General features: G+C 60.0%; 37 protein-coding genes and 1 pseudogene (2 of these 38 cut by a window edge). 29 read left to right on the top strand and 9 right to left on the bottom strand.

Features of this window, described 5'->3' with window-relative positions:
- The 11 genes from ACEG18_RS07620 to ACEG18_RS07570 all read left to right on the top strand — a co-directional run.
- Positions 1 to 311 carry the end of a hypothetical protein gene (locus ACEG18_RS07620; RefSeq protein WP_372542121.1) on the top strand. Its footprint begins 1,189 nt before the window's first position, so the window shows 311 of its 1,500 coding nt (coding positions 1,190-1,500); its start codon lies beyond the left edge, outside the window; its stop codon occupies positions 309 to 311.
- Positions 312 to 314: 3 nt separating this feature from the next.
- Entirely contained in the window at positions 315 to 1,331 is a 1,017-nt protein-coding gene (locus tag ACEG18_RS07615; protein ID WP_372542119.1) for an FHA domain-containing protein, read from the top strand.
- A complete protein-coding gene (locus ACEG18_RS07610; protein WP_372542117.1) occupies positions 1,321 to 1,917 on the top strand; it encodes a 4Fe-4S single cluster domain-containing protein in 597 nt (198 codons plus the stop codon). The genes ACEG18_RS07615 and ACEG18_RS07610 overlap by 11 nt, the downstream gene beginning before the upstream one ends.
- 3 nt (positions 1,918 to 1,920) lie before the next feature.
- Positions 1,921 to 3,876, top strand: a complete 1,956-nt coding sequence (locus ACEG18_RS07605; RefSeq protein ID WP_372542115.1) for an AAA family ATPase — start codon at positions 1,921 to 1,923, stop codon at positions 3,874 to 3,876.
- Complete coding sequence (locus tag ACEG18_RS07600; protein WP_372542113.1) at positions 3,873 to 4,634, top strand: PP2C family protein-serine/threonine phosphatase; 762 nt, start codon at positions 3,873 to 3,875, stop codon at positions 4,632 to 4,634. The genes ACEG18_RS07605 and ACEG18_RS07600 overlap by 4 nt, the downstream gene beginning before the upstream one ends.
- Before the next feature lie 2 nt (positions 4,635 to 4,636).
- Positions 4,637 to 8,137, top strand: coding sequence for a protein kinase domain-containing protein (locus tag ACEG18_RS07595; RefSeq protein ID WP_372542112.1), 3,501 nt, complete (start codon positions 4,637 to 4,639; stop codon positions 8,135 to 8,137).
- A 99-nt stretch (positions 8,138 to 8,236) separates the two neighbouring features.
- Positions 8,237 to 8,863 (top strand): hypothetical protein, encoded by a 627-nt coding sequence (locus ACEG18_RS07590; protein ID WP_372542111.1) that lies wholly within the window; start codon positions 8,237 to 8,239, stop codon positions 8,861 to 8,863.
- Positions 8,864 to 8,881: 18 nt separating this feature from the next.
- Complete coding sequence (locus ACEG18_RS07585) at positions 8,882 to 10,123, top strand: hypothetical protein (protein ID WP_372542110.1); 1,242 nt, start codon at positions 8,882 to 8,884, stop codon at positions 10,121 to 10,123.
- 21 nt (positions 10,124 to 10,144) lie between these two features.
- The gene (locus tag ACEG18_RS07580) at positions 10,145 to 11,050 is read left to right on the top strand and encodes a hypothetical protein (protein WP_372542108.1); all 906 of its coding nucleotides are present in this window, start codon (positions 10,145 to 10,147) and stop codon (positions 11,048 to 11,050) included.
- Positions 11,051 to 11,077: 27 nt separating this feature from the next.
- Entirely contained in the window at positions 11,078 to 12,142 is a 1,065-nt protein-coding gene (locus ACEG18_RS07575; RefSeq protein ID WP_372542106.1) for a hypothetical protein, read from the top strand.
- Positions 12,143 to 12,229: 87 nt separating this feature from the next.
- Positions 12,230 to 13,567, top strand: a complete 1,338-nt coding sequence (locus tag ACEG18_RS07570) for a TIR domain-containing protein (protein ID WP_372542105.1) — start codon at positions 12,230 to 12,232, stop codon at positions 13,565 to 13,567.
- A gap of 49 nt (positions 13,568 to 13,616) precedes the next feature.
- On the opposite strand, the gene ACEG18_RS07565 is transcribed toward ACEG18_RS07570, so the two are convergent.
- The 4 genes from ACEG18_RS07565 to ACEG18_RS07550 form a co-directional block, all read right to left on the bottom strand.
- Positions 13,617 to 14,672, bottom strand: a complete 1,056-nt coding sequence (locus ACEG18_RS07565) for a DUF4357 domain-containing protein (RefSeq protein WP_372542103.1) — start codon at positions 14,670 to 14,672, stop codon at positions 13,617 to 13,619.
- A gap of 26 nt (positions 14,673 to 14,698) precedes the next feature.
- A complete protein-coding gene (locus ACEG18_RS07560) occupies positions 14,699 to 17,095 on the bottom strand; it encodes a hypothetical protein (RefSeq protein ID WP_372542101.1) in 2,397 nt (798 codons plus the stop codon).
- Between the two features lie 60 nt (positions 17,096 to 17,155).
- On the bottom strand, positions 17,156 to 18,427 hold the full coding sequence (locus tag ACEG18_RS07555; RefSeq protein ID WP_372542099.1) for a hypothetical protein: 1,272 nt from the start codon (positions 18,425 to 18,427) through the stop codon (positions 17,156 to 17,158).
- A gap of 192 nt (positions 18,428 to 18,619) precedes the next feature.
- Positions 18,620 to 22,009, bottom strand: coding sequence for a hypothetical protein (locus ACEG18_RS07550; RefSeq protein ID WP_372542098.1), 3,390 nt, complete (start codon positions 22,007 to 22,009; stop codon positions 18,620 to 18,622).
- Between the two features lie 266 nt (positions 22,010 to 22,275).
- Here ACEG18_RS07550 and ACEG18_RS07545 point away from each other — a divergent pair, with 266 nt between their 5' ends.
- The 9 genes from ACEG18_RS07545 to ACEG18_RS07505 all read left to right on the top strand — a co-directional run bounded on the left by ACEG18_RS07545 (position 22,276) and on the right by ACEG18_RS07505 (position 34,143).
- Positions 22,276 to 22,821 carry a hypothetical protein gene (locus tag ACEG18_RS07545; protein ID WP_372542097.1) on the top strand — a complete coding sequence of 182 codons (546 nt, stop codon included), beginning with the start codon at positions 22,276 to 22,278 and terminating at the stop codon, positions 22,819 to 22,821.
- 96 nt (positions 22,822 to 22,917) lie between these two features.
- On the top strand, positions 22,918 to 23,466 hold the full coding sequence (locus ACEG18_RS07540) for a GNAT family N-acetyltransferase (protein WP_372542095.1): 549 nt from the start codon (positions 22,918 to 22,920) through the stop codon (positions 23,464 to 23,466).
- A 531-nt stretch (positions 23,467 to 23,997) separates the two neighbouring features.
- Positions 23,998 to 26,136 (top strand): DEAD/DEAH box helicase, encoded by a 2,139-nt coding sequence (locus ACEG18_RS07535; RefSeq protein ID WP_372542094.1) that lies wholly within the window; start codon positions 23,998 to 24,000, stop codon positions 26,134 to 26,136.
- A gap of 507 nt (positions 26,137 to 26,643) precedes the next feature.
- On the top strand, positions 26,644 to 28,476 hold the full coding sequence (locus ACEG18_RS07530) for an NAD(P)-binding protein (protein ID WP_372542092.1): 1,833 nt from the start codon (positions 26,644 to 26,646) through the stop codon (positions 28,474 to 28,476).
- Positions 28,470 to 30,281 (top strand): NADH-dependent [FeFe] hydrogenase, group A6, encoded by a 1,812-nt coding sequence (locus ACEG18_RS07525; RefSeq protein ID WP_443803742.1) that lies wholly within the window; start codon positions 28,470 to 28,472, stop codon positions 30,279 to 30,281. Before ACEG18_RS07530 ends, ACEG18_RS07525 begins: the two co-directional genes overlap by 7 nt.
- A 2-nt stretch (positions 30,282 to 30,283) precedes the next feature.
- Entirely contained in the window at positions 30,284 to 31,342 is a 1,059-nt protein-coding gene (locus ACEG18_RS07520) for an ABC transporter substrate-binding protein (RefSeq protein WP_372542090.1), read from the top strand.
- 3 nt (positions 31,343 to 31,345) lie between these two features.
- Positions 31,346 to 32,722 (top strand): ATP-binding cassette domain-containing protein, encoded by a 1,377-nt coding sequence (locus ACEG18_RS07515; protein ID WP_372542088.1) that lies wholly within the window; start codon positions 31,346 to 31,348, stop codon positions 32,720 to 32,722.
- 216 nt (positions 32,723 to 32,938) lie between these two features.
- A complete protein-coding gene (locus ACEG18_RS07510; protein ID WP_055310197.1) occupies positions 32,939 to 33,139 on the top strand; it encodes a type II toxin-antitoxin system RelB/DinJ family antitoxin in 201 nt (66 codons plus the stop codon).
- Between the two features lie 83 nt (positions 33,140 to 33,222).
- Positions 33,223 to 34,143: a CPBP family intramembrane glutamic endopeptidase gene (locus ACEG18_RS07505; protein ID WP_372542086.1), complete on the top strand. Its 921-nt coding sequence runs from the start codon at positions 33,223 to 33,225 to the stop codon at positions 34,141 to 34,143.
- Here the strand turns inward: ACEG18_RS07505 and ACEG18_RS07500 are convergent.
- Entirely contained in the window at positions 34,140 to 36,275 is a 2,136-nt protein-coding gene (locus ACEG18_RS07500) for a YgiQ family radical SAM protein (RefSeq protein WP_372542084.1), read from the bottom strand. The two genes, ACEG18_RS07505 and ACEG18_RS07500, sit on opposite strands and share 4 nt — an antisense overlap.
- A 268-nt stretch (positions 36,276 to 36,543) precedes the next feature.
- Between ACEG18_RS07500 and ACEG18_RS07495 the strand changes: the two genes are divergently transcribed.
- The 3 genes from ACEG18_RS07495 (at position 36,544) to ACEG18_RS07485 (ending at position 39,945) form a co-directional block, all read left to right on the top strand.
- Positions 36,544 to 37,260 carry a YoaK family protein gene (locus ACEG18_RS07495; RefSeq protein ID WP_372542083.1) on the top strand — a complete coding sequence of 239 codons (717 nt, stop codon included), beginning with the start codon at positions 36,544 to 36,546 and terminating at the stop codon, positions 37,258 to 37,260.
- Between the two features lie 231 nt (positions 37,261 to 37,491).
- The gene (gene fucO, locus ACEG18_RS07490) at positions 37,492 to 38,658 is read left to right on the top strand and encodes a lactaldehyde reductase (RefSeq protein WP_117759609.1); all 1,167 of its coding nucleotides are present in this window, start codon (positions 37,492 to 37,494) and stop codon (positions 38,656 to 38,658) included.
- A gap of 267 nt (positions 38,659 to 38,925) precedes the next feature.
- Complete coding sequence (locus ACEG18_RS07485) at positions 38,926 to 39,945, top strand: M42 family metallopeptidase (RefSeq protein WP_372542143.1); 1,020 nt, start codon at positions 38,926 to 38,928, stop codon at positions 39,943 to 39,945.
- An 81-nt stretch (positions 39,946 to 40,026) separates the two neighbouring features.
- On the opposite strand, the gene ACEG18_RS07480 is transcribed toward ACEG18_RS07485, so the two are convergent.
- From ACEG18_RS07480 to cysK, 3 genes and pseudogenes are all read right to left on the bottom strand, one after another.
- Positions 40,027 to 41,400, bottom strand: a complete 1,374-nt coding sequence (locus tag ACEG18_RS07480) for a hypothetical protein (RefSeq protein WP_372542081.1) — start codon at positions 41,398 to 41,400, stop codon at positions 40,027 to 40,029.
- A 152-nt stretch (positions 41,401 to 41,552) separates the two neighbouring features.
- Positions 41,553 to 42,656, bottom strand: a pseudogene (mnmA, locus tag ACEG18_RS07475) (tRNA 2-thiouridine(34) synthase MnmA); the annotation flags it as partial.
- Positions 42,657 to 42,833: 177 nt separating this feature from the next.
- Positions 42,834 to 43,772 carry a cysteine synthase A gene (gene cysK / locus ACEG18_RS07470; protein WP_368131337.1) on the bottom strand — a complete coding sequence of 313 codons (939 nt, stop codon included), beginning with the start codon at positions 43,770 to 43,772 and terminating at the stop codon, positions 42,834 to 42,836.
- 253 nt (positions 43,773 to 44,025) lie between these two features.
- On the opposite strand from cysK, the gene ACEG18_RS07465 reads away from it, so the two are divergent.
- Positions 44,026 to 44,454: an RrF2 family transcriptional regulator gene (locus tag ACEG18_RS07465; protein ID WP_055250949.1), complete on the top strand. Its 429-nt coding sequence runs from the start codon at positions 44,026 to 44,028 to the stop codon at positions 44,452 to 44,454.
- Positions 44,455 to 44,590: 136 nt separating this feature from the next.
- Here the strand turns inward: ACEG18_RS07465 and ACEG18_RS07460 are convergent, their stop codons facing one another.
- Positions 44,591 to 44,956: a phage holin family protein gene (locus ACEG18_RS07460; protein ID WP_372542080.1), complete on the bottom strand. Its 366-nt coding sequence runs from the start codon at positions 44,954 to 44,956 to the stop codon at positions 44,591 to 44,593.
- A gap of 323 nt (positions 44,957 to 45,279) precedes the next feature.
- On the opposite strand from ACEG18_RS07460, the gene ACEG18_RS07455 reads away from it, so the two are divergent.
- The 5 genes from ACEG18_RS07455 to ACEG18_RS07435 all read left to right on the top strand — a co-directional run.
- The gene (locus ACEG18_RS07455; RefSeq protein ID WP_022094855.1) at positions 45,280 to 45,579 is read left to right on the top strand and encodes a YerC/YecD family TrpR-related protein; all 300 of its coding nucleotides are present in this window, start codon (positions 45,280 to 45,282) and stop codon (positions 45,577 to 45,579) included.
- A 219-nt stretch (positions 45,580 to 45,798) separates the two neighbouring features.
- On the top strand, positions 45,799 to 48,933 hold the full coding sequence (locus ACEG18_RS07450) for a PD-(D/E)XK nuclease family protein (protein ID WP_372542079.1): 3,135 nt from the start codon (positions 45,799 to 45,801) through the stop codon (positions 48,931 to 48,933).
- A 3-nt stretch (positions 48,934 to 48,936) separates the two neighbouring features.
- Positions 48,937 to 52,569, top strand: a complete 3,633-nt coding sequence (locus ACEG18_RS07445; RefSeq protein ID WP_372542077.1) for a UvrD-helicase domain-containing protein — start codon at positions 48,937 to 48,939, stop codon at positions 52,567 to 52,569.
- Positions 52,570 to 52,746: 177 nt separating this feature from the next.
- Positions 52,747 to 56,550 carry a DNA polymerase III subunit alpha gene (dnaE, locus tag ACEG18_RS07440; RefSeq protein ID WP_372542076.1) on the top strand — a complete coding sequence of 1,268 codons (3,804 nt, stop codon included), beginning with the start codon at positions 52,747 to 52,749 and terminating at the stop codon, positions 56,548 to 56,550.
- 38 nt (positions 56,551 to 56,588) lie between these two features.
- Positions 56,589 to 57,671, top strand: the beginning of a protein-coding gene (locus ACEG18_RS07435; RefSeq protein WP_372542074.1) for a DEAD/DEAH box helicase. Its footprint extends 2,391 nt past the window's final position; only the first 1,083 of its 3,474 coding nucleotides appear in the window; its start codon is at positions 56,589 to 56,591; its stop codon lies beyond the right edge, outside the window.

The following is a 57,671-nucleotide window of genomic DNA, read 5'->3' as shown; positions in this document are numbered from 1 at the left end:
CTGAGTTTTCTGAAGATCCGAATAATCCCACGATTATCAAAGACATGAAGATCCAGGATCAGTCAACCGTCGATAAGGCCGTTCAGGACCAAGCGGAATTTTGTGACTTCTATAAGCAGTTCAGTGAAGACCTTAAGAAGCGCGGCGTCTTTGCGGACACCTCGGCTGGTTTTGTGCGGCCGCCAAGTCCGGATGCTGCAGTCGAGATTCACCCGCACGATTACGTGCCGCCCACGCCTTCCGCAGATGCGGAGCGTCGTCTGCGTAATCGCCGTCAAGCAAGTCAGCTCAAGCAGAGGGAAATGAGGTAAACCATGACATGGGAATGCCCTATCTGTGGTCTTATGAACGATGATGCCCGCGATATGTGCGAGGACTGCGGGACGCCGCGTCCCGCTGGTGCGGTTCCCGCGCCTTCGGCCCCTGCGCCCGCGGTCTCGGCACCCGAGGCGCCAGTCGCCTCAGCGTCCGGCTTTGCCGGCGCGGTCGCTGAGCGTCCGGCTCCCGCCGTCTATCCTGCAACGTCATCGATGGGCGGTGTTTCGCGGCCTCAGCGTCCCGCGCCCCAGCAGGCATATCAGGCTGCTCCTGCTCCCACGCCGCAGCCTACCCCCATGCCCGTTCCGCAGCCCGCTCCGGTTGCTGCGCCACAGCCGACGCCTGCACCAATGCCACATCCGACGCCTGCACCAATGCCGCAGCCCGCGCCGCAACCCATGGCGAATGCTGCAGCTACTCCTGCGGTTCCTGCGCTTACGCTTGCCGATCCAGTTATGGGTGAGCAGCTTCGTCTCACGGACGATGCCGTGCTTGGACGCAACGCGTTTCCTTCCATGGCTTCGAACTTTGCCATGTCCCGGCAGCATGCCAGTGTTCGTTTTGAGCGGGGCACATGGATGGTTGCCGATGAGGGGTCCAATAACGGAACGGCTCTTATGCGTGGCGGCCAGATCCTCAACTTGGTTCCCGGCGTGGCCCAGCCGATTCATACCGGAGATACGCTACTCATTCCGGCTGCGTCTGGCGAGTTTGCCCAATTGCGTCTGACGGTTACTGTGGAGGAACCGCCTGCGGCGCAACCCGTGCAGATCCAGGCTTGGTCTGCGCCTCAGCCCGCGTCTGCTGCGGCACCGGTTGTTTCTGCTGCTGGTGAGTCTGCGGGTGTCGAGGGCTGGTTTGTCGAGTGCCCCGAGTGCGGTCGTTTGCATCTCGTTGCTGATGAGCGCGCAAAGGTTGGGGATGGCTGTGAGGAATGCGGTTGCTCGCTTGCACGTACCTCGGCCGTGTACCGCACACTCGATCCGGGCGAGGATTACGCCGATGTTCGTTAGCCATGTGCTTGCCCCCGTCGTCTCGCTGGGTCCGGGAGAACGTATTGTTGTCTGGACCGCTGGTTGTTCAAAGCGTTGTGCCGGATGTATTTCGCCCCAATGGCGCAGCCAGTCGCCCGATCAAGATGTCGATGTTGATGAGCTTGCGCAGATGTTGCTCGATACCGCGCGCGAGTACGGCGTACATCGGCTGACGGTTTCGGGTGGAGACCCGCTCGAGCAGGCATCAGAGCTCGTGAAGCTGCTGGCAACGATCCGTTGCGCTTACGATGACATTCTCGTTTACACCGGCTTCACGTTTGAGGAGCTGCCGCAAGTGATCGGTGCGGATACGTGGGAGACGCTTAAGTCTCTTATCGATGTGCTGATTGACGGTCCGTACATAGACGAGCTTAACGTGCCAGACTGCGCGCTGCGCGGTTCGACTAACCAGCGCGTGATCTACCTGAGCGACCGCCCACACGATGATTACGACCAGTATCTTCAACAGCCGCGTCAGCTTCAAAACTATGTCCAGGACGGCACGATTATCACCGTTGGTATTGCCGACCGCTACCACCATGAATTTTCTGCCAAGGAGGTATAACACATGGCAACTGATTTCGAGCGCCAATCCTGGCAGCGCGAGATGCTCAACTTTAAAGGGGTGAAGAGCCTCTTTATTCTTGAGGGCAACGTCAACGACAAGTATCCCGATGTGGTTGACGGCAGCCTTCAGTTCTCGGAGCTTGCCGAGGTCGTGCGCGGCCTTTTTGAAGACGCCAATGGCTCAGTTGAGTACAACGTGGCATATTTCGATCCCATCCAGCTGTTCTCGAGCAGCATGGGCAACGTCGATTGCAAGCGTCTGGTGTCGCTGGCACACGACGAGGCTTCTAAGAGCGATGATCGCATGATGGAGGCGAACGCCTGCATCGCCGATGGCCGCCAGGCGTATGCCACCGAGCAGTCGAGCCTGCCTTCATACGGTGAGGTTATCCGCTCCATGTTGCGCCTTAAATACAACGACAATCCCGATGGCGGCACCGAAGCTAAGCCGCTTTGCGTGATCGTCAACATGGCGTCGCGTCTGCTTGCCTCCTCGACCGGTCTTATGCCCGACGAGACACAGTTCTTCCTTAACCTGTACCTTGGTGCCAGCAAAGCACGCCTTATTAACCGCACGGCTGTCAACACGCTCATTCTGGTAACGGATAACGTGCGCAATCTGCCCGTGTGGTTTATCGAGGAGAATCCCTTCCTGCGCACCATCACGCTGCCGCATCCCGATCGTGACATGCGCGAGGCCTACATCCAAAGCAAGTTTGGCTTTGGTGAGGCGCTGTCCGATTCCGATGACCGTGCGGTGCGTCGCTTTATCGATACCACCGACGGCATGAGCGTTAAGGAGCTCGAGGGGCTGCAGCGTATGTATCAGCGCGATATGCAAAACCCCGATGCTTCCATCGAGGCCATCCTTCCCAAGCTCGTCGACGTGTATAAGTACGGCTTTCGCGAGAACAAATGGCAGCAGATGTTCGAGAAGCTCGAGGAGGATCCCGAGGCAAAGATCAAGCGCCGCGTGAAGGGTCAGGACGAGGCCGTTGAGAAGGCCGTCACCGTGCTCAAGCGCTCCGTCATGGGCCTTTCGGGTGCCACCCATTCATCTGGTTCCAAGCCCAAGGGTGTCCTGTTTTTGAGCGGCCCTACCGGTACCGGTAAGACCGAGATCGTTAAGGCCATTACGGAGCTCCTCTTTGGCGATGAGCGCAGCATGCTGCGTTTTGATATGTCTGAGTACGGTGCCGAGAACTCCGATCAAAAGCTCTTTGGCGCTCCTCCGGGATACGTGGGCTATGCCGAGGGCGGTCAGCTGACCAATGCGGTCAAGGCCAATCCGTTCTCGGTAGTTCTTTTCGACGAGATCGAGAAGGCCGCGCCCAGCATTATGGACAAGTTCCTGCAGATCCTCGAAGATGGCCGCCTGACCGATGGCCAGGGTAATACTGTGTACTTCTCTGAGACGGTCATCTTCTTTACGAGCAACATCGGCTTTTCCAAGATTGAAATCGATGCGCAGGGCAACGAAGTTCGTAATACCATCGCGCCCAACACGCCCTATGACGAGATTTGCGAGCGCGTGCGCACCGAGATGGATCGCGAGTTTAAGCCCGAGTTCTTGGGCCGTATCGGCGATAACGTGGTGATCTTCAACTTTATCGACGACGCCGTGGCACTTCAGATCCTCAATTCCAAGATCGATGCCGTTAACCGCAACGTGCATAAGGCACAGCCCGATATTACGGTTGAGGCGACCGACGCTGCCCGCGAGCTACTGCACTCCATTGCCATGACGGATGCTGTCAAAGCCAAAGGCGGCCGTGGTATTGGCAACCTGGTGGAGAGCGGCTACCTTAACGGGCTTTCTGATTTTCTGTTTGAACACCGCGCCGAGTGGCGCGGTCGTCCCGGCATGGTGGCACGCGCCGTGCCGCAGGGCGAGGGCGACGATGCGCATATCGCATTTGAGCTCGTGCCCGGATCGATGGGAGGCGATTGGCGATGACGAAGTTTATCGCTGCAGCAAAAACTCAAGCGGGAACCAATCACCCCGTCAACGAGGACCGTTTGCTTCTTGACGGTAATGTCCTTTGCTATGGCCTGGTAGGCGATTGCGAGCGCGAAATGGGCTGCATGGCAGTCTTTGACGGCGTGAGCGAAGGCGGGCACGGAGCGGCCGCCTCGACGCTCGCCGCTCAGGCGTTTGCACAGGCCGTGCGCGTCTTTGATGCCGATACCGTCAACGCGTTACAGGAGCGCCTACGCATGGCGGGCGAGCGAGCCGAGAACGATGTTGAGACGTATGCGGCTCGCTATGGACTGTCTGTTGCTGCATCCACGGTTGCTGGCCTCGTGGTTGCTCCTGACGGGCACGGTGCTGTTTTTAATGCCGGCGATTCTCGCGTGTACCGACTGCGTGGCGGTGTGCTTGCCGTGCTTAGCTGTGACCACACGCCTGAGCGGCGCGTGGGCGGCGTTGGCGCTGAATACAGGGGCGACGCCGTTTCGCATTGTATTGAGCTCGCGATTGGACTCAATCAGGGCGGTCGCAATCTTGAGGTCAAGACGACCGTGATGCTTCCGGGCGATCGCTATCTGATCTGTTCCGATGGTATCGATGGGCAGATTGCGCAGGAGCGTTTGCAGCAGATGCTTGCGAGCGATTCGACATGTGCGCAGTTGTGCGAAGAGCTATATGCCGAGGCTCGGGTGAACGGCTCGACGGACGATGCAACGCTGATTGTAATTGAAGTGGGGGAGTAGCCATGTCTGATGAGACGATTACGGTACACCGAGATGGTGGCAATGGCAATGATGAGACCGTAACGGTGCGCCGCGGGAATGCGCCCGTAGGGGGAGAGACGGTTACCGTGAACCGTGGCGACCAGGCTTCTGCGCCTGGAGAGACCGTGACGGTACGTCGAGCTGACGCTCCGGCATCTGGTGAAACGGTCACCCTCCGCCGCGACGACGCGCCATCGACAAACGAAACCGTAACGGTGCATCGCCCGATGACCGAATCGAATGGTGAAACAGTAACGGTTGCGAGGCCGTCTGTCGGTGCTTCCGCCGACGGCAAGACCGTTACTGTTTCACGCCCTGGTACTTCTGCGGCAGGCGAAACCGTCACGGTGCCGCGCGCTGCGAGCGCCGACGGCCAGACGGTAACTGTCTCGCGCGGCGCCACGGCCAGTCCAAACGGTGAAACGGTGACCGTTTCTCGTGGGGGCGCACATGCTGCCGCTGCATCTGCCTCGCCTTTTGTTGCAGAGGATGCGACAGTTGTCTCGAATGACGGGCAGCAGTTTATTATTCATTTGGGACAGGTCATTGGCCATGGCGGTCAATCTAGCATTGTTGCCGCCGAGCGGGTGAGCGATGGTTTGGCATGCGTTGCCAAGGTCTTTAAGCCTCTTGTGGGCGCCGAGCGTTCGGCATATCAAAAGGTGGTAAGCGCCGTAATGGGGCTTAATGGCCGCCCCGTGTCTCAAACGCATCTGCTGCCCATCTTTGCCTATCTGCACCAGGGCCTGAGCGCGACCGAAGTGGGGGCTGCGGCTCCTCAGCTGTGGGATGTTTCCATTACGCCGCTGGCCACATGCCTTTTTGATCGTCCCCGTAGCAAGAATATGGTTAAGAGCCGCGTGATTCCCGAGCTCAGCCAGGCAATTGAGCTGCTCCATACCGAGCTTGGCATTGTCCATCGTGACATTAAGCCGCAGAACGTCTACCTGTACGAAAAGCAGATTGTGCTGGGAGATTATGGCTCTGCCCGCTCGCTTGCCGGATTTGACAGTCGCCTGACAAACACCATGACGCGCTCCGATGGCTATACGCCTGGTCGAGGCGGCATGGTCGACCCTCGTAACGACTGGTATTCGTTTGGCTATACAATCTGGACGCTCTACGAAAACAATGTCCACCCGCTGCAGGAGTTCATAGACGACAATACGCTTTCCGATCGCCAAGAGACGGGTGAGCCTGCGGACTTTAACCATCCAGATGATGCAACCCTGGGAAACCTCCTCAAGGGCCTGACGTTTGAGCTTTCGGGCGAGCGTTTTGGCTATGAAGAGGTTAAAGACTGGATGGCCGACCCAGATAATTTCTATCGTAAGCTTCCCACCATGGACGCCGGCAGCGCTCGCAAGCCTTACGAGTTTGCGGGCAAGCAGTATAGCGATCCGGTGTTGCTCGCTCGCGCGCTGTCCTCCAATTGGGACGAGGCCAAGCTTCGCATGAGCCAGCAACAGCTCGAAAACCTGATGGGCGACTGGGGTGAAAATGACCTGCAGACCAGGATTCACCAGTTGGTCGAAGAGGATATCCAGACAGCTTCCAATCCCGACTTGGCCCTTGCTTGCGTCATCTATGAGATGTCCAACGGCAAGATTATGTCGTGGCGCGGCGAGGATGTCTCGCTCACCGATGCGAGCGATGCCCTCCCGGCACGCATCGCCAAGATGGATGTCACCGAAATTGATCGCTACGCCGTTCTGTCCGGTCTCGACGGGTCAAAATCGTCAGGCGTGCTGCCTTCGGGATTTTTATCTCGCATTCTTTCTCAAGACAACGATCTTAACGATGAGCGCGCAAAGCTTGCTGCCGATATTCATGAACTCGAAAAGTTGGCGCTGCACTCGAGTGATCCTCATTTCGCTGCTTGTTTATTCAAGGGGTTGCTGGCGCGCAACGAGGAGAAAAGTTCTGCTGCTCAGACGGTGCTTATGTCGGTTGTTAATCGTCCGGCGGCGTTTTTTGGCGTTTGCTCGTCGGCTCACAAGCTGGATGAATTCTTGCTCAATTTTGCGGGCGTTTCTGAGATGGCGGCAATTATCTCGGCTCGAGATGCGGCAACTTCGCACGGAGCCGTCGATATAGATGTCGTGATCGATTATATGGATAAGGGCGCGGTCAATAAGAAGGCGGTGCGCGCGTTTTATCGTAAGTTTGGTAGCTATGCTGCTTGGCTGTGGCTTGCCGCCCACACCGACCTCTACGACTCGGCCCAAGGCTCTGTGGGCGAGGCGGTTAAAATTGCCCTGCTCGGATTGAATCCGCCGGCAAACACTGCCGTTTCCATGCTCATTCAGGCTGGTTCCAACGCGCGTCTTGAGGGAATCAAGCTTCGGGAAGATATGGAGCTCACGCCTGTTCCGTATGTGAACGGCTGGGAAGTCGACGGAAAGCACGGAACGCGCCCCTGCACGCGCAATGCGCTGTTTTGCGCTCAGGTCGGCGACGATGCCGTGCCACGCGGCTATGTGGCCGAGCTTATATCCCAAGGCGTTGACGAGCGGTTGCTCGCGGCTCGCGGCGTAAGGCTTCTTGCAGATGAAAGCTTGATCTCCTCTGCCGAATATGCTGAGTTCCTCGAGGATAGCCGCGGTGTTGCAGACGGCTCCTTAAAGGCCGCTATCGAGCAGGATACACGCGATTACGGTGTCGTTGAGGGTATTGCCGATAGCGATGCTCGCGCTGCTGCCATAAAGAAGGAGCAGCGGGGTGTTTTGATGTATACCGTTCTTGTGGCGCTTCTTTACTGCATCCTTATCATGTGCTCCCGTGGTGCCTTTGGTCAGCTGATTGTTTCTTGGGGTTCGTTTGGTCCGCTTGCGGGCATTTTCCTGGCGGTTGCGTTTATTGGCTGCTTTGGTTTTCTCGCTCTCAATCTTCTGCGCTCTTATTCGGCCGCCGATCGTGTTAGCGCGCTTAGGAACGATATCGATGCCAATTCGGATGCGCTTGAACGATATTTGCTCCAGCTCGTTGAGTTTGCCGATCGTAAGGGGCAGGTTTTTGAGGAGCTTGCGATGTCGGCAGAGGACAAGCCTCTTGCTCAGGTCGGTTCGCTTGCATTTTCAAGTGGTCGTGCGCCGGCGGCGTTTTACATGGATCCGCAGCTGATGGACAGACTGGGACGCTATGCTGGCCGCTTGGTCGTTTTCGTTCCGCTTGTCACCAGCGCCTTTGGGTTTATGGGAACGATGTTTGTTGATGGCGACACGTTTACCAAGCTTGACGTAGTAATGGCGATTCTCATCGGTGGTATGACGGTCATGCTTCTCTTTAGAGACGATGCTCACCCCGGTAGTGCAAAGTCGATTCGCACCTGGCTTTTCTCTTGGATCCTGCCGATCGTCATCGAGTTTTTCCTCTGGGGTATTGTGACCATTGCACAGCTGCTTAGTATCTTCGGATTTATTGTGATGCTGATTGGCTTTGGAATCTGCGCATTCTTCTTCTACCTTTTCCTTTCCGCCTAATAGAGCGGGTCGCTCTTTTCATGAACCGTTTTGGGTCGCCAAGGAGGGTTTCTGACTCCTTGGTGACCTGTTAATTTTGATAAACGATAGGAGCATGGTATGCCCACGCTACGACTGGGGAATCTTTTCTCGGATTCCAATAATGGTCGCCAACAGCGACCGGTGGTGCCTCGACCGCAGGTTCCCAATACACCGCAACGCAATGACGGTCTCCATGGTACCGAGCGACGCGCCATGGCTGCCTTTGATGACATGTTGGGTATTGAGAACGTGGCGTCTCAACGCGGCTCTCAAACAAATACACACTTGCGTTCGAACATGGCTCAACGTGAGATTCGAAACGACGTGGTGATCAATGAAGGTTTGGGTTCGTACGATGGACGTCCGTGTTCCATCAGGATCTACGAGAACCACCTTGAGATTATCGCCAAGCGTGAGGGGTCAACGCTCGATAACCATTCTGTGGTCAAGTCACTCGTTCCAGGCCTGGGTCATAGCAAGGCAGTGGCGGGCAGGCTTTTCGCTCCGGGCAATTCCAATCCGCCGATTATCATCCCCTTTAATTCTCTGAGCGGGTTTCAAGAAGTGAGCGGCTTTATGCCCACGTTCGTCTTTAACCGGCGTAATCCTCAGACCAGAAAGATGGAGACGCACACTATCAAGACTGTGACCAGGGAGTTTGGGTATGCGCTTAACCGCTATGCCCAGACGCACTTCCATTACTAATAGGTGAAGGCAAAACATATGGCAAACGATAAACAGCAAGAGGGCCTGTCGGCGCAAGAGCGTCTCGCCCGTCTTTATAGTGCTCGTGCTGAGGGACAGCAAGAGGACGCGACGTCGTTCGCGGGTGAGACTGCGGGAGTGTCCATTTCGTCAGAAGTACCGCAGGCTCAAACGGTTTCTACTCAGGAGCGTCTCGACCGCCTGCGTGCGCGACGCGCCGGCGTGCCTCTTCCGGGCGATCCGGAGGCAGCTACTCCGGTAAACAACGAGGGTGCGAATCGCCCTCGCTTTAACATCAATCTTTCGCGCATCGTGGACGCGATTCCCACCATTGTTCGGTTTTTCCCGCTGCGTATTTTTACGGTTTGGGGGCTCTGCTCGGTCTGGTACCGCATGTACTTGAACACTGGCGGAGACGATGTGCTGCATACGGGGCTTCCGGCGCCGGGGTATAGCGCATTCAATCCATTCGCTCTGGGTGCTGTTGTATTCATTGGTCTTCTCGTAGTTTTGACGGAAATCATTGCCGGCCCGTTGAGCCTGATCATTAAGCAACTGATCATCGGCGCCACGTATTTCTTCCGCGGTTCCGCCGCCACCCGCGAGGCCCGCGACCGCGCCCACGCCAACTTCAGCCTGCGCCGGCTCGTCACCGAGACGGTCCGCGGCTACCACAGCGGCTACTCCGTCTTCGGCTCCATGGCCCGTGCGACCCGTGGCGCCCGCAACAGCGCCTCCACGCTCGATTACGGCGTCGGGGCCTTCACGGGGGAGGATCCCAACGCGCCCGTCTACGATGACGGCCTGGGCGACCGCCCCTCGCAGATGGAGCTCACCGACGACGCGGCGTCGAGGATCTGGGACCTGTACTACCCGGCCTACGGCGCCGAGGGCCCCATGTCCAACCTGCACGAGGCGCTCGCCGCGGGCGACCCGCAGGACTACACGGCCCTGATGAGCCTCGCCCTCAACGTGGCGGAATGGTGCGAGCAAAACGGCACGCCCGACACGCACGGCTGGTTCGACGACCCCGCCTACCCGGGCGACTACGTCGACGCCGGCACGTTCTACCTCATGGCGTACTCGTTCTGGGAGCGGGCGGCCGAGGCGCGGCGCGTGGGGCCGATCGAGCCGCTCGCGGACGACATGAGCCGCTTCATCCTGCGCCACCTGAGCGACTGGTCGCGCGAGAACGCCCACGCCTACCGCTGGCGCGGCGACTGGCGCGACGCGGACTACTTCGACAAGGACCGCCTATAGGCGGCGGAAAGGGAAATACGGATGGCAATTAATCAGAACGGGTCTGGCCGCGGGGGCGCCGGGTCCAACGGATTGGATATCAACGATATCGTGAACCGCTTGGGCGGTCCGCGCGTAGTGGTTGTCCTTGCCGTGGTGGTAATCATTGCCATCGTGGCGGTCACGTCCATCACAAGCGGCATTTCCGACACAAATCGGCAGACCGAGCAGCGTGCCGAGGCCAAACAGCAGCAAGAAGACGAGGCGGCACGCGCTCAGCGTAAAAAGGAAAAAGAAGAGCGCCACCAGGAAGAAGCGAAAAAGGCCACAGTGCTCACGCTCGATGAAATTACGGACGAGACGCTGCGCTCGGACTTAGCGCTCGATGCAGATGAGGACGGCAATATTTCGCAAGAGACCGCGGATGAAGCTAGCTCAATCGACGTCGAGTCATTTGATTCGCTTCCGCTGTTGGCCAACTTCCACAACATCACGACGTTTGGCATTGGCGACTACGACAGCGAAAGCTACGACATAAGCTCCATTAGCAATATCACTCATCTGTCCATTGGCGACTGCTCGGTGCCTCAGGTTGATCTTACACGTTTTTCTCAGCTACAGCGCGTTACCATAAACAGGCTCGAGAGCCCCGTCGATACCTTGAATGCCAAAAACATGTCATCGTTGACGAACGTCCAGATCGAAGGCCTTGATGGCAGCATTGGGACACTTGACCTGTCGGGTGATGTGAACCTTGAGGTCCTGAAGATCAGGAGCAGAGTCGAAACGCTCAATTTGTGCGGCGCAGGCAGGGAAGATGCCTTCGATATTACGTTTACGCCCAATCGCGTTGGCAAGATCTTGTACGACAGCGACACGAGCAGCAGCATGGTCGAGTTTTTGCAAAAAATGAGCAGTGATTACGGCTACACCATGGAGCAGCAGTAGCGATGCGCTCAAGTGAGGAGAAGCGGTATGGCGAATTTTAAGCCCGACATGTCTTGGCGGGATAACGAACGGGTTCAGCGTGTGACCGATCAGCCTTCGGGCGGGGCTCATGAGCGGGCTGCCGAGACGCCGGATGTGCGGGTGAATATGCGTCCGAACGGGCAGGCAACCGAACAGTCTGCTGGGCAGGCGCAGCAGACGCCGGGGCGTTCGACAAGTCGGGTCCCTCGCCCTGCCGGCCAGCCGAATGGACAGGCGGCTGAACGTGCAAATGAAGCCGTCTCCCGCTTGGGTGGCGTTCGCGCCCTGGTAGTGCTTGCGGCGGTTGTGGCCATAGGCGCGGTCGCCGCTTTCGCCGTGATTGGCGGCGTCGGCGACGTGCAAGGCGGCGGGGAAGCCTCGTCGAGCGCCTCTAAAGAGTCGAGCTCAACTGACGCCTCTGGCTCCGAGACCAAGAAAGAAAAAGGTCTCGTCGATGTTGATGCGATCACGGATGATACCCTGCACGGGTTGCTTGCCGACTACGATAACGATGACGATGGCCAGCTGACCGCCAAGGAGACTCAGTGCATCACGAGGCTGGTCGTGACCGACGAGGTGACGGATTTCACGCCCATTAGCAAGCTGGACAAGCTCGATACGCTCGGCATCAATACCCTGAGCGCCAAGAGTGCGGACTTTAGCGAGCTCGAGGCACTCGAGGTGCTCAAGTTTGGCGACATGACGACCCAGGACCTCGATCTGAGCGTCTGCCCCAAGCTCAATTCCTTTAAGATCGAGGGCCTTAAGGGTGCTGTCAATTCCATCAACGCCTCGGGTCTTAAGAACCTGATGTTCTTTACCGTTGACCAAGGGCTTCAGGGCGACGTCGAGAAGATTGATCTTTCGAACGATGACATTCTTGGCGCACTCGAGATTACCTGTAACGTCGGCGAGCTCAACCTGTCGGGTTGCAGCCACTCGTTCCCCAAACTCAACATTGCCGCTGATCACATCGACAAGATCGTGGTCGACAGCAACACCAATGCCGACCTGGTGGCTACCCTGCGTGACCTCTGCGCTCAGAAAGGCTGGACGCTAGAGGAGCGGTGACGAATACGATGGATGCACGCCGCCATGGTTCGAGGTGGCATTCAACGCAATGAGCGACGATGGGTTATGCCTGTGGAGGTGGCTCAAATGGAAGATATGACCAGTAAAGAATACGATGTCTTTTTTAGCTACGAGACTTCGACTTCTTCCGAGCTTGTGCGCAAGCTGGCTGAGGTGCTTGAGGGGCATGGCTTAAAATGCTGGTATGCTAAGAACAATATAACGATTGGAAAATGGAGAAAGCAGATTTATGAGGAGCTGGACAGTTGTCGCGTCTTTATCTTGCTGCTGAACAGGGCGGCGTCATTGTCTGATGAGGTTGATGATGAAATCGAAAATGCTATCGTTCTGAACCGCAAGGGCGATCTCGAGCTCCTTCCCATTCGTTGTGATAACGAGATTGAGCCGAGTCTGGACCGGCATTTGCTGCGCTATCAGCAGCTTGATTGGACTTCGGGCGTTAACGAGCAAGCAATCTCGCAACTGTTTGAGTATCTAAAGGGCGTCTTGCCTGATCGTTTTGACGATTCCGGCAATGTGGTCCAAACCGCACGAACGGCAAATAAATATTATGAACTGTACGGTGACGAAAGCGATCAAGAAGCAAAGTGGCTTCATGTCCAGCAAGAGATGCTTCGCAGCTATGACGCCCCTGTCTTCCAGAAGATATTCAATGATATAGAATGCCATAGCGTTCTCGATCTCGGCACGAATGACGGTTTCCAGCTTGTTGATCGCTTGGCTTCGTGTGATTCGCTTGAGTTTGCGTTGGGTATTGATGTAAATCCCAATGCGATTCGCATGGCTTCGGAAGCGTATGCCGACGACTCTCGTTATTTGTTCGAAGAAGCCGATTGTGAAGCTGCTTCGTTTTCCGATTACCTTGAAAGCCGTCTTGCGCAGGCGGGGAAGAAAGGATTTGACCTCGTAATCCTGTCAATGGTGCTTCTCCATTTAAAAAACCCGTTTAAGCTGCTCCGCGTTGTGCGTAAGCACATGAATCGCGGAGGCTATATCTTCATTCGGGATATCGACGATGGATTTAATATCGCCTATCCGGACGATGAGGGCTACTTTGCGCGGCTGAACAGGCTTTGTGGGGAGATTACGACGACTGGCTTCCGTTTTAGCGGAAGACAGCTGCTTGAAAAACTAACGAGGGCTGGGTTCAAGGACATTTCATTTGAGGGCAGTGGCATTTCAACTGTGGGGATGGACCAGGATCAGCGTTCGGCTTTGCTGTCGGCTTCTTTTGGATGGCTCGGGGGAGATTTAAGGCTTCGCGCCAAGAACAATCCCGATAACGATGAGTATCAACAAGATGCTGATTGGTTTGAAGAGACATACGATGAAATTGAGGAACGTTTTCTAGATGTCGGTTTTTTCTATCATGAGGGATATGTCATCTATACTGCACGAAAGTAGTTCACATGAATAGAAAAGGGGCTCGGTTTTGAATCGAGCCCCTTTTTGTCTATTTCTGAACAGCAGCTGCCTTCTTTTTTTCCTCCTCGAGTAGCTCGCCAAGTTGCTTGCCGCTCTTGGTCTTCCAGTCAGCCATGCCACTACTGCAGCGACCGATAACAAACGCAGATGCAGCAGAGGGGGTTGGGAATACCAGTTTTTTGGTTAGGATGTTGTCCTCATTGATGAGGTGCTGGTATTTTTGACGGCTTTCATATGTGGGCTTGCGGGCAGATGCGGTGGTGCCTTCGGCAATTTTTGAGCCGTTCATTACAATGAAGCCATCGCTTGTGAAATACCCGATTGCATCGGATCCACGACCGTACGTATGAAGCTCAATTTCCGATATGTCTTGTGGGGCGCTGATTTTGACGGGGATGTCTTCGATTTCTTCAGTAGCGTCTTCTTGCATATGATCGATGGCAGCTTTGACTTTATTGGCAAGCCATTGAACAATACAGTCTCTAATAAAGAAATAATCAGGACCTTGGGCTTCGTTCTTGAGCAAGTCGATCAGTTTTGGCAATATGCCCTCGACGCCATTGACCTCTTTGATTTTTGTCCAAGTTTCGCAAGCATTTGTGTAGGCGGCTTCAGGATCCTCTTCATTATCAAAATGCAGCTTGGATTTATCGCTCAGTTTGTCTGCAACAGTTTTTTGGGCAGCCCAAAAAACCGGAACACAAAGGCTTCCGTGGTGTTTTTCGCTATCGTTTCGAGTCTCAATTTGATTCGTGCGAAACGTGTTGAATTCATATCGGCAAGGATCGCTTGTAAGGTATGCTTCTGTAATAAATGCTAGGAGGATATCGCTGTTGGACAGATCTTTATCGATCTTCTCTTGCCACTTATCGCCGAGACTGATTGAATTTAAGTCGATCACCTTATCCACTCGGTATTCGGTGTCCTTGAGAAGATCATTGTTAAGCTTGTCCATTGTTCGGTTAACAATATCTAGGAGATGGTTGAATAGATTGTCGTTGCGTCTGTAGCTAATAAAGACCTTTACCAGGGTGTTGCCATTTTCATCTTTTTCAACCCCTAGCATGGACTGCTGCTGGCTCATGGGTTCCTCCGTTTTGCCGACTGCTGTTATTTGACGATGCTGCCCTTGGCGATGCGGGCTGAGAGGGCGACGATGATTCGGTCGTAGGCGTAGACGTCTTTTTTTCCTAGCAGGAACCCGCGTGCACCAAGTACGTCGTTGTCAGGTGTCATGTAGGCGTGACGCATGAGGATGTCGGACTTGCGAACGCCTTCGGCCCCACTCTTGTTGGGCTTGCCCAGGAACGCATCGACGGCTGCTGCACGCATACGCTGCTCGCGTTCCTGTTCGACGGTGCCGTGTCCCAGTTCGGTCATACCCGTTGCCCGGCAGTAAGCGAGCCAGCGATCGTGCTCCATGTCGCCCAGACGGCAAACAAGGTTGAATTCATCGCGGTTCTTCTGCTCGTTGGCATCGAACTCGGTTTTGGTGGCCGCGTCGGGAACGACGGAGCTTAATATCGCATTGGCAATGTTGTCGTTATTCGAGACCAGCTTGACCTTGCCCTGCAGCTTTTCCTTCCAGGCTTGTTCAAAGGACCCCCGCTCCACGTCGGCGTCGCTAAAACCAAGCGCCCAGAAGCGGTAGGTGATATGTGCTGCCGAAGCTCGGCTGCTGCTCTTGTTGGATTCCTTGCCGTTGTAACTTTTGACTGCCTCCTCAACGGCGAGTGTTGCGTCAAAATCATTCTTAATAGAGCCATTGGAGCAAAGCTCGTACACTGCATTGAGCTGCACGGCCAGGCGCTCGCGCTTGTCATTGATGATGTTGCTGTAGGTGTAGAACGCCTTGCGGGCACCAAACGGATGCATGATTTTGGCGGCGTCTTTGCCAGTCGTCTGAGTCTTATCGAGGCTTTTAAGGGCGCCTAGGATTTCTTCGCTCTCGATATGGGGGCAGATGACGGGTTGCTGTTTGGTGTAGTCCGGTGAGCCCTGGTCGATAAAGCGATTGAAGATCTGACGTTGGAGCATGAGCGAATAGGAGAGGTTTTGTCCACAATCTCCCATGGTTACGAAGGCGTAAAGACGAGCGTCATCGGGAATTAGCGCGCTGTCGGTCTTGGACGATACGCACTTGTTTCGAGCGTCGTAGTGCAGCGTAGTGACGGTCCCGCCCGCAATAAGGCGATCGGTTGTAACTGAGGGCGCCTCAGCTTCTACAAAGCGAATTGTCGGCATGCCGTTGCAGCTTTCGCCAAACATCTCGGGGTAGCGGGCTGCTTCGCGTTCTAGTATCGATTGGGCGTTGGGGTCGACAACAACAATGTTCAGACGAACGCCCGGCATGCGGCCCATCCAGAAGGAAGTGCGTGTTGCCTGCATGCCGAAATCTCCTGCGCCGAAAACGAGAACGGTGAGATTCTGAGGCTTGGGATTTGGGTTGACGGAGATATCGATGGGCTCGAGCACGCTGTAGAGTGGGGCTTCTTCAAGTACATCGTATATTTCGTCTTGTACGCGTGAGAGCAAGTGAAGACAAGTCGGCTCATCGTCGGCTTTGATGGCATCGAAGATCTGGGCATCATCGGGGTTCTTGTGGGTGCAATGGAGCGTAATCTTGGGCGCGCAGCCGGCGTGAGGATCCTTGTGCGTCGCTTCGAGCATGTCGATCGTTGCGCTGACGTTGTGTTCGGTTTCTTCGCTCGTTGCGACGACGTCAACTGCGAGCAGATGCTTAACTGCATCGCGCAGCGATGTAATCGTTGTGAGCACATCGGCTGCTTCGGAGTCGGTGAACACATAACGCACATAGCCCTGGCACAGATTGCGCAGTACGCGCTGACGCTCGCTGTCCTCGTCGCTGCCTAGACAAAAGATGAGGGCGATGTCGCCGTTGCCATTCGCGTTATTGAGCGTTCCGTCCTTGATGTTGTTAACGATATCACGCGCGAGCAACTCGGTGTTGGCGTCGACGCTCTCAAAGATAATTGCATGGTCGGCATACTTGAGATGACGCTTGATAACGCTGCCCGAGAGACGCGTGGCAACAGCGTTGAAGGCAAACAGACCAATTTCAACGGGAAGGGCGATGATGTATGCAAGTGTGAGCAGCGAATAGAGCAGGTTGAATACCTGGCCGGCAATGCTGCCGCCAAGGGGAATAGCGCTATAGACGGTTGACGTCACATCGGTGAGGCCGGTCTGGATGGTCGTTGTCCATCCCACGGCAAAGAAGTTGGTGATGACCCAGCTAATAAAGTTGAAGGCTCCCGGCTCCCAGCCCTCGCCAAGATCCGAGGAAAAGCATTGCGCCCAGGTAACGGGGGCGAATAGGCAAAAAGCGCCAAGAGCAAGAATTCCAAAGGCGACGATACGACGGTTGGAATTGATCTCGAAGCCAAAGAGTTTGTGCTGATAGTTGTGCCGTTCCAAGTGTATGGAATAGCAGAGCGCGACGAGAGCGACGAGGAATGCCGCGAACCAACAGATTGGAGAAATCAAAGTAGGTACCTCCTGTGAGTATAGAGATGAACGGATAACGTGAACTGGGCCTGTTGCCGCCTACGTAAGCATGCGGTCTCTCAGCTCGGCCGCCTCGTTAATCTCGACGTTGGTGCGGCCTTGGAGATCTTCGGTGCGCTTGCTGGTGAGCTTGCCGTCCTTTAGCCCGTAGGTGGTGTACTGAACGATTGCGCCGGCGGTTTCGGCTGCCTGACGTAGGGGCTCGTAGGTGTCGGTTTGCTCGCACCATGCATAGAAATCATCAACGGTGGCATTGGGATTGCCGCTAAAGAGTCGATACCATTCGCGTCCAAAGCTGCCAAGGACCGAGAACGTCTTTTTCTCGACAAGCTTGTCGCCCTTGTATTTGTAGTCCAGCGTGAGGTCCACCAGATAGGCGGCTCCCGTTTCAAAGGCGCTCTCATTGCTTTGATGACCGATGACCTCGGCCTCCGGATAGTACTTACCAATAAACTCGGCGGCATCGCCTTCGTAATCGGCAACGATGCGCACACTCTGCACCTTGCCCCGCTTGTACGTGTAGTGCAGGATGCGCAGCAGTCGCTCCTGCCAAAACGCATAGGAAAACAGGTGGTCGACAAAGTGCGGGTTCTCAAGCCGATTGGCCCGATTCATCCAAACGGTTTGAAACAGTTGGTAGTCGGCTTGCGGCTCGCCCGTGACCTCGCGGAACCACTGTACGGCGACGTCGGCGGGGATATAGAACGATAGTCGCTCCTGCGGAGTACCGCTCTTGGTCGTTTTGGCGCGCAGGGGAATCTCGACCTCGTAGCCAGAACCGTCGTCCGTTCCGCAGTTTAAAACGGGCGGCAGCATAAACTGGCAGGGGCCCTCGTCGCATACGCGCATCGGCTGGGGGCTAACAGGTTGCCCGTCAAACTCCATCTCGATGTCTGTGTCGTCTTCTTCGTCCTCGTCATCATCTTCGATGCCAAGGTCGTAGCCGGTGTAGTAGTCATCCAGGTGTCGCTCGTTTACATTTCGCCCGTTTACGACGTCAAAGACGGTAACACCCGTCATGCGGTCGCAATACTTTGCGACTTCAAAGAGGTTGCAGCTCTCCTCGGGCGTAAAGTTATCCATGCGGTGCTGGAACTCGGTAGCGCATTCCTCGGGATCATAGCCGTCCATGTCGCTGTCACCGATCCAAAAGTTGGGATCACGATTGCTTTTGAAGTACCACCAGTACCAGACGGGGCAGAATACCGCATTTACGCCAAAAAAGACTTTCTGGATGATGTTACCGTTGCCGTCGAACTTGTAATCGAGCGGCAAGTTAACAACCGGATCGTTTGATGTGTCACGCGCCATGGTGTGCTCCCTGCGATGATTTGTGTTGCGCGCGAAGGCCAGATTCGATGCGTCTGACCTTCGCGCGCCTGTTGCTTCGCATACTAGGCCGCCTGCGCTGCATTCTGTTGCGCAACATCGTGGACGGCGCGGTTCGACGTCCAGGGCCGATGCCGCGCAACAGATACATGGCTTGGCCGTGCCAATCGCTCTCTAGTAGCGCGCTGAGCGCTGGGCGTTGCCCGGGTTGTAGCCCGCCCAGGCGGCGATGACGTCCGACTCAACGACGCTCGTTGCAATGTTGATAAAGCTGCCGGTACGGGGCAGGTCGGTGTGGAAGTCTTCGAGCAGGTTGGGCTGGAACCTAAAGTCCTCAAAGTTGATGGTGTTGGGGTTGTAGAGCTGACAAGTACCATCCTCGGTAGAGATCGGGCCAACCATGTAAGCGGCCTTGTGCTCTACGACCTCGGTATCGTCGACGTCGATCACCTCTCCGCGATCGTGCGCGGCAGCGGCGTGCTCCATGAGCTCGAGGAATCGGTCGGCTTCGGTGCTGCAGAGTACGCAGCGCGAGAAGAGCACCGTAAGGGCATAACCCGTTTTACGCCCCAGTTTTTCTCGTAGCTCGCTAAAACGTTGCGACTGCTCCGGGGTCATGCGCGTCTTGGACGGCGCGGTCTGCTTGAGTCCGCACGTCTTAAGGAACATCGCGTTGGCCTTGCGCAGGGCGCTCATAGCAGCAGAGTCGCTCTTTGCCGCGGAGACGTCGATGCGTCCTCCCTCGGGAATCTGCTTATAGCGAGAGAAGCCCTTCTCGCCCTCGACGGGCATCCAGTACGTAATGACGTCATTTTCCACTACGCTAAAACGGCACGTAAAGGGCGCGCCGATTGCCGGTGCCTCGCCGTAGAACTTTACGCGTACGGCTTGGTCGGTGTCCGCCATCCACATCATAAAGCGATGGCTATTGTCGCCGCCATGGCTCCGGAGCTTTGCAATAAGGTAGCAAACCGAGTCGCAACGGCTTTCGAGTGCGGCACCTCTTCCAGTGGCGATGGCGCTTATGCCTTGGGCCTTGAGTTCGATGTCGCGGTGCAGCGCGTTGAGCTCTTCGGATGTCAACAGGTCTTGGCCGAGAAGCCCCGCGACAAGCGCACCCACTTCTATGTCGGTAGTAAGGGCGGCGTCGATAACCTTGCGGTGCGCCTGGTGGCTTGCATAAGCCGGCATGGGTTTGCGGCCTGTGGCAAATCCAAATGGGTCGCGGATCTGGTCGCCGCCGCGATAGAGCGGCTCTAAAAAGAACATGTTCATGTCGTTTCGCTTGCGCTGCTTTTGACCGTAGGCATCGAGGGAATTCCAGACATGCTTCTCTGCAATGGGGTTCATCCACAGGCTGATTTTCGATTTTTCTGCCGAGGAGGTCGAGGTGTTCTTTTTGGAGCTTGCGGCGGGACGAGAAGCCGGTTTCTGATATCCAGCGGGGAGAACTTGCTCAAGATCGAATTTTTTAAGCAGCCTAACGTAGGCTCCGACCGATGCTTCTTCTGCCATTTCCGCCATGACCGACTGCGATGGGTCGTCGACAAAGGAAATGCGCGTTTTGCCATCATCGGAGACTGCCTGGCAGTAGCCGCATCGAAGTGCAACGTAGCCTTCGTTTTCGCTGCCACGGTCAAAGTACATCTGCTCTTTGCATCCGAGTGTGCCGGGGATGAATGCGGTCGGGTTTGCCATGTCGGGGATCGTAATGGCAGCGCCGGTCGCGCGTTTAAGCTCATCGAAATACTCGACGTACAGCGGAATGTTGTAGTGCTGGACCAACGTCTCGAGAACGATGGCGTTGGGCACGGAGTGCGCCACGCGATAGCGTACGGAGTTATGGCCCCATTCGACATCGGTTGCATCATCGGGGATTCCGTGGCCCGCCATGGTCCTCAGGACCTCATCGGGTGAGTCAAACGTGCTCTCGGGCGTGCCGCAAATCGCCTGGAACGAGAACCCGCCAAAGCACTTGTCGAGATCATTGCGGATATACTCGCAGCAGTCATGATTGGGAAAGACGATGCGAAACGTCATCGCGCCCATGGCCTGGGACATGTAGACGTTACCCGACGCCTGGGCATCGGACTCTGCCTGGGGCTTGTCATCCTCGTCTTCGTCGTCATCGTCCGATGGGTCTGCAAACGAGCTGTAGTTTGCATTGATCAGGTCGAGATACATGGAGACGGTCCCGCGGGTTGCCAGCTTTTGCATGATGGGATTGAACGTGTCCGCAAACGAGACCTCGCGGTCCTGGGGTACGCCATTTTGGGTCACGGAAAGCGTGACGGTCGCCACGCCGCAACGAACTGCCGTGGCATCTCGGTACTGGCTGTTGTCGGGGAAGAACGTCCACTGGCTTTTAGTGAGGCTTGCTGCAAACGAGACGTCGTCGTCATCGGGATCGGCTAGCCATGCTCCGGCCTTGTAGCCGTTGGTCACTACATACTCGTAATAAACGGGCGCCCCGAGCAGGCCGGCGAGCGCCTTTGCAGCTCGCAGCAGCGGGATGCCGTCGTATTCGTATTGAAGCGAGTTGTAGCCCCACATCTCGTTGAATGTCTGTCCGCCTAGGGCGCCACAGATGTGGATGCACATGGCGGCGTTTTGCGGCTGGCTCAAATCACCAAGGTCGGAGATTGCGGGTATCAGCGTGGCGAGCGAAAAGCCGCCAAATTCCTGTTCCAGGGTCTCCTTTACCTGCATGCAAGCATTGTGTCCAGGAAAGACGATGCGGTTGATGACCCTTTGGGGCTGGATCTGACCGCCTGTCTCTTCGATTAGATGGCGAAAGAGCACGTCAACGTCCGATACGTCCATGGTGGCGGTTGTGACCTCCTGCGTCTTGGTCGACTTCTTTTTGCGTTTGCTTGCCGCAGAAGACGATTTTTTGCGCGAGGGCGCCGGCTGTGGCTCCTCTTGGGCACCAAACTGGTCCTTGAGAAAGTCGAAGTACAGGGACACGTTTCCGCGCTGCGCATATGAACGCATGATGGGGTCGGTGGTGTCCTCAAAGTACTTTTGGCTTCCGTCGGGCATGGACATGGTTCCCATGCCGCAGCGGAATAGGGTGTCGGTGGCACCGTCGAACCCCTCCGGGAAATACACCCAGCAGCTCTTGTCGATCACGTTTGCAAACGAGACGCTATCGCCCTGCGCATCGGCGATCACGGCGCCGGCAGCGAGCTCATCGGTATCGGTGTACTCGTAGTAGACGGGAACGCCGATCATCTTGGAGATGGTCTTGGCAACCTCCAGCGAGGGGATGCCGTTGTATTCGTACTGGAGCGAGTTGTAGCCCCAGACGACGTTGGTGACCTCTTCGCCGTCGGACCCGCAGGTTTCCAGGGCGGCATTGATGGCGTCGGTCGGATCCATGTGCTGGAAGTCCTCGTAATCGGGGATCACGGCAGCAAAGCAGAACTCGCCATAGTCTCGCTCCAGGGCAGCTTTGGCCTGCATGCAGATATCGTGGTTGGGAAACACAATGCGATTGACAATCTGGTTAATCGAGATCCCTCGGTCGGTATCTTGAAGCAGATGCTCAAAAATCTCGTCCATCGTTCCTTCTTTCGTATGCGGTGGAAGCCCACGATCCCGGGTTTTAGGGCTCGTGGCTTTGCTAACTCGAACGCTACTGCCCCGATGGGCGAGAACGTTGCGCAACATCCGCGAGTGCGCAAATTGCAATGCGGAACGGTTTTTGCTGGGGCGTTTTGAGAGCGGATCCGTCTCGTTCTCGGCAATGTTGCGCAACGCTTGCTTGGCATGGATTTCTACAATTGAGTTGTCCAAAAGGGATTCGGTTCTTGAATGAGGGATGAACGATGAACGGGAACTCCTATTACGATGACGATATGTCCGAAGAGGACTACGAGCGGGTTATGGAGCATATGTACGAGCTTGAGTGCGAGCTCGAGGAGCCCCATGACGCTCGTACTGACCAGTTGATTCGCGAGGAACTCGAGCAGCTTTCGAGTGCCATGTTGTTTGAGCCGGTGGTCAAAAACGGTGAGTACCTTGGTGAGCGCGACCATGTACCCGGGTATTGGACGGATCGTCGCGATTTGGAGTCCGAGTCTTCAGGCGCTTCGAGCGAAGCCGACGAGGTGGAAAAGGATGAGCCGTTTGATTTAATTGGCTATCAGGGCTCTTCCTCGGGCGGCTCGGTGCTCGACATGTTTACTCCCATTTTAAGGAGTCGCGTGTTCTGGATCTTCATTGCGTTTCTGGTGTTTATCGGTCTGCTCGACATGTTCTACGACAGCTTTATCGTTCCTTCGGGCTTCGCTATTAGCCGCATCAATTTCCAGGGCTTGGTGCTGCTGGCGATTGTCGTTGCATGCATTGCCCTGAGGCGTCGTCGTCGCTAGCGACGGTATTGGCGCAACGGTCGATGTTGCGCAACAGAGTGTTGGGACAGCGCCGTATGCTCGGGTTGTCCTGAAAGTGAGAGAAAGGACAGGACAATGGCTGAAGTTGAAGTAAGGGCTTTGGGTCCCGATGACGTCGACGATATGGTCGATCTGGACGAGCAGTCGGGCTACGAGGTCTATGACGCGTGGGCGGACTATGTTGAGGACGAGGACGAGGAGAACTGTTACCTCTGGGGCGTCTTTTCCGATGATGAGCTGGTCGGTTTTTGCGTAACGGGCGGTGCAGATGACCCCGACCTGCCGGATGCCGTTACGGAGCACCCGCTCAACGAGTACACGTCGACGTTTTTGAGCCATGTGTATGTTGACCCCGACTACCGCGGTAACGGCTATGGCGCGCGCCTGGTGCACGACGCCCTGTTGGGATACTGGGAGAGCGAGGGCGAACAGCAGCCTACATTCCTGGATCTGAGCGAATATCTCTTTGACGATGCTGATGCGGATCCGATTAAGCTCGCGCATCTGCTCATCGACTTCTTTGGCAAGAACGGGTTTGATCCCATCCCAGATGATGAGCACGACATCACCTACACCTGCATGGTTTTGGATCCCAAGAACTTTAAGGACCCGGACGCAGAGTAGGGGTTGCGAGGTGTTGGTTTAGCTTCCCTAGTTGATGTTTGACGGGGCCGGACGTTCCAGTTGAGATGGCTGGACGTCCGGCCCTTTTTGTGGCCTGTCGGGTTTGGTGCTCGGCACGTTTGTCTCGATCTGTAACATCTGGCGGGGGATACGGGGTCTAGTTGTTACAGATTGAGATGTTAGCCAAGGAGGCTGACTGAATGTCTCGATCTATAACGTGTGGACCTGGTTTTGCTCCGTAACTGTTACAGATTGAGACAATCGGCCCAGGCCCGCTCCTCCTGCCCCGTCATCTGTGGTTTACGTGGGGGCATACGGAGTACGGGTATACTAACCGGCGGCGAATCTGCTCCATCGCTTAGAGCTGCTGCGTCTGGACGGCGCGTGATAGGGCTGCCAAAGCGATCGCCAGCGTGCTGAGCAACGTCCTCTCTGTGCGCACCCGTTTTTGTATGTATTAGCGCACTACCAAGCACGCCCGCACGGCCGCATGCCGTGCCCATTGCGCGTGCAGATAAGGAACAACAACATATGCGTAATTCTGTATCCGACGTCACCGACGCCGAGATTCTGGACGAGACCCGCGAGGCCATGACCCAGGCTGCCTTCGATGCCGCCGATGAGGCCAGTGCCGCCCAGGCCGTCGAGTCCGCTACCGAGAGCCTGCCCGCCTTTGACGAGCTGGGGCTTTCGGACGAGATGCTCCGCGCCATCGAGAACCTGGGCTACACGGCGCCCACGCCCGTGCAGGCCGGCTCCATCCCCGTGGTGCTCGAGGGTCGCGACTTGCTTGCCGCCGCTCAGACCGGCACCGGCAAGACGGCTGCCTTTTTGCTGCCGACCATGAACAATCTGGAGCACATCGCTCCTCCCAAACCCGTGCGCGAGCGCGGCGGCCGCAACCGCCGCCGCGGTGCTAAAAAGCCCGAGGGCAACGGCCGTGGCCCCGTGATGCTCGTCATCACCCCTACGCGCGAGCTTGCCCAGCAGATCGACGAGGTTGCGAGCAAGATCGCCGACGTCACCGGCCATGTCGCCGTGACCGTCGTGGGCGGCGTGAGCTACAAGCCGCAGACCGCGGCACTCAAGTACGGCTGCGACATCCTGGTCGCCACGCCGGGCCGTCTGGTCGATCTGATCGAGCAGGGTGCCTGCCACCTGGACGAGGTTAAGGTGCTGGTGCTCGACGAGGCCGACCGCATGCTCGACATGGGCTTTTTGCCCGCCGTCCGCCGCATTGTGCGCGAGACGCCGGCCGATCGCCAGACGTTGCTGTTCTCGGCGACCCTCGACGAGGAGGCCGTGGGTGAGATCACCGACCTGGTGAGCGACCCAGCCCGCGTGGAGATCGCGCCTGCCACGTCGACCGCCGACACCGTCGACCAGTTTGTGTTCCCGGTGTCCATCGAGGCCAAGAACAACCTGCTGCCCGAGTTCCTCAAGAAGGAAGGCCCGGAGCGCACTATCGTCTTTATGCGCACCAAGCACCGTGCCGACAGCTGCTGCCGTCGTCTGGAGCGCAAGGGCATCAAGGCCGCCGCGATTCACGGTAACCGCAGCCAGGCCCAGCGCGAGCGCGCGCTTTCGGCCTTCCGCGACGGTACCGTCGACGTGTTGGTGGCAACCGACGTGCTCGCCCGCGGCATCGACATTAGCGACGTGCGCTACGTCGTGAACTTTGACGTGCCGGCCGAGCCGACCGACTACATCCACCGTATTGGCCGTACGGGCCGCGCCGGTGAGCTGGGCTGGGCCATTACGTTTGTGACCGAGCAGGACGTGGACGAGTTCTACGAGATCGAGAAGCTCATGGACAAGACCGCCGACATCTACGAGGCCGGCGACCTGCACGTGGGTCCCAATCCGCCCGCGGTTGATCCCGAGCGCGACCCCGCGGCCTTCAAGGTGAAGAAGAAGACCAAGCGCGGCAAGTCCAAGAGCAAGAAGAAGCTCGAGCAGGCACGTCGCGACGGCAAGCGCAACGGCGATGACTACGGTGATGTGGCCGGTCGTTCCAACCGCGGTCGCGACGAGCGTCGCGGCGACGGCGAGCGTCCGAGCCGTCCCAAGCGCGGCGGCAAGACCCGCGTGCGCGAGGGCGTTCAGGCTCGCGTGGACGAGGCTGTGGAGAGCGTGGCCCGCGAGGTGGCTGCCGAGGAGCGCGGCGGTGCCGGTGCCATTGAGCAGGCCCCGCGCGGCAACCGTGCCGAGCGCCGTGCCAAGCAGTTCCAGGGCGAGGCGCATCGCCGTCGCCGCGAGGACGAGGACCGCGGCGGTCGTCGCCGTGTCGAGCGCGAGGACGAGGGCCGTGGCTCGCGCGGCGGCAAGCGCTTTGACGAGCGCGGAGGCCGCGAGGGTGGCCGTGGTGGCGAGCGTCGCGAGGGCGCTCGTGGCAACGGTGGCCGCAGCGGCTCCGGTCGTTCGAATGAATCGCGCGATCGTCGTGATCCGCGTGCCAGCCGCGATCGCCGTGATGATTGGCGCAACTACGACGATACCCGCGAAGAGCGTCGCGGCGGCTACCGTGGTGGTCGCGGCGGCAACCAGGCCGGCTCCCGTGGCGGCCGCGCCAGCGGCCGCGATAACCGTGGCAGCTATGGCAACGGCCGTGGCGGCAAGCGCGGCGGCAGCTCCCGTCGCCCCGGTGACGGCGGCGGCAAGCGCAAGTAACATACGCGTCGCGCTCTAAGTCGAGGCGACCAGAGGGCTCCGGGCATGTTTTTGCTCGGAGCCCTTTTTGGTGCAAGGGGGACAGGTTCATATGCACCAACGTCTTGAAGTTGCGGTGGAATACGAACTGTTTTGGCCTTTTGAGCGGCTTTTCAGTCCCTATTTCACCGCAACTCATGATTGGTGCATGGTGGCCTGACTCCTTTGTTCCAAAAATGATCCGTTTTCCTCCGTCCCCAAGGGATCATGTGATCCGAAGAGGACGGAGGAAAACGGATCAAAAGGAAAAAAGTAAGGCGTTCCTTTCCACATTGGATATTGCTATTTGGTAACGCGTTTTATCAAATATGGCATTTATCTGCGGTAATGTTCTATTTAACCGCTGAGGACGACGTTTCATACCGCCTGCCGAACCGTGTTGCTGCCAAACAACTTTATAGGTCAGTGTGTTGCGTGTAGCAATTTCGCCCGGCCTCGCCTCCGGGCTGCCATGTGAGAGGGGATCTTATGGCTCGACTGCATGTAATGGAACGCAGCCACGCTCAGGCCGTCATGGACGACCTGCACGATGCACTTGGACGCCGTCTGGCGGTGAGCTCGCTCGCTCCGTGCCCCGTCGAGTTTACGGCAGCGCTCGTCAACCTGTGCTCGACGCAGAGCTGCGGCAAGTGCACGCCCTGCCGTGTGGGCCTGAACGCGCTGAGCGACCTGCTCGCCGATGTGCTCGAGGGTCGCGCCGACGAGTCCACGCTCAATCTGATTGAGCGCACCGCCCGCACCATCTATCTTTCGAGCGACTGCGCCATCGGTTACGAGGCCGGCGCTATGGCGCTTACGGCTATCCGCGGTTTCCGCGACGATTTTGAGCACCACATCCGCGAACACTCCTGTGGCTTTGACCGCGAGGCCCGCGTCCCGTGCGTCTCGGGCTGCCCAGCGCACGTCGACATTCCCGGGTACATTTCGCTGGTCGAGGCCGGCCGCTATGCCGATGCCGTCAAGGTCATCCGCAAGAACAACCCGCTGCCGCTCGTTTGCGGCCTGGTGTGCGAGCATCCCTGCGAGATGCACTGCCGTCGCGGCATGGTCGACGATCCCATGAACATCCTCGCCCTCAAGCGTTTTGCCGTTGAGCACAGCGACCTCAACGATTACAAGCCCAGCGTGGCCGATAACACCGGCAAGCGCATCGCCGTGATTGGCGGCGGCCCGGCCGGCCTTTCCTGTGCCTACTACCTGGCCGTGATGGGCCATAAGGTGACGATCTTTGAGCAGCGTCACCACTTGGGCGGCATGTTGCGCTACGGCATCCCCAGCTACCGCCTGCCGCGCGAGCGCCTGCAGGCCGAGATCGACTGGATCTTGAGCGCCGGCATCGACGTGGAACTCGACCACTCCGTCAACGGCGAGGAGCTTGCCCGCCTGCGCGACGAGTTTGATGCCGTCTACCTGGCCATTGGCGCCCACAGCGATAAGAAGCTCGGCCTTCCGGGCGAAGAGGCGCCCGGCGTGGAGTCGGCCGTCAAGATGCTGCGTGCCATCGGCGACGACGAGCTGCCCGACCTGAGCGGCCAGCGCGTGTGCGTCATCGGCGGCGGCAATGTGGCCATGGACGTGGCGCGCTCTGCCGTGCGCTGCGGTGCCGAAAAGGTGAGCATCGTCTACCGCCGTCGCATCTGCGACATGACGGCCCAGGATGCCGAGATTGCCGGCGCCCAGGCCGAGGGCTGCGAGGTTCTGGAGCTGACGGCCCCGCTCGCTATCGAGACGGGCGAGGACGGTCGCGTGGGCGGCCTGCGCGTGCAGCCGCAGATTATCGGTGAGCCCCGTCGTGGGCGTCCGGCCCCGCGTGCCGCCGCCACGCCCGAGCGCGTCATTCCCTGCGAGCGCGTGTTTGTGGCCATTGGCCAGGACATCGATTCCAAGCCGTTTGAGGACATGGGTATCGCCTGCAAGTGGGGTCGCGTCGTCACCGATTCGGACGGCGCCGTGCCCAACTTCGATGGCCTCTTTAGCGGCGGCGACTGCCAGACCGGTCCCGCCACCGTCATCCGAGCCATCAACGCCGGCCGCGTGGCTTCGGCAAATATCGACCGCTACCTGGGCTTTGACCACAAGATCAAGCTCGACGTTGAGCTGCCGACCGTCCAGTTTAAGGGCAAGCATGAGTGCGGCCGCTGCGAGCTGGGCGAGCGGGAGGCCGGCGAGCGTATTCACGATTGGGATCTGGTCGAGCAGGGTCTCACCGAGCAGGAGGCACGCCAGGAGGCAAGCCGCTGCCTGCGTTGCGATCACTTTGGCTTTGGCGCGTTCCGCGGAGGGAGGAACCTGGAATGGTAGAGCCCACCAACACCACCGTCAGCGACAACACCGAAAACGGAGCGCATAACATGGTCAAGCTTACTATCGATAATTGCGAGGTCGTGGTTCCCGAGCACACCACGATTCTGGACGCAGCCAAGTCCGTCGGCATCCAGATTCCCACCCTGTGCTATCTGCGCGATCTAAACGAGATCGGCGGCTGTCGCGTATGCGTGGTCGAGGTTGAGGGCTGCGACCAGCTGGTCGCCGCCTGCAACAACTACGTGCTCGACGGCATGGTGGTCCGCACCAACAGCCCCAAGGCCCGCGAGGCGCGTCGCACCAACGTGCAGCTGCTGCTGTCCCAGCACGATTCGCAGTGCACGAGCTGCGTGCGCAGCGGCAACTGCAACCTGCAGACCATCGCCAACGACCTGGGCATTTTCTATCTGCCGTATCAAAGGCATTTGGCGGGCGAGGGCTGGGATTTCGATTTTCCCATCATCCGCGAAAACGACAAGTGCATTAAATGCATGCGCTGCATCAAGGTGTGCGAGAGCGTGCAGGGCCTGGGGATTTGGGACCTGACCAACCGCGCCACGCATACCGCCGTGGGTACCCGCGGGCGCGCGCCGATCGGCAAGACCGATTGCGTCGCGTGCGGCCAGTGCATTACGCATTGCCCGACGGGCGCACTACGCGAGCGCGACGATACCGAGACCGTGTTCGATGCTCTCGCCGATCCCGATAAGATCGTGCTGGTGCAGATCGCGCCGGCCGTGCGTAGCGCTTGGGGCGAGGAACTCGGCATTCCGCGCGAGGAGGCAACCGTCGAGCGTCTGGCTTGCGCGCTGCGCCGCGTGGGCTTTGAGTACGTGTTCGATACCGATTTCTCGGCTGACCTCACCATTATGGAGGAGGGCTCCGAGCTGCTCGAGCGCTTGGGTGCCGCCGCCAAGGGCGAAGGTGACAGCCGCGGCTGGCCCATGTTTACGAGTTGCTGCCCGGGTTGGGTACGCTTTGTGAAGGCCCGCTATCCGGAGTTTGTCGACAGCCTGTCCACGTCCAAGTCGCCGCAGCAGATGTTCGGCGCCATTGCCAAGACGTACTACGCCAAGGTGCTGGGCGTGGAGCCCGAGCGCCTGTTCGTGGTGTCCGTGATGCCGTGCACGGCCAAGAAGGCCGAGTGCGCGCTGCCGAGCATGGTAGGCGAGGGCGGCGCGCCCGACGTGGACGTTGCGCTGACGGTGCGCGAGATGGTGCGCATGATCCGCGCGAGCCACGTGAGCGTGGACACGCTTACCGAGGAGCCGCTCGATACGCCGCTGGGCTTCGGCACGGGCGCGGGTGTGATCTTTGGTGCCACGGGCGGCGTGATGGAGGCCGCCGTGCGCTCGGCATATTACCTGGTGACGGGCAAGAACCCGGATGCCGATTTCTTTACCGACGTGCGTGGCCTGGACGGCTGGAAGGAAGCCGTCGCCGATATCGATGGGACCAAGGTGCGCGTCGCCGTGGCGCACGGGCTGGGCAACGCCGCCCGCCTGCTCGACGCGATTCGCGACGGCCGCGTGCGCTATGACTTCGTTGAGGTCATGGCGTGCCCGGGCGGCTGCGTCGGCGGCGGCGGACAGCCCATCCACGACGGCTGCGAGCTGGCAGCTGAGCGCGGCCAGGTGCTTTGGGGCCTGGATGCGAAGGCGGACATTCGCTTCTCGCACGAGAACCCCGATGTCCAGGCGTGCTACCGCGAGTTCTTGGGCGAGCCGCTTTCGCCGCTGGCTGAGGAGCTGCTGCATACCGACCATCACGCCTGGACGATGCCCAACGAGGGGGCGTGCTAGCGATGCGTGCGTTTGATGTTGAGATGACGCGCCGGGGGTTTGCCTCGGCGCTTGCCGCGGGCGCGTTGTCGCTTGCACTGGTTGGTTGTGGCGGCGGGTCTGCCAGGACCGGGTCTGCTGCGGGCTCGGCTGCCGGGAAGGCCGCTGACGGTGCCGCTGCCGAGCCGGTCGAGGTGCACGTCGCGTCGCTCAAGGGCCCGACGTCGATCGGTCTGGTGCAGTTTATGGACCAGGTGGCCGACGGTGCCACGGACAATGAGTTCGACTTTGCGATCAGCGCCGCAGCCGACGAGATCGTGCCCAAGGTCATTCAGGGAGATGTCGACATTGCCCTGGTGCCCGCCAACGTGGCGAGCGTGCTTTACAACAAGACCGATGGCGCGGTGCAGGTCATCGACATCAACACGCTGGGCGTGCTGAGCGTGGTGACGGGCGACGCGGACGTTACCTCGTTTGGCGATCTTGCAGGTCGTACCGTCTACATGACGGGCAAGGGCACCACGCCGGAGTACGTCATGAACTACCTGCTGGAGCGCGCGGGCCTGACCGGCCAGGTGACGCTCGAGTTTAAGAGCGAGCCCACCGAGGTGCTGTCGGCCCTGCTTGCCGACCCGTCCGCCGTGGGCGTGCTGCCCGAGCCGTTCAAGACCGCTGCCATCGCAAAGAGCGAAGGCAAGCTGTCGGCGCCGGTAAGTCTGACCGATGTGTGGGATGAGCTGGCGGGCGACACGGGATCGCGCCTGCTGACGGGTGTGACCGTGGTGCGCCGTGCCTTTGCCGAGGAGTATCCCGAGGCCGTGGCGGAATTCTTGCGCTGCCATGAGGCGAGCGTGAAGGCCGTCAATGCGGCGCCGGCAGACTGGGCGCAGGCCGTGGTCGATGCGGGCATCGTGGACAACGCCACGATTGCCGAAAAGGCGATTCCCGGGTGCATGCTTGTGTGCCAGACGGGGAAGGATATGAAGGCGGCGCTCGGTGGGTACCTGCAGGTGCTGGCCGATGCGGACGCGAGCGCCGTGGGCGGCAAGCTCCCGGCTGACGATTTCTACTACATGGAGTAGTCCGTGCGTGCGTTTGCTCAACAAATGACAGAGCGTATGAAGGCGGTGGCGGCAGCAGGTGCCGTCGCCGCCTTTTGGCTTGCCGTGTGGGTGCTGGTGGCGGCGCTGGTGGCGCAGCCGTTGATTTTGCCGGGGCCGGGCGCTGTTGCGGTGGCGTTGCTGCGGCTGGTATGGGATGCTGGCACGTGGGCGATTCTGGCGGGCTCGGGTGCGCGGATACTGGGCGGGCTGGCGCTTGCCGCGGTGTGCGGCGGCGTGCTGGCGGGAGTCTCGGTGCGGTCGCGGACGTTTTCCCGCCTGGTGGCGCCGGCGCTGTCGTTTGTTAAGGCGACGCCGGTTGCCTGCGTGGTGGTCCTGCTGCTCATTTGGTTGGGGTCGGCGCGCGTGAGCATCGCCGCTGTCTTTTTGATGGCGCTGCCGGGCGTGTATTTTTCGCTGGCCGAGGGCTTGGCACAGGCGAATAAACCGCTGGAGCAGATGTTTCGCCTGCATGGCGTGCGTGGCTGGCGACTGTTTTGTGCCCACACCTGGCGCGAAGTCCTGCCGTTTGCGCTTTCGTGCGCCCGTGCCGTGATCGGCATGAGCTGGAAGGCCGGCGTGGCGGCGGAGCTGATCGGCATGGCTACGGGCACCGTGGGCGAGCGCATCTATCAGGCAAAGCTTTTGATTGAGACGGCTGATCTGCTGGCGTGGACCGTGCTGGTCGTTGCCGCCTCGTGGGCGTGTGAGCACGTGCTGGTGTGGCAGCTGCGGGTTTCGGGACCCGTGGCGTGGCGCGCGGCCGTGCGGGCGCATGGGCATAGACTGCGCGGGCGTGCGGGGGCTGCGAGCGATGGCGCTGCAGCGGAGCTTGCGCTTGCCGTGGGCGATCGCGCGCCCTGGGCTCCGGCGCTCGACGGACTGGTGCTTCGTGTGCCCGCCGGTGGGTGCGCCTGCGTGATGGGCGCCTCGGGCGTGGGCAAGTCGACGTTGCTTGCGCTGGCGGCGGGGGAGTGCGCGCCGTGCTCCATGGTGTTTCAGGATGTGCGCCTGGTCGAGGACGCTTCCGCCTTGGATAACGTACTGGTGTGTGCCGACGCGTGCGTGGACGCCCCGAGCGCCGCAGCCCTGTTGCGCCTGCTGGTGCCGGGGGTCGATGTGCATGCCCGCGTGGCCGAGCTCTCGGGCGGGCAGCGCCGTCGCGTCGAGATCGCCCGAGCCCTGCTGTGCCCAGGTGACGCGGTGATTCTGGACGAGCCCTTTACCGGTCTAGATACCGCTGCGCGCGACGTATGCGCCGAGGTCGTGCTCGACTTGCTCGACGGCCGCATGTTGTTGCTTGCCACGCACGATACAGCCGACGCTCGGGTCCTCAATATCTCGGACATCATTACGCTCTAAATACTTACCCAGCAACATAATAATCCGTTTTTTCTCCGTCCCCATAGGGTCGGGTATGGTATTCTATCTGCGGGGTAATACTTAGGATTACCAAGTAATACCAACGCCGTAGAAACATACTCCAGATGCGGGCCAATCGGGTTGCCTTCACAGCCCGTCGCCCAGCCGCGCGGCCCGCATCTATCCGCACCACCGTCGTTTCAAAAAGGAAGCGCCATGGCAGAACACATGACCCCGGTTGTTGCGAAGGTCTTGCCCGAGGAGAAGGCAGCCTTCGCGGCGGCAACCCAACTCGTGGGCACCACGCCGTCCAACGCCATCCGCATGTTTATCGCCGCCTTCAATCGCTGCGGCACCTTCCCGTTCGACATTTCGCCCAACGGGGCTTTTGGCGCTGCGCCCGATTCTCATCAATAAGTGATCCGTTTTCCTCCGTCCCCATGGGATCAGCTCTCTGCCGAGTTGTGGTAGAACTAGGGAACGGTTTTGAGGAGGTTGGCATGCTCAATGCGATGATTTGGGCGCTTGCCTGTTTTGGCGTTGTCGCTGCCGATATAGCCCTGAGCGTGGTTCTGTTTTCAGTTCTCGATGCCGTATCGGTGCTGACGGGCTATCCGATCGACAATCTCGATATCCAATGGTTCCAGGCCGCCGCTCAGACGGCGTCGTTTTTGATGGCGCTGCTGTGGTGGCGCTATCTGTGGCCGCGCTCCTTCCTGGCGCGCCGGCAAGGTGAGCGCCAGCTCGGTGGGGGAGCAAGTGCTGCATGGAAGCGCATTGTCTGCGTTGTCGTGATCGGTCTATCCATGCAGGTGGTCATTAGCTACCTGTGCGATGGCGTGCTGTCGCTGCTGCCCGAGGTCGCGGCAGACTATAGTGAGCTCGTCGAGGAAACGGGCATGGGCGATACCAACCTTCTTGCCGTCCTGACCACGGTGCTCGGTGCGCCGTTTTGCGAAGAGCTCCTGGTGCGCGGCGTTATCTTTGAATTTTCGCTGCGTGCGTTTAATCCACAGTGCCGTCCGCTCTGGAAGCGCCGGCGCCGTGTGAACGCGCAGGATGGCGCCATAGTGCCCTGGGCGGCCCCGAATACCTGGGGCGTCGCCGCGGCAATCGTGTTGCAGGCGGCGGTCTTCGGCTTTATGCACATGAATTGGGTACAGGGCTGCTATGCGGGCGCTGCCGGCCTCATTTTTGGCTGGGTGCTCGTGACCACCGGAAAGCTCCGCTACACGATCCTGCTGCACTTTGCCTTTAACGCCGGGTCATACCTCATGGCCCTGCTGTGGTTTGTGAACACGCCGCTCGACGTGACAATTACGGTCGCTATCGCCGGTGTCATCCTCGTTGAGGCGATGCGCTCACTGCGCCAAGCGTGCCAACAGAGCGCTGCGACCACATCTACCGCATTCCCGCACTAATTGCGGCGTCCGCCTCCGTTGGCGCCCTGACGCCCCTGAGCTGCACGGTTGCGGCCTGCGGTGTTCTGCGCGCGCGACATGCCGCCGTGGCCCTTGCTGCCCTTGGGTCCCTTGCCGGCGGCGCCACCGTGCGGCTTGCCGCCCTTCTTGCCGGTGCCATGTCCGCCGCTGGCCGATGTCTCGCCCGGGCGCGGCGGCACGGGACGAATCAGGCAATGCTTGGTGTAGCCGATCAGATCGCGGCGGCCGGCCTTTTCCAGCGCCTCGCGCACCAGCTTGTAGTTCTCGGGCTTGCGATACTGAATGAGCGCGCGCTGCATGGCCTTCTCGTGCGGGTCGCGCGCTACATAGATCGGCTCCATGGTGCGCGGGTCCACGCCGGTGTAGTACATGCACGTCGACATGGTGGACGGCGTGGGGTAGAAGTCCTGCACCTGCTCGGGCATGTAGCCCATGTCTCGAACGGCCTCGGCAAGGTCCACGGCTTCCTTCATGGTCGAGCCGGGATGGCTCGAGATCAGATACGGCACCACATACTGCTTGAGTCCGTATTCGCGGTTCAGGCGTTCAAATTTACGGCAGAACGCGTCGTAGACAGCTCGGCTCGGCTTGCCCATTACGGAGAGCACCGCGTCGCTCACGTGCTCGGGCGCTACGCGTAGCTGGCCCGAGACATGGTGCTCCAGCAGCTCGCGCAAAAACTCGTCCGAGGCGTCGGCCATGGTGTAGTCAAAGCGGATGCCGCTGCGGACGAAGACCTTCTTGACGCCCGGCAGCTGGCGCAGGTCGCGCAGCAGCTGCGTGTAGCCGCTCTCGTCGACCACCATGTTCTTGCACACGCTCGGCCACAGGCAGTGCTTGTTCTTGCACACGCCGTGCTTGAGCTGCTTGTCGCAGGCCGGGCGGCTAAAGTTGGCCGTCGGTCCGCCCACGTCGTTGATATAGCCCTTAAACTCGGGATCGCGTGTGAGCAGCTCGGCCTCGCGCATGATCGAGTCGTGGCTTCGCATCTGCAACACGCGGCCCTGGTGAAAGGTGAGGGCGCAAAACGAGCACTCGCCAAAACAGCCGCGGTTGGAGCTAATGGAAAACTTGATTTCGGCAAAGGCCGGCACGCCGCCTGCTGCGTCGTAGTCGGGATGCCAATCGCGTGCGTAGGGGAGTTCGGCCACCTCGTCCATCTCGTCGGTGGTGAGTGTCGCCGACGGCGGGTTTTGCACCACATAGACGCTGTTGGGGTAGGGCTCTACCAGACGATGCCCGGTGATGGGGTCCATATTCTGCTGCTGCACGTTAAAGCTGCGCGCGTAGTTGAGCTTGTCGGCGGCAAGATCGTCCCAGCTGGGCAGCAGATCGTAGTCGTAGACCTCGTCGAGCGAGCTGGTGCGGTAGACGGTGCCGTTGATATAGGTGATCTGGTCGACGGGCAGCCCCGCGTCGAGCGCGTCGGCGATCTCGACGATCGCGTGCTCGCCCATGCCGTAGATGAGGATGTCGGCGCCCGAGTCGAGCAGTACCGAGCGCTTGAGCTTGTCCTGCCAGTAGTCGTAGTGGGCCAGACGGCGCAGGCTCGCCTCGATGCCGCCGATGATGATGGGGGCGTCCTTGAACGTCTGGCGGATGAGGTTGCCGTAGACCGTGACGGCACGATTGGGACGGCGCCCCTCCTCGCCGCCGGGGGTATAGGCGTCGGTGTGGCGGCGGTGCTTGGTCACCGAATAGTGGTTGACCATGGAGTCCATGTTGCCGGCACTGACGAGAAAGCCCAGGCGAGGCTCGCCGAGCACGGTGATGCTGGCGGGGTCGGTCCAGTCGGGCTGGCAGATGATGCCCACCTTGTAGCCGTGTGCGTCGAGGACGCGGCTGATGATGGCCATACCAAAACTGGGATGGTCCACGTAGGCGTCGCCGCAGATGTAGACAAAGTCGCACTGGTCCCAGCCGCGCGCATCCATATCGGAGCGGCTGACGGGGAGGAACTTATCGCGGCCTGGACGCCAGGGACGGACAGGTGCTGCCGGGGTATGAGTGGCGTGGCCGCCCTGGGCCTTACCGCCGCGCTTTTGCTGCTGGCCCTGTTTGCCCTGCTGACTGCGCTGGTTGTTCTGAGCGTGCTGAGGCTTTTTTGCCACGATCCCTCCCGGTGTTTGTATGCTGCACGTAATTGTAACCAGTCTTTTTGGGACGGGGCTAAAAAGACTGGTGGAGTACATGGGCTGGCGGATCAGCGTGTCGATGCGGGTGTCGGCGCCGCGCCCGCCGTTTGTTTCCAGACTGTGTATCCGCGCGTTGGGGAACTCGTCTCGCGCGCATGCCATGTTGTCAATGGGTTACAGTATGAACGGCGGCTATGTTTCCGCCAACGCACGAGAGAGTCGTCAACAAGGAGGATGCACGACGATGCAGCGTGCCAAACAGATATCGGAATCTATTGAGCTGGGCATCATCTTGGCGCTCGCCGGTGGCTTTATGGATGTGTATTCGTACATTGGGCGTGATCATGTTTTCGCCAACGCGCAGACGGGCAACATCCTGCTCGTGGGCGTGAGCATCTCGGAGGGTAACTGGGCGCTGGCGGGGCGCTACTTCTTCCCTGTGGTGTCGTTTGCCGTGGGCATTATGCTTGCCGACCTGGTTCACGAGCGGTTTGGCAGTGTGATTCACTGGCGCCAGGTGACGGTGTTCTTTGAAGCCGTCATCTTGCTGGGCGTGAGCTTTATCCCGGGCGGCGATTTCAACCTGCTTGCCAACTGCCTTACCTCATTTGCCTGCGGTATGCAGGTCGAGAGCTTCCGCAAGATCCACGGTCACGGCATCGCCACGACCATGTGCATCGGTAACCTGCGCAATGCGCTGCAAAACGTGGACGACTACATCATCACCCACAAGCGCGGCTTTTTGGAAAACGGCGTGCTGTACTTTGGCGTGATCTTTACCTTTGTGTTTGGCGCCGTGCTGGGCAACTGGTGTATTGAGCGCATGGGGCTGCACGCTATCGTCGTGGCGAGCGCGCTGCTGTTTGTCGCGTTTGCCATCATGTTTATCGACCGCGAGCGCGATTTGCGCTTTCGCTGGAAGCGCGCCTGCGAAGATTGGAAAGACGCCTGCCAAAAATAGTGGCAGGATGCGGCAAGGGGGCAGTCCCTTTGTCAGATAGATCGATAATGGGGAGGGGGCGGCCATCTCGGCCGCCCCTTTTTTGTTTAGTGGTCAGGTGGTTTCGATACCAGTTGTTGAAACGCTTTAACACTTTTGATGTTCTCGCGTGTTTTTTTGTTTCAAAAGCGTTAGGATGGGAGCCATAGCGTGGGGCGTAATGGGTGCCCCGCACACGATGGGAGGCTATCAATGGCTAATCGTTTCGTTCTCAACACTATTTCTTATCATGGTTCCGGCGCCATCAAGGAGATCCCCGGCGAGCTCCAGCGTCGCGGCTACAAGAAGATCTTCGTCTGCTCCGACCCCGATCTGGTCAAGTTTGGCGTTACCGCTAAGGTGACCGACGAGCTCGACGCTGCCGGCATTGCTTGGAGCCTCTACTCCGAGATCAAGCCCAACCCCACTATCCAGAACGTCAAGGACGGCGTCGAGGCCTTCAAGGCCGCCGAGGCTGACGCTATCGTGACCATCGGTGGCGGCTCCTCCATGGACACCGCCAAGGCCATTGGCATCATCATCAACAACCCCGAGTTCGCCGATGTCCGCAGCCTCGAGGGCGTTGCTCCGACTAAGAACCACGCCGTGTTCACCATCGCCGTGCCGACGACCGCCGGTACCGCTGCCGAGGTGACCATCAACTACGTCATCACCGACCCCGAGAAGGTCCGCAAGTTCGTGTGCGTCGACACCAACGACGCCCCCGAGGTCGCCGTCGTCGACCCCGATATGATGGCTTCCATGCCCGCCGGCCTTACCGCTTCCACCGGCATGGACGCTCTGACCCACGCCATCGAGGGCTACACCACCAAGGGCGCCTGGGAGCTCTCCGACATGTTCCACTTTGAGGCCATTAAGCTGATCAGCGAGAACCTGCGCGACTCCGTTGCCGAGGCCAAGTCCGGCCAGCCCGGCTCCGGCCGTGAGGGCATGGCTCTTGGTCAGTATGTCGCCGGCATGGGCTTCTCCAACGTCGGCCTGGGCATCGATCACGCCATGGCTCATACCCTGTCTGCTCACTACGACACCCCGCACGGCGTCGCTTGCGCCATGCTGCTGCCGATCGCCATGGAGTTCAACAAGCCGGTTTGCACCGAGCGCCTGGCCAAGGTCGCCGTCGCCATGGGCGTTGACACCACGGGCATGAGCACCGACGAGGCTGCCGACGCCGCCATCGCCGCCGTTAAGCAGCTCTCCGCCGACGTGAACATCCCGCACGTCTGCGAGGCCATGAAGGCCGACGAGATCGAGGTCCTGGCCAAGGACGCCATGGCCGACGCCTGCTTCCCGGGCAACCCGCGCGAGGCGACGCTCGACGACGTCATCGAGCTCTTCAAGAAGATCTGCCCGGCTGCCTAACTTGGTTCGGCGGACCCCTGCCCGTTAGCCCCACAATCGTCCTCGGACATGTCGGAAGCCCCCGTTGCGCACTTCGTGCGGCGGGGGCTTCCTCTGTCCTGCGGAAAGATTGCGGGGCTAACGGGCAGGGGGCCCGCCGGCTCGTTATCGTGGCGGGCGCAGTTCTGGGGAGCTCGATGGGTCATCTCGCTAGGTAAAAAGATGATTCGCGGTGGTATTGTTGCTGTGGGTTTAATTCGATATGAAAGGGTGACTTTGGTGTCCAAGATGGATTCTACGCTCTCCTATATTACTGACCAGTTGAAGGTGCTTACCTCGATTGCTTCGCCTACGGGCTATACCCGTGCGGCGACTGATTATCTAATGGAAACGTTGCGCGAGATGGGGTTTGGGCCCGAGCGTTCAAATAAGGGCAATGTGCTTGTTGAGCTTGGTGGCGAGGGCGAGCCGCTCGTATTGGCGAGCCATGTCGATACCCTGGGCGCCATGGTGCGCTCCATTAAGGACAATGGCCGCCTGCGCCCCACGACGCTTGGTGGGCACCAGTGGTCTACGGCCGATGGCGAGAACTGCACCGTCTACACGCGTGACGGCAATGTGTATACGGGTGTGGTCCTCAACACCGAGCCTTCGGCGCACGTGGCCGACGAGCCGGTCAAGACCATCGAGAAGAACATGGAAATCCTGCTCGACGAGAATGTCGACAGCAAGGACGACGTGCTTGAGCTGGGCATTCAGACGGGCGATATCATCGCCATGGATCCGCGTACCACGGTGACGGAGAGCGGCTACATCAAGAGCCGCTTCTTGGACGACAAACTGTCCGCGTCGATTCTGCTGGGTCTGGCCCGTTCCGTTGCTGGCGGCGAGGTGACGCTTTCGCGCAAGGTGTCGCTGCTCTTTACGGTGTACGAGGAGGTCGGCCACGGCGGCGCTTTCGTGCCGGCTAACACGCGCGAGATGATCAGCGTTGACATGGGCTGCGTGGGCGACGATCTGGGCTGCACCGAGCGCATGGTGTCGATCTGCGCCAAGGATTCGGGTGGTCCGTACAACTACGACCTGGTGACCACGCTGTCCAATATCGCGCGCGAGCTTAAGCTCGATTACGCCATCGACGTGTACCCGCACTACGGTTCGGACGTCGAGGCCACGCTTTCTGCCGGCTACGACATCCGTCACGGCCTGATCGGCCCCGGCGTGTACGCGAGCCACAACTACGAGCGCAGCCACATGGACGGCGTGCGCAACACCTACGAGCTCGTCCGCGCCTACGTGCAGCGCTAGGGGAGCAGCGGCCTCGGCTGGCACAGCAGTACCGACCGAGGCCGCCCTCTGTAAGTTGCGGTGAAATAGGGGGCAGTGCTGTTATCTCTGCACGTGCCGTAGCACCTCAACGGCGGCGCTTACCTCTATCGTGCGGCGCTCGAGACCGCGGCGGATGGCCTTGAGGCGATTGCCTGCTGTTGCCCATGCGCTTTGTGAGAGGATTTCGACTGCCTCGTCGACGAACCCATCGAGATGCGACGCATCGAACCAATCGAGCGAGTCAGCAAATGCTAGCTGAGTGGAAGGGTCCGGACCAAACGGTTTGGCGGCAAATCCAAACTCCCCGGCAACGAGCACGGCGGTTGGCACGTTGTACCACAGGCAATTGCCACTATCGAACAGCGGTGCAGGCCGCATTTCCAGCGTGTCGACATTGCGGATGATGCCGAAGTTTCGCCAGTGGCGGTCGCTGTTGGCCAGGAGGGCATCGCAGACAATCATCTGCGACATGGATTTTCTTACCGTGGCTTCGTCAGCCCCGTGTCTGCCAAGAAAGCGACAGTATCGATCGTATGTTGAGTTTCCTCGCTGGCCACCGAGTGCGTCCCTGATATAAGCGGCCGGCACGTATTCCTCACGGCCATTAAGAAAGTCATCGCATAGGCATACGGGCCCGTCGAACATGCGCTCGACCGTATAGGGAACAAACTCACCTTTGGATAGCAGACGCCGATGTAGAGCTGTTGCAACCGCCTCGTTAAACGGTCGCTGATCGTCCATTCCGCATCCTTTGACCAGGATGCGAACGCCATTGCGGATCATCCAGGTTTTGGGGAGCTCGCCCTCGGACGTATTGTCAGGATTTTTGAGTCCGATGCCCTCAAGCCAGCCTGAACGATGCTCGGGTGCCGACCGTTCAAAATTGTTTTCGAAGTAATTGAGGTGCTGCCAATTGAGCTCGTCGCAGTCGACCGGTCTTAGCCAATAGCAATCCGAAAGCGAAAAACCCAGGCAACGAACGGGCACTTCAATACCGCTGTCAATTCCCAGCTCGCGATAGCGCGAGATGAGTCCGGGGCGGACGTCGGGCACCGACCGGTGACTCCACCACGTGTTGAGTGCTCGTTTATTCACCGTTGGAGAAGAACTCGAGCACGTGCCAAACGGCATCCTTCGTGCATCGAGTATGTCGGCAATTTCAAAGGAAAACTCGCGCGTTGGATCAAACGAGACATGCGCGACCTCGTGGTCGGCTGACATCAACGTGAACTTGCGCCCTACGTCAGCTGCGGGACGGCGCCCACGCTTACGGACCTTTTGATAACCAATCGCGGAATCGTACTGAACCATTTTCCGCCCACCGACGATATCGAACGCGAGCGTTCCCGATGCAGCCAGTTGCGATATACGGGCCTTCGTAACGCCCAGCAGGCGCGCGGCGTCACCCATGGTTATATAGTTGGAAGTACTCATCTGCTGCATCACCTCGTTAAGTATTCTAATCGTTAAATATAGCAAGCACAAACATCATAATACTTAACAAAGTTGCGGTGAAATAGGGAGTGTTTAGCGGCTTGAAACGCTTAAACAGTCTCTATTTCACCGCAACTTATCGAGGAGTGCTGTTATTTGATGGCGCCGGTCACGGTGCCGCCACCCAAGACGACGTCGCCGCGGTAGATAACGACTGCCTGGCCGGGGGCGATGGCTCGCTGCGGCTCGTCAAATGTCAGCAGCATTTGCCCGTCGGCGCCACGTGTAAGGGTTGCTGCCTGGTCCTTTTGACGGTAGCGATACTTGGCGCCCACGCGAATGCCGCCGGACGTGAGCTCTGCCTCCATGTGGTCGGCAGGGGCACTCCAGATCCAGTCATTGGCCGTGAGCGCTGTGGCCGTCAGGTCGTCGACCTCGCCCAGGTGCACAATGTTGTTGGCGGCGTCGACGCCCGTTACGTACACGGGATGCGCCATCGCGACGCCCAGGCCCTTGCGCTGGCCGATGGTATAGCGCAGCGCGCCGTTATGGCGTCCGACCACGCTGCCGTCGCGCCATACAATATCGCCCGGCTCGGCGGCATGTCCGCAGCGGCGCTCGATATAGCCCGCATAGTCGCCGTCCGCGATAAAGCAGATATCCTCGCTCTCGGCTTTCTTGGCGTTTATGAAGCCCTGCTCGGCGGCAATGCGGCGCACGTCGCGCTCTTTGTCCAGCCCAGCCAGCGGAAAGATCGTGCGCGACAGTCGCTCCTGCGTGAGCGAATACAAAAAGTAGCTCTGGTCCTTCTTAGGGTCCTCGCCGCGGTGCAGCTGCCAGGTTCCGTCGGACGCCTGGCTCGTTTTGGCGTAGTGACCTGTGGCGATGTGGTCGCAGCCCATATCGAGTGCCGCATCGAGCAGCGCGCCAAACTTAATATGGCGGTTGCAGATGATGCATGGGTTGGGCGTCAGCCCCTCCTGATAGGCAGTCACAAATCGCTCGATAACGTTGCGGTCGAAGGTCTGCTGCAGGTCGAGCACATGGTGGGGTATCCCCAGGCGCTCGGCGACGGCCTTTGCATCGGCGATGTCGCGGTCGACCTTACTCATGCTCGCAACGGGATCGGGCGCGGGGCAGGTGAGGCACATGGTGGCACCGACGCATTCGTAGCCCTGGCGCTTGAGCAGGTAGGCAGTCACGCTGGAATCGACGCCGCCGCTCATGGCGACGAGCACGCGCTTGTTGTGCATGGGGAGGTTCTCCTTGGTGGCATGTGGCCAAAAAAGAAAAGCGGCGCGGGAGGCTGGTTCCGCGCCGCAGACATTGTAGCAAGTTCGGACGTTTCGTGGGGCGCCCTGATGGGATGGGCTCCGACTGCCGGGAGAGAGGAGACCGGCTCGTCCCTGGGCTCAACCTATGGGCGACAGGCCTTAGTCCTGGAAGAGTGCCGTGGACAGGTAGCGCTCACCGGTATCGGCGAGCAGCGCCACGATGGTCTTGCCCTCGTTCTCGGGGCGCTTGGCCAGCTGCAGCGCAGCCCACACGGCGGCGCCGGACGAAATGCCCACGAGCACGCCCTCCTTGTGGCCCACGGCGCGGCCGGTGGAAAAGGCGTCGTCGTTCTCGACGGGGATGATCTCGTCGTAGACCTGGGTGTCGAGGACGTCGGGCACAAAGCCGGCGCCGATACCCTGGATCTTGTGCGGGCCGGCCTGGCCCTTGGAGAGCACCGGGGAGGTGGCGGGCTCGACGGCGACGACCTGAATCTCGGGGTTCTGCTCCTTGAGGAACTCGCCCACGCCGGTCACGGTACCACCGGTGCCAACGCCGGCGACGAAGATGTCGACCTCGCCGTCGGTGTCATCCCAGATCTCGGGGCCGGTCGTGGCCTTGTGGATGGCGGGGTTGGCGGGGTTCACAAACTGGCCGGCGATAATGCTGTTGGGCGTCTCCTTCTGCAGCTCCTCGGCCTTGGCGATGGCACCCTTCATGCCCTTGGAGCCGTCGGTGAGCACGAGCTGTGCGCCGTATGCCTGCATAAGTTTGCGGCGCTCGACGGACATGGTCTCGGGCATGGTGATGATCACCTTGTAGCCGCGAGCCGCCGCCACCGAGGCGATGCCGACGCCGGTGTTGCCGCTCGTGGGCTCGATGATGGTGTAGTCGCCGCCGCGCACGAGCTTGCCGGCCTTCTCGGCCTCGTCGATCATGTTCTTGGCGACGCGGTCTTTGACGGAGCCGGCGGGGTTGAAGTATTCCAGCTTGACGAGTACGCGGGCCTTGAGGTCCTCATCGGCCTCAAAGTGAGTGAGCTCCAGAAGCGGGGTGTGGCCGATAAGCTGATCGATGGACGTGTAAACATTGCTCATGGTGAACCTCCAAAGTGTTCAAATGACTGGATACCGTGTGGTTTCACGGTGCGTGTAACAGCGAAACCCACAAACCTTATGGGTTGTTCTTTTTGCTGTTGGCAAGCATAGTAGACAGTAAAGCCTAGTAACGCAATAGGAAATAGAAGATTATTACGAGTCGATTAACCAGCTTGACGGGAATAGGTATTTTCAAAACCAATTTTTCGGCTAGAATTTCTACGAATTAAAAGACCGAAAGGCAGCACTATATATGTTGGTTTCCACAAAGGGCAGATATGCCCTGCGCGTTATGGTCGACCTGGCCGAGCACCAGGCAGCAGGCCGCATTCCCCTCAAAGAGATCGCCGCGCGTCAGGGGATTTCGGAGAAATATCTGGAGAACATTTTGGCCACGCTCGTGCGTGCCAATATGCTCTCGGGCATGCGCGGCAAGGGCGGCGGCTATGTGCTCACGCGCCCGCCCGAGCAGTACACGGTGGGCGAGATTTTGCGCCTGACCGAGGGCAGCCTGGCGCCGGTCGCATGCCTAGACGGCGACTGCAAGGGCTGCTCGCGTTCGGACGAGTGCCCCACGCTCGACGTGTGGAAGAACCTGGACAAGCTCATTAACGACTACCTCGACGGCGTGACGCTCGATGCGCTCGTAGCCCCCAACGAGGGCTACGACTACGTCATCTAGCCCCACCTGCTATTGGGGGACGGGGTAGAAATGGTAGATTTTCCTGCCCTCTGAGGCTCGACAAATGACAAGGCCGCCCATCGTTGCGATGGACGGCCTTCTTTTGGCGTGTTGTGGCGGTCCGTATCCGGTTGCTTTAGTTCCTGGCGACGCTGTCGAGAATGCTGCGCATGATGGATACCAGGACGCTGCCCATAAAGGCCGATCCAAAGCTGGCAATGGAGATACCCGCGCCCAGCAGATTGACCGACAGGTAGCTGGCCAGCTCGAGCATAAAGCTGTTGACTACGAGCTGAAAAATACCAAGCGTGATAATAGTGAGCGGCAGCGAGATGACCGTCAGGAACGGCTTGACGAGCGAGTCGACGATGTTGAGGAACAGTCCCACGAAGGCAAAACACACCCAGGCGTCGGCCATGCCGAAGGGCTGAATGCCGGGGACGAGAAACGTTGCGATCGCGATGGCGATTGAGGTAAAGAGCCAGTTAAGCATAAAGCGCATGGTGTGAATCCTTTCTTGCGCAAGACGTGGCAAAGAGGCGTGAGAGGCACATGCCTTTGCAACTCGGATAGATGCGCGGGCATGGCCCTGTTTGGGCGCCCATTGTCTCAGATATTCATGGAGCTTGCGTGCGCATTCGGTTTCAAAACGGCGTTCGTCCTAGAAAACGCGCCGCTGGCAGAGAGTCTTGTCGCTTTAGTTTGGTGGTGTGCTACACTGCTACGGGCAAAAGCCACAGGCGTTGCCCTATTGCATAGAACGGGCGAACGATGTCCGATGTCAGTATCAACTTCGATGCCTTTTGGCGGGTTTGGCGGTGATCGATGAATATCGAGAACATGTTTGACAAGCCTGATGTCAAGCAGCTGGTCCACGCATTTAGCCTTTTGGACGACGAGAAAGATATCCAAGCGTTCTTGACCGATATCTGCACGCCGCGCGAGATTTGTGATCTATCGCAGCGTCTGCAGGTCGCGCGTTACCTGGACGAGGGCGAGCCCTATGTCGAGGTTCAGGCGCGTACCGGCGCTTCGTCCACCACGGTGAGCCGCGTGTCCAAGGCGCTCAACGGCGAGTACGGTGGCTATCGCAAGATCCTCATTAAACTGGAGGATGGCGAGTAGGCCGCGCCAAAAACGAATTGTGCAAAACCGCTCCTCCGGGGGCGGTTTTTTGATCCCCTGGGGACGGAGGAAAACGGATCACCGGGTTAGACTGACCCCCTCGGTGATCCGTTTTCCTCCGTCCCCAGGGGATCAAATCTGTTGGCGTGGGGCAAATCTGTCCGCTTGGGCGGGTAGGATGGATACATTGATTATTGCGAACAGTTTGAGCGGAGGACCATGCCTGTTCGAATCTATACCACCAATGCCGGCACGGATTTGAGCGATGCCGAGTCGGCGTTGCTTGCCGACCTTATTGTCCGCCACGGACGTGCCGTGCTGCTGGCGCCTACGTTTGCCGAGCTCGACCTGTGCCGTCATGATGCGGCGGAAGCCGGGGTTTCACTAGGTATCGACTACAAGACGCCTACATCGTGGCTTCGCTCGCTTTGGGAGCTTTTGGGCGACGGGCGCGGTTTCGTGGACAACCTGCAACGCCAGATGCTGTTTTCGGACATGGTAACGCGTCTCGACGATGCCGATTTGCAGCCGCTTTCGCGCAGCCAGGGCACGGTGCGTATGCTTGCGCGCATGGCCCGCGACGTGCTGCCGGGTGTGGCGGGGACGACGGCCGAGCGATGCCGTGGAAACAATTGCCAGCCTGAGCCAAAAAGCGATGCCGAGGCTCGTGTGTTCGAGCTTTTGCGCGCATATGCGGACGGTTTGGACCGTCGAGATATGGTCGAGCCCTGCGAGGCGGCCGACATTATGGCCGGTGTCCTGGCCGATAGCCTGCCGGCGTGCACTCGCGCCGTATGCGTGCGCGGTATCACGTCGTTTACGCACGGCCTGCTCGAGCTGCTGTCTGCCGTGGCGAACAATGGGGGAGAGGTCGTCGTGCTGCTTGCCCGCGAGCAGGCGGCGATGCGCGAGGAGCTTGCCGTGGCATTTGATGCCCGCGGTGTGCTGTTTGAGGTCGCGCCGCTGGGGGAGGACGCCGTCGCGTCTGATGCCGCTTGCGGGACCGCCGCTCAGCCTGCCTTTATTGAGGTCGCCGGCCCCCATGCCCGTGCTCATGTCTATGCGGACGCCATCGATAAGTTGGTGAAAGCGTACAAGGAGTCCAAGGCCGATAAAGCTACTGCAATGCCCGCCGACCCCGTGCGCGTGCTCGTCGTTTCTGCCCGGGCACCCCAGCTGTTCGGTGAGCTCGCCTCTCGTCTGGCGGCTCGCCATATCGCTGCCGAGACAACTGAGTTCACGGCGTTTTCCCAATCCATTGCGGGCAGGCAGTTTGCGGCGCTTGCCGGCCTGATCGAGCGCATGAAGGCCGCCGATGAGGGCGCGGCGTCAAAGACCGAGTGGTGGCCCGCGCCGGAGCTTACCGACTGGATCTACAGCCCGCTTTCGGGCGCCGATGCCGTCAGTGCCCGTACCTTCGATAAGAATATGCGTCTCTCGCGTAGCAAGACTACCGCGAGCGTTAAGAGCCTGCTGCAGAGCGTTCAGGGCCAGGTGAGGGGCGCGCGCAAGGCGGCGAGCGACGACAACTGGTTTAAGAACGTACCGTGTGTGGTTTCGGACGTGTTCCAAGCGCTGTGGCGTGACAAGCCCGTGACGGCGCTCAAGGCCATGCTTGCCGTTGCCGAGGCGTTGCCCGATCGCGCCCTTGGAGGCCTTGACGGTCAGGCTCGTCGCCAGGCGGAGGTGGCCTTGCTGCGCCACGTCATCGACATCCTTATGAATGGCGCCCGCGTGCTCGACGTGTCGCAGGCCGCGACCGTGCCCGTGCTCGATGGCATTCGCACCAAGGTGGACAAGCGTAGCACCGCCTACGATTACGAGACCTACGAGGTTGACCGTGCGCCACGTGCTCAGGTTCGTTTTGCTTCGCTTGCCGATGCGGCGGCTCTGCGCCCCGGCAGCTACGAGGCCGTGCTGTTTGCCGATGTCGATCTGGACAGCTATCCGCTCTCACACGAGGAGGGGCCGCTGGCCACGCTGACGGCGAGCCTTGGTCGCGAGGGCGTGACGCTTGAGCCCGCGGCCTTGCTGCGCGTGCGCTTTGGCCACGCGATGCAGGCGTCACGTGGCTCGGTTGCGCTTGCCCGCGTGACGCACGATCGCCAGGCGCGCGAGTGCTATCCGGCTGCCGTGTGGACCGAGTTGCGGGCGCATGCCGAGGCCGCTGACAACGCTAAGGCCGCTGACAACGCTAAAGCCGCTGGCGCCGACAAGGCGAAGTGCGTGGGTGAGGGCGATATCGTAAGGGACTTCGATCCCGCGGCAGGCGAAGGTCTCAAGCGCGAACGCGTGACCTGTGAAGCCCCTCAGCATCTGAGTGCCGAGGCCGTGCCGTATTTGGTCCTGCGTCGTCGCGATGGCGAGGGCGAGGACGCGCCACTCGTGCCTCGCCTGACGTCCGCCTCGCAGATCGAGGCCTATTCCACCTGCCCGCTGTGCTGGTTCGTCTCGTATCGCGTCAAACCTCAGTCCATCGATGCGGACTTTGGCAACATGGAGAAGGGCAACTTTGTCCATGACGTGCTGGAGCACTTGCATGCACGTCTTCCGCAGGAGGGCATGGAGCGCGTGACGCCCATGAATCTGCCGCGCGCGAAGGAGCTGCTGCACGAGGTCTTTGCCGAGACCCTGGCCGAGCACGCCGGCAAGCGCGGTACCGAGGGCCCGCTGGTGCCGCTCTCTCCAGTGGAGGAGCGCCAAGTGGCCGAGATCTTGCCGCAACTGGAGGGCGTGCTCGCCTACGAGTCCGAGGCGCTCGCGCCCTTCGCGCCGCGCTACCTGGAGTTTGCGTTCAACGAGCTCCAGGTCGAGTATGCCGGCTGGCCGCTCGGCGGGCGCATCGACCGCGTGGATGTGGACGCCGAGAACCGCGCTGTGGTGATTGACTACAAGCATCGTTCGGGCGTCGAGGAGTTTAAGCTCGCCGACCCCACGGTGCGCGACGAGGAGTCGGGCGAGGCCCCCATCGACGATCCGCGCTGGCTGCCGCCCCATACCCAAACGCTCATCTACGCCCAGGCCATGCGCCGGGCGCTGGGTCTAGATGCCCGTGCGGCGCTCTATTTTTCGACCAAGGGCGGCAAGCCCGCACTGCGTGGTGCCGCAAGTGCCGAGTTGCTCGAGGAAGAGCGCGGCGACGGCCGCATTCCGGGCCTTAAGAAGGGCTTTCCGGGCGAGGGCGGCAACATGGACTTCGATGCGCTGCTCGACCGCGTGGAGGCCGGCATCGCCGAGCGCTTGCGCGAACTCGAGGCGGGCATCGTCGCCGCTGTCGACCCGACGTCGGCGCAAGCCGCGCATGCGCGCTGCTCGTATAACCACGAAGGAACGTTTGTAAGGAGGGACGTGTAGACCATGGATCTTTCGACCTTGATGCCGCAACAGCTGCAAGTCGTCAAAACGCTCGACCGCCCGCTGTTTGTCTCGGCGGGTGCCGGCTCGGGCAAGACCTTTACCCTCACGCGCCGCATCGTCTATGCGCTCTCGCCCGAATCCGGTCCGTTTGTCGAGCATCTGGACCAGGTGCTCGCCATTACCTTTACCAAAGACGCCGCGGCCGAGATTCGCGACCGCGTGCGCCGTGCGCTTATCGAAGAGGGCATGGACGAGGAGGCCCTGACGGTCGACGACGCTTGGATCTCGACCATCCACGGCATGTGCTCGCGTATCCTGCGCGCGCACGCGCTGGAGCTGGGCATCGATCCTGAGTTCACGGTGCTCACCGATACCGATGAGCTTATGGATCAGGCTGTCGAGCATGTGCTGGGGCGCGCGACGGCGCCCGATGCCGCGCCCGAGCTTGCCGCCTCGCTTAAGGCCCTCTACGCTTGGTATCCCATGGCGGGCGAGGGCGGGCCGTTTGGCGCCGGTACCACCATCAAAGGCCTGGTGCGCGACCTGTTGGAGCTATCGAGCCAGCTGCCGGGCGGCATGGACGATGTGTGCGTGGCGCGCGGCCAGGCCGACACCTCGGCGCTTGCCGATGCCTATCGTGCGGCGCTGGGCGCAAGCAAGGCCACGACCGAGAAAGCGCAGGCGGCACTCGACGCCATCGACGCGTTTGAGGCGAGCGGCAAAACCATGGAGGATGCGGCGCGACTCATGATGTCGTGCAGCATGCCGCGCGCGAGCAAGGCGTTTCCTAAGGAGCAGGTGGAGCTACTCAAGGCCGAGGCGGCTGATGCGTTTATCAATATCGTGCTTGCCTGCGGCGGTTCGGCGCTCGATGCGCTGGTGGGGCTCGCCCGTGCCGTAGAGGCGGAGTACCGTGCGCTCAAGGCCGGCCAGTCCGCGCTCGATAACAACGACCTGCTGCGCATAGCGTACGAGGCGCTGCGCGACTACCCGGCTATTCGAGCTGCCTATGAGGGCCGCTTTAAGATGGTCATGGTCGACGAGTTTCAGGATACCGACCAGATGCAGGTCGATCTGATTCGCTATCTGACGGGTGCGGGCGAGCGCGCGCTGTGCACCGTGGGCGATGCACAGCAGTCGATCTACCGATTCCGAGGCGCCGAGGTCGAGGTGTTCCGTCGTCAAGAGCGCAAGGTGGGCTCCTCTGCTGCGCCCGAGGTGACTGCCGTGGCCGACGCCCCTGCTGGCGAGCTCGTTAAACTCGTGCGCAACTTCCGCAGCCATGACGAGGTGCTGCGTTACGTAGCACGCGTCTTCGACGGCGATACCGGTGGTTTGATGCAGGGGTTCTTGGATCTTGAGCCGAGTGACGATCGCGAGGACAAGCTCAAGGCAAAGGCTTCGCGCCGCCAGGCGCTGCTCGTTGCCGGCGGCAGCACCCAGGAACGAACGCAGGCGAAAGCCCGTGCGATTGCGGAGCGGTTCCAAGCGCTCGTTAAAGCTGGCCAGTCCCAGGGCAGCATGGTGTTGTTGCTGGGCCGTATGACTAATGCCGACGTCTACGCGCAGGCTTTCCGCGACCAGGGACTCGACTGCGTTATCGCGGGAGGTTCGGTCTTTGCCCAGGCTGCCGAGGTCCAAACGGTGCGTGCCCTGGTGTGCGCGCTTGCCAATCCGGCCGATACGGCGCAGGGTCTCATGCCACTGCTGGCCTCGCCGATGTTTGCACTCGGCGCCCAGGAGTTCCTAGTGCTGGCGACCAAGCTCGACGAGCAGACGGGCGAGACGTCGCGTCGCAACATCGATGCGGGCATCATGAGCGATTCCGATGTGCCGGGTTTGCAGAACCTGCCGCTCGTGACGCGTGCCCGCGAGGTGCTGCGCTACGCGCTTCGTCGCGTGGGACGTGATTCGTTCGCCGCCATCGCGCGCGACGCGGTCAATGCCTCCGGCTGGTTCGTGCGCCTGGCGCAGCGCGGCCCCGAGGGGAAGGCCATTGCCGCCAACGTGCTCAAGGCGCTCGACGCCGTGGCCGAGGCAGAGGCCGAGCTCGGCAATTCTCCGCGCTCCATCGCGCTCGCCTTCGACCGCTTCTTGGCGGGCAAGGAGGCTCCGGGCGCGCTCAACGAGGAGGGCGACGGCGCGGTGCGCATCATGACGGTGCACGCGTCCAAGGGTCTGGAGTACCCGGTCGTAGCGGTTGCCGAATGTTTTGGCGTGCGCAAATCGTCCGGTGCGGCACAGTTGGGTCGCGTCGACGGTGGGGCGCAGGTCGTGGCGCTGCCTGCTCGTTTTGGTGGCGTTAAGCTCGCCGACGGTACCTTCGTGAAGGGCGACGACGTCAAAAAGCAGTTTGAGCATGCGTTTAAGGGCAAGGGTACGTCGCTGTGGCTGCCGCCGGAGCTCATGGAGGACGTCTGCGCGACGGGCTCTCCCGCCGAGGCATTTGCCCGCCTGCGCAACGACGACCTGCAGCTTTCGCTCGAGGAGCGGGCTCGCTTGCTCTATGTCGCCATGACGCGAGCGCGCGAGCTGGTCATTCTGGCGATGGATGTCGGCGTGAGCCGCGGCAAGGTGACGGCGCCGACCTTCGATGTCGAGACTGATCTGACCTACGACGTGCTGCGCCGCATCCTGCCGACCGACAGCCTGGACATGCCGCAGCTCGATAGCGACCGTTTGGTGTTCGACAACTCCAAGCCGGGCGACTACGAGCTCATCTCGCTGGCGGACTTTACGTTTGGCGAGCAGGCGTTTGAGGCCAACGCTTCGCTGGATGTCGAGGGCAGGCTTGTTCGTGGCGATGCGGAGCCGGAGGGTGCCGGTGCAGATGCCCGCGCCGCCGTTCCCGGTCCTGCCGACCCCGAGCCCGATGCGTTTGAGCTCGTGTATCCCCAGGCGGTGGGCGTGCGCATGGGCACATGCCCGTATCCGGCGCGCGATTCGTACAGCTACTCGTCAATTGCCGCGGTGCTGCATGCCGAGTCCGAGGACCGTGCCGCCGAGGCACACGTGCCCATGGACGAGGCCGGCGATGATGCGGAGTCGGATGGTTCCGAGATGACGGATGCGGACGTGGCTGCTGTCGAGCCCGCCGGCAACCCCATGGCGCTGGGCTCGGCGTTCCATGCCGCCTGCCAGTGGCTGATCGAGATGGGTGCCGATGAGCTGCCCGCCGCGCGTGCCGATGCGCTGGCGCGTCTGTGGCGCCTGACGCCGGAGCAGCGCGAGCGCTTCGACGTTGCCCTGGACCGCTGGCTCAAGTCGGCGGTCCGTGCCGAGCTGCTTGCCTGGCCGTGCGTTCGCGCCGAGGTGCCGTTCTTTTCGCTGGGCTGCGAGGACGAGGACATCGCTCGCTACGGTGCATATGCCGAAGGCGCCATCGACGCTTTGGCGACGAACCCGGCGGATTCGTCACGCGCGCTGGTCATCGACTACAAGACGGGCGGCACGCCGGACGAGACGCCGGAACAGCTGCAGGAGAAGCACGCCCTGCAGGCGCGCGTCTACGCTGATGTTCTGCACAAGGCGGGCTTTAAGACGGTGACCGTCAAGTTCGTCCGCGTGGAGCAGCCGGATCCAACCATCTTCGTCGAACCCGCCGAACCTCAAGTGGTCACCTACAACCTCTAGCCCTCAATAACTTGCGGTGGAATACGGACTGTTTTGGCCAAAAAAGCCGCCAAACAGTCCGCATTTCACCGCAACTGCAAGAGGAGCCGTGTGGGTTTGGGCTAGGTTCGGGTGCCGTCCGCGCCGTGCGGTAGAATCGTAACCCTAATATCACGAACCCGCATCGGAGCTCATTACATGGCATTTGTCCATCTGCACAATCACACTGTTTTCTCCATGCTCGACGGCGCAACCCGTATCCAGGATATGGTCAATCGTGCCGTTGAGCTTGGCATGCCCGCCGTGGCCATTACCGACCACGGCTACATGTACGGCGTGCCCGACCTGGCGCTGGCCTGCGACGCCGTTAACCACAACACGCCCGAGTACAAAACCTGGAGTCACGACAAGGCCTTCTTGGAAAAGGACCGCCGCGACGAGCTGGTGGAGCCCGATCTCGAGGCAAACCCGCGCGAGCATGCCCAGTATGTGAAGGACATGGCCATGTGGGACGAGAAGGGCAACATCGACGAGCTCAAGCCGCCGCTGGTCATCAAGCCCATCTTTGGCTGCGAGGTTTACTTTACGCCGGACGAGACGCTCGCCCGCGACCATAAGCCCGAGCTCTACCACATGATCCTTCTGGCCAAGGACCAGGAGGGCTACGTCAACCTGATGCAGACGGTCTCCGAGGCCGCCGTGCAGGGCTTTTACTACAAGCCGCGTGTGACGCTCGACAACCTGCGCCGCCACGCCAAGGGCATGATCTGCACGAGCGCCTGCATCGCGGGCATCATTCCCAAATACATCGACCGCGGTGACATGGAAGGCGCCATCAAGTGGGCCGAGACCTTCCGTGACACCTTCGACCCCGGCGACTTTTATATCGAGATCCAGGAACACGGCATCACCACCGACAACGGCCTGACCGACGAGCAGATGGACCGCGCGCTCATCGATATTGCCAAGCAGGTGGGCGTCAAGGTCATCGCCACCAACGACTTCCACTACCTGCGCCGCGAGGACGCGCCCGTGCAGGACGTCATCATGTGCATTGGCATGAACGCCAAGGTCGACGACCCCAACCGCATGCGCATGACCGGCTCGGAGTTTTACATGAAGACCGAGGAGGAGATGCGGGCGATGTTCCCGTATTGCCCCGAGGCCTGCGACAACACGCTCGAGATTGCCGACAAGTGCTATGTGGAGCTGGACTGGGACTCCATCATCCTGCCGCGCTTCCCGTTGCTCGATCCCGGCGAGACGCACGAGAGCCAGTTCCGCCGTGAGTGCGAGAAGGGCCTGCGCCAGCACTATGGTGACGATTGGGCCACGCGCGAGATCTGTGGCGTCAACATCAAAGAGCGCTTTGAGTACGAATACAAGGTCATCTGCGACAAGGGCTTTGCCGCCTACTTTTTGATCGTCGCCGAATACGTGCAATGGGCCAAGGACAACGGCATCGGCGTCGGCCCTGGCCGTGGCTCGGCAGCCGGCGCTATCGTCGCCTACGCCATGAACATCACCGCGTTTGACCCGCTCGAGAACGGCCTGATGTTCGAGAGGTTCTTGTCTCCGCAGCGTACCGAGATGCCCGATATCGATATGGACTTCGACGATGAGCGGCGCCTCGAGGTCGTGGAGCACGTTCGCCAGCTCTACGGCCCCGAGAAGGTCACCCACGTCATCACCTACTCGACCATTAAGGCCAAGCAGGCCATCAACGACGCCGCGCGCGTCCTGGACTACCCGGTCTACATGGGCCAGCGCCTGTCCAAGATGGTCTCGAGCGACCCCAAGGTCAAGCTCAAGCAGGTGCTCGAAAAACAACCCGGCAAAGAGGATCTGTTTAACCCCGACTTTGCCGAGGCCTATAAAAAGGACGACGACGCCCGCCGCATCATCGACACGGCGCTCTCGATTGAGGGCCTCACCCGTGGCGAGGGCGTGCACGCGTGCGCCGTTCTGATCTGCCGCGACCCCGTCAACGAGCATGTGCCCACCAAGCTCGACACCAAGGGCGGCGTCGAGATTACCCAGTACGAGGGCCATACCGTTGCCGACATGGGCCTGCTCAAGATGGACTTCCTGGGCCTGCGCACGCTGACGGTTATCTCCAAGGCCAAGGCAAACATCAAAAAGAACTTCGGCATCGACATCAAAGAGGAAGAGATTCCCTTTGACGATCCCGAGATCTTTAAGCTCATGGGCTCCGGCCACACCGCCGGCGTCTTCCAGGTCGAGTCCGCCGGCATGACGGCCACGATCAAGAACATGAAACCCACCGAATACAAGCACGTCGTGGCATTGATCGCTCTGTACCGCCCGGGCCCGCTGGGCGCCGGCATGGTTTCGTCCTACATCAACCGTATGAACGGCAAGGAGCCGGCCGTCTCCTACGACGACCGCCTGGACGACATCCTGGGCGAAACCTACGGCACCATGGTCTACCAGGAGCAGGTTATGCTCATCTCCGTCGAGATGTGCGGCTTCTCCAAGGGCGAATCGGACTCGCGTATCCGTAAGCCCGTGGCTAAGAAAAAGATCAAGCTGCTCACGTCGACGGTGCTCCACTGGGAGGATGGCTCGGACGAGACCACCTACGACCACTGGATGAACGGTGCTATCAAGAACAACTACACGCGCGAGGTCGCCCAGAAGATTTGGGACGATGTTCTCGAGTTCGCGTCTTACGCCTTTAACAAGTCGCACTCCGCCGGCTACGCCATCCTGGTTATGCAGACGGCGTGGCTCAAGGCGCACTATCCGCACGAGTACATGGCGGCCGTTCTGACGTCCTACACGGGCAAGACCGACAAGATCGTTCATTACGTCTCGGCGTGCCGCCACGACGGCATCCCCGTGCTGTCGCCAGATGTCAACGAGTCCGGTACCGAGTTCACGGCTACCAAGGAGGGCGTGCGCTTTGGTCTGGCCGGCATTCGAGGCGTGGGCACCGGCGTGGCGCAGGCGATTATCGCTGAGCGCGAGGCGGGCGGCCCGTTTAAGACGCTGCACGACTTTGTCGAGCGCGTGGACTCCAGCCAGGCAAACCGTCGCGTGATCGAATCGCTCATCAAGGCAGGCGCCTTCGACTCCACGGGGTATCCGCGTCGCCAGATGATGCACTTTGTGGATAAGAACAACCCCGAGAACATCATCGATGCAGCCGTGAAGCGCCAGAAGGATCGCGCGAGCGGCCAGACGTCGTTCTTCGACATGTTTGGCGATGTTGAGGGCTCGGGCTTTGAGGTGAGCGTGCCCGATCCGGATGGCCAGGAGTGGGACCGCCACCTTAAGCTGAGCCAGGAGAAGGAGGTTCTGGGCATCTATGTCTCGGACCACCCGTTGCGCCCGTTTGAGTATGCGCTAGCCAAGGCGCGCGACTTCTCGTTCTCGCAGATCGACACCGGTTACGAGGTGCAAAACCCCACGGGCGGTACCATCAACCAGGAGATTCCCGAGGGCAAGGCGCTGTGGTGGGCCGGTATGGTCTCGAGCGTGTCCAAGCGCGTGACCAAAAACGGTGACCCCATGGGCATCGTGCAGCTCGAGGACATGGAAGGCGAGGCCACGGTCGTGGTGTTCCCCAAGACCTACAAGGAGGCCGAGGGGTACCTGTACGGCGAGGTCGATCCCGAGACCGGCGCGCAGCTGTCCGATGCGTTTGTGCGCATTAAGGGCAAGCTTGAGCGCTCGGACCGCGGCGATCAGATCATCGCGCAGGAGATCGTGCCACTGGAGCTTAATGAGGAGAACAACAAGCCCAAGGTGTTTGAGGTCATGGTGCCCAACAGCCGCTTTAGCCAGGGCAATATGGCGCGTCTTGCCACGGTGCTTACCGCCAACCCGGGCGGCGACCGCGTGGAGATCTTTATCGAGCAGGTGGACGGGCGTGTGCTGCGTGCCGAGGTGCCGGCCAAGGTCAACGCACGCTCGATTCCGCTGTTGGCAGAGGCAAAAGCCATCGTGGGTAACCAGGGTCGCGTGACGGTGATCTAAGGGCGACCTTGCTGGTCCGCGCGAGATTGGAGGAAGTGATGGCACAGGGGACGTTTGCGCAGGCGCTTCGTAAGGAGGCGGCGCTCAGCAGTACCTTTATGAAGGGGCGCTCGCTCATGCTCAACGGCGCCGTGCTGTCGTTCGAAGACTCCGGCTCGCGCTTCTCCAAAAACGTGAACATCGAGGGATCGGTGCGCGGCTCGCGCGGCGACCTGTACAAGACGCACGTGGCGCTCGACATGGACGAGCACGAGGTTATCGACTACGACTGCGATTGCCCGGCCGCCTTTCGCTATTCCGGCATGTGCAAGCACGCCATCGCCACGGCGCTGGCGTATCTGGATGCCAGCGGCGCCGAGCCCGTCGAGGGCCTGCGCACACCGGTCCGCACGTTTACAGTACCGACCGCACAGTCCAAGCAGCCCATGCGCTCCGCGCCCACCGCACCGACGGTCAACCCCAACTTTCCCTTCCCGGCGCCCGTCCCCACGAGCCCGAGCCTTGTGGCGGCGCTTTCCGACCTTTCGGACGCGCGCATGGACGAGCTCGCGGTCATGCGCCGCAAGCTCGCCAGCACCATTGACCCCGATGCGCCCAAAGCGGTGCTGGAGCCCTCGCTGGTGCCGTACTACAACCCGCTGTTTGCCGATCGCTTTAACTGGGCGCTCGAGTTTCGCATTCGCTGCGGTTCGGTGTCCTACGTGGTTAAGGATCTCGACGGCATGGCCGATGCCTATGTGCGTGGCGGCACGTTCTCCTATGGCAAGAAGCTTACGTTTGTCCATGTGCCCGAGGCTTTCGATGACGTGTCGACAAAGCTGCTCGACTTTATCGCAATGACGGTCGCCTACCTAGGCGATATTACGAGCTCGCGCTCGGCGTCGTATGACTTTGTCCGCAACGGTTTTGTCGCCGAGCGTCAGTTGCCGGTATCCGAGCATTCCATCGTGTCCGTGCTGGACCTGCTGCGCGGCAGGACCATGCCCTTTGAGCCTGCTTGGTCGCGGGGGACGACGACGCATCGCTCCTACGAGGTGGCGGTCGAGCCGTCGCCGCAGGGGGAGGACGAAGTCCCGGCTAGGCGCCCGCCGCTCCTTGCCGCCAAGATTGCACCGGCGGCG

The sequence above is a fragment of the Collinsella aerofaciens genome (assembly GCF_041537385.1).
Lineage (GTDB): Bacteria > Actinomycetota > Coriobacteriia > Coriobacteriales > Coriobacteriaceae > Collinsella > Collinsella aerofaciens_BV.
The sequence above is the reverse complement of the archived record's forward strand: the minus strand, read 5'-3'. Positions and strand labels throughout refer to the sequence as shown.

Coding starts and splice junctions, on each gene's coding strand:
- ACEG18_RS07615 (WP_372542119.1), top strand. CDS start 315: ATGACATGGGAATGCCCTATCTGTGGTCTTATGAACGATGATGCCCGC.
- ACEG18_RS07610 (WP_372542117.1), top strand. CDS start 1,321: ATGTTCGTTAGCCATGTGCTTGCCCCCGTCGTCTCGCTGGGTCCGGGA.
- ACEG18_RS07605 (WP_372542115.1), top strand. CDS start 1,921: ATGGCAACTGATTTCGAGCGCCAATCCTGGCAGCGCGAGATGCTCAAC.
- ACEG18_RS07600 (WP_372542113.1), top strand. CDS start 3,873: ATGACGAAGTTTATCGCTGCAGCAAAAACTCAAGCGGGAACCAATCAC.
- ACEG18_RS07595 (WP_372542112.1), top strand. CDS start 4,637: ATGTCTGATGAGACGATTACGGTACACCGAGATGGTGGCAATGGCAAT.
- ACEG18_RS07590 (WP_372542111.1), top strand. CDS start 8,237: ATGCCCACGCTACGACTGGGGAATCTTTTCTCGGATTCCAATAATGGT.
- ACEG18_RS07585 (WP_372542110.1), top strand. CDS start 8,882: ATGGCAAACGATAAACAGCAAGAGGGCCTGTCGGCGCAAGAGCGTCTC.
- ACEG18_RS07580 (WP_372542108.1), top strand. CDS start 10,145: ATGGCAATTAATCAGAACGGGTCTGGCCGCGGGGGCGCCGGGTCCAAC.
- ACEG18_RS07575 (WP_372542106.1), top strand. CDS start 11,078: ATGGCGAATTTTAAGCCCGACATGTCTTGGCGGGATAACGAACGGGTT.
- ACEG18_RS07570 (WP_372542105.1), top strand. CDS start 12,230: ATGGAAGATATGACCAGTAAAGAATACGATGTCTTTTTTAGCTACGAG.
- ACEG18_RS07565 (WP_372542103.1), bottom strand. CDS start 14,672: ATGAGCCAGCAGCAGTCCATGCTAGGGGTTGAAAAAGATGAAAATGGC.
- ACEG18_RS07555 (WP_372542099.1), bottom strand. CDS start 18,427: ATGGCGCGTGACACATCAAACGATCCGGTTGTTAACTTGCCGCTCGAT.
- ACEG18_RS07550 (WP_372542098.1), bottom strand. CDS start 22,009: ATGGACGAGATTTTTGAGCATCTGCTTCAAGATACCGACCGAGGGATC.
- ACEG18_RS07545 (WP_372542097.1), top strand. CDS start 22,276: ATGAACGGGAACTCCTATTACGATGACGATATGTCCGAAGAGGACTAC.
- ACEG18_RS07540 (WP_372542095.1), top strand. CDS start 22,918: ATGGCTGAAGTTGAAGTAAGGGCTTTGGGTCCCGATGACGTCGACGAT.
- ACEG18_RS07535 (WP_372542094.1), top strand. CDS start 23,998: ATGCGTAATTCTGTATCCGACGTCACCGACGCCGAGATTCTGGACGAG.
- ACEG18_RS07530 (WP_372542092.1), top strand. CDS start 26,644: ATGGCTCGACTGCATGTAATGGAACGCAGCCACGCTCAGGCCGTCATG.
- ACEG18_RS07525 (WP_443803742.1), top strand. CDS start 28,470: ATGGTAGAGCCCACCAACACCACCGTCAGCGACAACACCGAAAACGGA.
- ACEG18_RS07520 (WP_372542090.1), top strand. CDS start 30,284: ATGCGTGCGTTTGATGTTGAGATGACGCGCCGGGGGTTTGCCTCGGCG.
- ACEG18_RS07510 (WP_055310197.1), top strand. CDS start 32,939: ATGGCAGAACACATGACCCCGGTTGTTGCGAAGGTCTTGCCCGAGGAG.
- ACEG18_RS07505 (WP_372542086.1), top strand. CDS start 33,223: ATGCTCAATGCGATGATTTGGGCGCTTGCCTGTTTTGGCGTTGTCGCT.
- ACEG18_RS07495 (WP_372542083.1), top strand. CDS start 36,544: ATGCAGCGTGCCAAACAGATATCGGAATCTATTGAGCTGGGCATCATC.
- fucO (WP_117759609.1), top strand. CDS start 37,492: ATGGCTAATCGTTTCGTTCTCAACACTATTTCTTATCATGGTTCCGGC.
- ACEG18_RS07485 (WP_372542143.1), top strand. CDS start 38,926: ATGGATTCTACGCTCTCCTATATTACTGACCAGTTGAAGGTGCTTACC.
- ACEG18_RS07480 (WP_372542081.1), bottom strand. CDS start 41,400: ATGAGTACTTCCAACTATATAACCATGGGTGACGCCGCGCGCCTGCTG.
- cysK (WP_368131337.1), bottom strand. CDS start 43,772: ATGAGCAATGTTTACACGTCCATCGATCAGCTTATCGGCCACACCCCG.
- ACEG18_RS07465 (WP_055250949.1), top strand. CDS start 44,026: ATGTTGGTTTCCACAAAGGGCAGATATGCCCTGCGCGTTATGGTCGAC.
- ACEG18_RS07460 (WP_372542080.1), bottom strand. CDS start 44,956: ATGCGCTTTATGCTTAACTGGCTCTTTACCTCAATCGCCATCGCGATC.
- ACEG18_RS07455 (WP_022094855.1), top strand. CDS start 45,280: ATGAATATCGAGAACATGTTTGACAAGCCTGATGTCAAGCAGCTGGTC.
- ACEG18_RS07450 (WP_372542079.1), top strand. CDS start 45,799: ATGCCTGTTCGAATCTATACCACCAATGCCGGCACGGATTTGAGCGAT.
- ACEG18_RS07445 (WP_372542077.1), top strand. CDS start 48,937: ATGGATCTTTCGACCTTGATGCCGCAACAGCTGCAAGTCGTCAAAACG.
- dnaE (WP_372542076.1), top strand. CDS start 52,747: ATGGCATTTGTCCATCTGCACAATCACACTGTTTTCTCCATGCTCGAC.